Annotated in this window: 54 protein-coding genes (1 of these 54 cut by a window edge); 25 read left to right on the forward strand and 29 right to left on the reverse strand. The window is 51.5% G+C overall.

Annotated elements, in window-relative coordinates:
• Positions 1-63: 63 nt before the first annotated feature.
• Positions 64-1,509: an aldehyde dehydrogenase gene (gene aldA, locus LMG33818_RS10185; RefSeq protein ID WP_442323275.1), complete on the forward strand. Its 1,446-nt coding sequence runs from the start codon at positions 64-66 to the stop codon at positions 1,507-1,509.
• 144 nt (positions 1,510-1,653) lie between these two features.
• Here the strand turns inward: aldA and LMG33818_RS10190 are convergent, their stop codons facing one another.
• The 4 genes from LMG33818_RS10190 to LMG33818_RS10205 all read right to left on the reverse strand — a co-directional run bounded on the left by LMG33818_RS10190 (position 1,654) and on the right by LMG33818_RS10205 (position 7,050).
• Positions 1,654-3,312, reverse strand: coding sequence for an ABC transporter ATP-binding protein (locus LMG33818_RS10190; RefSeq protein ID WP_442323276.1), 1,659 nt, complete (start codon positions 3,310-3,312; stop codon positions 1,654-1,656).
• A gap of 11 nt (positions 3,313-3,323) precedes the next feature.
• On the reverse strand, positions 3,324-4,247 hold the full coding sequence (locus tag LMG33818_RS10195; protein ID WP_442323277.1) for an ABC transporter permease: 924 nt from the start codon (positions 4,245-4,247) through the stop codon (positions 3,324-3,326).
• Between the two features lie 132 nt (positions 4,248-4,379).
• Positions 4,380-5,306 carry an oligopeptide ABC transporter permease OppB gene (gene oppB, locus LMG33818_RS10200; RefSeq protein ID WP_442323278.1) on the reverse strand — a complete coding sequence of 309 codons (927 nt, stop codon included), beginning with the start codon at positions 5,304-5,306 and terminating at the stop codon, positions 4,380-4,382.
• 175 nt (positions 5,307-5,481) lie between these two features.
• The gene (locus LMG33818_RS10205) at positions 5,482-7,050 is read right to left on the reverse strand and encodes a peptide ABC transporter substrate-binding protein (protein ID WP_442323279.1); all 1,569 of its coding nucleotides are present in this window, start codon (positions 7,048-7,050) and stop codon (positions 5,482-5,484) included.
• A 510-nt stretch (positions 7,051-7,560) separates the two neighbouring features.
• Here LMG33818_RS10205 and prfB point away from each other — a divergent pair.
• The 8 genes from prfB to LMG33818_RS10245 all read left to right on the forward strand — a co-directional run bounded on the left by prfB (position 7,561) and on the right by LMG33818_RS10245 (position 15,155).
• Positions 7,561-8,659, forward strand: a protein-coding gene (gene prfB, locus LMG33818_RS10210; protein ID WP_442323280.1) for a peptide chain release factor 2 whose coding sequence is annotated in 2 segments (ribosomal slippage) — positions 7,561-7,635 and positions 7,637-8,659 — 1,098 coding nt in all. Because the reading frame shifts where the segments join, the coding sequence is not laid out codon by codon here.
• Positions 8,660-9,188: 529 nt separating this feature from the next.
• Positions 9,189-10,736: a lysine--tRNA ligase gene (gene lysS, locus LMG33818_RS10215; RefSeq protein WP_442323281.1), complete on the forward strand. Its 1,548-nt coding sequence runs from the start codon at positions 9,189-9,191 to the stop codon at positions 10,734-10,736.
• Between the two features lie 198 nt (positions 10,737-10,934).
• Entirely contained in the window at positions 10,935-11,312 is a 378-nt protein-coding gene (locus LMG33818_RS10220; protein WP_442323282.1) for a hypothetical protein, read from the forward strand.
• A 216-nt stretch (positions 11,313-11,528) separates the two neighbouring features.
• Complete coding sequence (locus tag LMG33818_RS10225; RefSeq protein WP_442323283.1) at positions 11,529-13,022, forward strand: MFS transporter; 1,494 nt, start codon at positions 11,529-11,531, stop codon at positions 13,020-13,022.
• Between the two features lie 37 nt (positions 13,023-13,059).
• Positions 13,060-13,359: a BolA family protein gene (locus tag LMG33818_RS10230; protein ID WP_442323284.1), complete on the forward strand. Its 300-nt coding sequence runs from the start codon at positions 13,060-13,062 to the stop codon at positions 13,357-13,359.
• A gap of 56 nt (positions 13,360-13,415) precedes the next feature.
• A complete protein-coding gene (locus tag LMG33818_RS10235; RefSeq protein ID WP_442323285.1) occupies positions 13,416-14,348 on the forward strand; it encodes a hypothetical protein in 933 nt (310 codons plus the stop codon).
• Positions 14,348-14,962, forward strand: a complete 615-nt coding sequence (locus tag LMG33818_RS10240) for a GNAT family N-acetyltransferase (RefSeq protein WP_442323286.1) — start codon at positions 14,348-14,350, stop codon at positions 14,960-14,962. The genes LMG33818_RS10235 and LMG33818_RS10240 overlap by 1 nt, the downstream gene beginning before the upstream one ends.
• Positions 14,928-15,155 carry a hypothetical protein gene (locus tag LMG33818_RS10245; RefSeq protein WP_442323287.1) on the forward strand — a complete coding sequence of 76 codons (228 nt, stop codon included), beginning with the start codon at positions 14,928-14,930 and terminating at the stop codon, positions 15,153-15,155. Before LMG33818_RS10240 ends, LMG33818_RS10245 begins: the two co-directional genes overlap by 35 nt.
• A gap of 274 nt (positions 15,156-15,429) precedes the next feature.
• Here the strand turns inward: LMG33818_RS10245 and LMG33818_RS10250 are convergent, their stop codons facing one another.
• A complete protein-coding gene (locus tag LMG33818_RS10250; protein ID WP_442323288.1) occupies positions 15,430-15,687 on the reverse strand; it encodes a cell division protein ZapB in 258 nt (85 codons plus the stop codon).
• 360 nt (positions 15,688-16,047) lie between these two features.
• The gene (gene rsmD / locus LMG33818_RS10255; RefSeq protein WP_442323289.1) at positions 16,048-16,707 is read right to left on the reverse strand and encodes a 16S rRNA (guanine(966)-N(2))-methyltransferase RsmD; all 660 of its coding nucleotides are present in this window, start codon (positions 16,705-16,707) and stop codon (positions 16,048-16,050) included.
• 485 nt (positions 16,708-17,192) lie between these two features.
• Here rsmD and ftsY point away from each other — a divergent pair, with 485 nt between their 5' ends.
• From ftsY to rpoH, 4 genes are all read left to right on the forward strand, one after another.
• Complete coding sequence (gene ftsY / locus LMG33818_RS10260) at positions 17,193-18,746, forward strand: signal recognition particle-docking protein FtsY (RefSeq protein WP_442323290.1); 1,554 nt, start codon at positions 17,193-17,195, stop codon at positions 18,744-18,746.
• 9 nt (positions 18,747-18,755) lie between these two features.
• Positions 18,756-19,424, forward strand: coding sequence for a cell division ATP-binding protein FtsE (gene ftsE / locus LMG33818_RS10265; protein ID WP_442323337.1), 669 nt, complete (start codon positions 18,756-18,758; stop codon positions 19,422-19,424).
• On the forward strand, positions 19,424-20,443 hold the full coding sequence (gene ftsX, locus LMG33818_RS10270) for a permease-like cell division protein FtsX (protein ID WP_442323291.1): 1,020 nt from the start codon (positions 19,424-19,426) through the stop codon (positions 20,441-20,443). The genes ftsE and ftsX overlap by 1 nt, the downstream gene beginning before the upstream one ends.
• Before the next feature lie 578 nt (positions 20,444-21,021).
• A complete protein-coding gene (gene rpoH, locus LMG33818_RS10275) occupies positions 21,022-21,921 on the forward strand; it encodes an RNA polymerase sigma factor RpoH (RefSeq protein ID WP_442323292.1) in 900 nt (299 codons plus the stop codon).
• Between the two features lie 320 nt (positions 21,922-22,241).
• Here rpoH and slmA read toward each other — a convergent pair whose 3' ends face one another.
• From slmA to LMG33818_RS10300, 5 genes are all read right to left on the reverse strand, one after another.
• Complete coding sequence (gene slmA, locus LMG33818_RS10280; protein ID WP_442323293.1) at positions 22,242-22,853, reverse strand: nucleoid occlusion factor SlmA; 612 nt, start codon at positions 22,851-22,853, stop codon at positions 22,242-22,244.
• A 99-nt stretch (positions 22,854-22,952) separates the two neighbouring features.
• Positions 22,953-23,846, reverse strand: coding sequence for an acetylglutamate kinase (gene argB, locus LMG33818_RS10285; RefSeq protein WP_442323294.1), 894 nt, complete (start codon positions 23,844-23,846; stop codon positions 22,953-22,955).
• A 63-nt stretch (positions 23,847-23,909) separates the two neighbouring features.
• Entirely contained in the window at positions 23,910-24,362 is a 453-nt protein-coding gene (gene dut, locus LMG33818_RS10290) for a dUTP diphosphatase (protein WP_442323295.1), read from the reverse strand.
• Positions 24,363-24,542: 180 nt separating this feature from the next.
• Positions 24,543-26,027 (reverse strand): bifunctional phosphopantothenoylcysteine decarboxylase/phosphopantothenate--cysteine ligase CoaBC, encoded by a 1,485-nt coding sequence (gene coaBC / locus LMG33818_RS10295; protein ID WP_442323296.1) that lies wholly within the window; start codon positions 26,025-26,027, stop codon positions 24,543-24,545.
• A gap of 261 nt (positions 26,028-26,288) precedes the next feature.
• Positions 26,289-26,984, reverse strand: coding sequence for a 2,3-diphosphoglycerate-dependent phosphoglycerate mutase (locus tag LMG33818_RS10300; RefSeq protein ID WP_442323297.1), 696 nt, complete (start codon positions 26,982-26,984; stop codon positions 26,289-26,291).
• Positions 26,985-27,379: 395 nt separating this feature from the next.
• Between LMG33818_RS10300 and radC the strand changes: the two genes are divergently transcribed.
• From radC to LMG33818_RS10320, 4 genes are all read left to right on the forward strand, one after another.
• The gene (radC, locus tag LMG33818_RS10305) at positions 27,380-28,054 is read left to right on the forward strand and encodes a RadC family protein (RefSeq protein WP_442323298.1); all 675 of its coding nucleotides are present in this window, start codon (positions 27,380-27,382) and stop codon (positions 28,052-28,054) included.
• 301 nt (positions 28,055-28,355) lie between these two features.
• Positions 28,356-29,564, forward strand: a complete 1,209-nt coding sequence (locus LMG33818_RS10310) for an aspartate aminotransferase family protein (protein WP_442323299.1) — start codon at positions 28,356-28,358, stop codon at positions 29,562-29,564.
• A gap of 11 nt (positions 29,565-29,575) precedes the next feature.
• Entirely contained in the window at positions 29,576-30,778 is a 1,203-nt protein-coding gene (locus tag LMG33818_RS10315; RefSeq protein WP_442323300.1) for an arginine N-succinyltransferase, read from the forward strand.
• Complete coding sequence (locus LMG33818_RS10320) at positions 30,775-31,848, forward strand: arginine N-succinyltransferase (RefSeq protein ID WP_442323301.1); 1,074 nt, start codon at positions 30,775-30,777, stop codon at positions 31,846-31,848. Before LMG33818_RS10315 ends, LMG33818_RS10320 begins: the two co-directional genes overlap by 4 nt.
• Positions 31,849-31,991: 143 nt before the next feature.
• Here LMG33818_RS10320 and rsmB read toward each other — a convergent pair whose 3' ends face one another.
• The 3 genes from rsmB to def are packed head-to-tail and all read right to left on the reverse strand — an operon-like array spanning position 31,992 to position 34,850.
• The gene (rsmB, locus tag LMG33818_RS10325; RefSeq protein ID WP_442323302.1) at positions 31,992-33,338 is read right to left on the reverse strand and encodes a 16S rRNA (cytosine(967)-C(5))-methyltransferase RsmB; all 1,347 of its coding nucleotides are present in this window, start codon (positions 33,336-33,338) and stop codon (positions 31,992-31,994) included.
• A complete protein-coding gene (gene fmt, locus LMG33818_RS10330) occupies positions 33,335-34,312 on the reverse strand; it encodes a methionyl-tRNA formyltransferase (RefSeq protein WP_442323303.1) in 978 nt (325 codons plus the stop codon). Before fmt ends, rsmB begins: the two co-directional genes overlap by 4 nt.
• 34 nt (positions 34,313-34,346) lie before the next feature.
• Positions 34,347-34,850, reverse strand: coding sequence for a peptide deformylase (gene def, locus LMG33818_RS10335; RefSeq protein WP_442323304.1), 504 nt, complete (start codon positions 34,848-34,850; stop codon positions 34,347-34,349).
• A 384-nt stretch (positions 34,851-35,234) separates the two neighbouring features.
• Here def and dprA point away from each other — a divergent pair, with 384 nt between their 5' ends.
• The 3 genes from dprA to hemF all read left to right on the forward strand — a co-directional run bounded on the left by dprA (position 35,235) and on the right by hemF (position 38,467).
• On the forward strand, positions 35,235-36,506 hold the full coding sequence (gene dprA / locus LMG33818_RS10340; RefSeq protein ID WP_442323305.1) for a DNA-processing protein DprA: 1,272 nt from the start codon (positions 35,235-35,237) through the stop codon (positions 36,504-36,506).
• 221 nt (positions 36,507-36,727) lie between these two features.
• Positions 36,728-37,306: an L-threonylcarbamoyladenylate synthase type 1 TsaC gene (gene tsaC / locus LMG33818_RS10345; protein ID WP_442323306.1), complete on the forward strand. Its 579-nt coding sequence runs from the start codon at positions 36,728-36,730 to the stop codon at positions 37,304-37,306.
• Between the two features lie 207 nt (positions 37,307-37,513).
• Positions 37,514-38,467 (forward strand): oxygen-dependent coproporphyrinogen oxidase, encoded by a 954-nt coding sequence (gene hemF, locus LMG33818_RS10350; protein ID WP_442323307.1) that lies wholly within the window; start codon positions 37,514-37,516, stop codon positions 38,465-38,467.
• 24 nt (positions 38,468-38,491) lie between these two features.
• Here hemF and LMG33818_RS10355 read toward each other — a convergent pair whose 3' ends face one another.
• Positions 38,492-38,977, reverse strand: coding sequence for a DinB family protein (locus LMG33818_RS10355; RefSeq protein WP_442323308.1), 486 nt, complete (start codon positions 38,975-38,977; stop codon positions 38,492-38,494).
• 358 nt (positions 38,978-39,335) lie between these two features.
• Between LMG33818_RS10355 and aroE the strand changes: the two genes are divergently transcribed.
• On the forward strand, positions 39,336-40,223 hold the full coding sequence (aroE, locus tag LMG33818_RS10360; RefSeq protein WP_442323309.1) for a shikimate dehydrogenase: 888 nt from the start codon (positions 39,336-39,338) through the stop codon (positions 40,221-40,223).
• A 145-nt stretch (positions 40,224-40,368) separates the two neighbouring features.
• Positions 40,369-41,220, forward strand: coding sequence for an ATP-binding protein (locus LMG33818_RS10365; protein ID WP_442323310.1), 852 nt, complete (start codon positions 40,369-40,371; stop codon positions 41,218-41,220).
• 76 nt (positions 41,221-41,296) lie between these two features.
• Here the strand turns inward: LMG33818_RS10365 and der are convergent, their stop codons facing one another.
• From der to hisS, 4 genes are all read right to left on the reverse strand, one after another.
• The gene (der, locus tag LMG33818_RS10370) at positions 41,297-42,703 is read right to left on the reverse strand and encodes a ribosome biogenesis GTPase Der (protein WP_442323311.1); all 1,407 of its coding nucleotides are present in this window, start codon (positions 42,701-42,703) and stop codon (positions 41,297-41,299) included.
• A 581-nt stretch (positions 42,704-43,284) separates the two neighbouring features.
• Complete coding sequence (bamB, locus tag LMG33818_RS10375) at positions 43,285-44,448, reverse strand: outer membrane protein assembly factor BamB (protein WP_442323312.1); 1,164 nt, start codon at positions 44,446-44,448, stop codon at positions 43,285-43,287.
• Complete coding sequence (locus LMG33818_RS10380; protein ID WP_442323313.1) at positions 44,445-45,107, reverse strand: YfgM family protein; 663 nt, start codon at positions 45,105-45,107, stop codon at positions 44,445-44,447. The genes bamB and LMG33818_RS10380 overlap by 4 nt, the downstream gene beginning before the upstream one ends.
• Before the next feature lie 106 nt (positions 45,108-45,213).
• Positions 45,214-46,464: a histidine--tRNA ligase gene (gene hisS / locus LMG33818_RS10385; protein ID WP_442323338.1), complete on the reverse strand. Its 1,251-nt coding sequence runs from the start codon at positions 46,462-46,464 to the stop codon at positions 45,214-45,216.
• Between the two features lie 86 nt (positions 46,465-46,550).
• On the opposite strand from hisS, the gene LMG33818_RS10390 reads away from it, so the two are divergent.
• A complete protein-coding gene (locus tag LMG33818_RS10390) occupies positions 46,551-46,709 on the forward strand; it encodes a hypothetical protein (RefSeq protein WP_442323314.1) in 159 nt (52 codons plus the stop codon).
• Positions 46,710-47,022: 313 nt separating this feature from the next.
• Here the strand turns inward: LMG33818_RS10390 and LMG33818_RS10395 are convergent, their stop codons facing one another.
• The 5 genes from LMG33818_RS10395 to LMG33818_RS10415 form a co-directional block, all read right to left on the reverse strand.
• Positions 47,023-48,126, reverse strand: a complete 1,104-nt coding sequence (locus LMG33818_RS10395) for a RodZ domain-containing protein (protein WP_442323315.1) — start codon at positions 48,124-48,126, stop codon at positions 47,023-47,025.
• Between the two features lie 14 nt (positions 48,127-48,140).
• Positions 48,141-48,953, reverse strand: a complete 813-nt coding sequence (locus LMG33818_RS10400; protein ID WP_442323316.1) for a tetratricopeptide repeat protein — start codon at positions 48,951-48,953, stop codon at positions 48,141-48,143.
• Between the two features lie 88 nt (positions 48,954-49,041).
• Entirely contained in the window at positions 49,042-50,193 is a 1,152-nt protein-coding gene (gene rlmN, locus LMG33818_RS10405; protein ID WP_442323317.1) for a dual-specificity RNA methyltransferase RlmN, read from the reverse strand.
• A gap of 304 nt (positions 50,194-50,497) precedes the next feature.
• Positions 50,498-50,923: a nucleoside-diphosphate kinase gene (gene ndk, locus LMG33818_RS10410; RefSeq protein ID WP_442323318.1), complete on the reverse strand. Its 426-nt coding sequence runs from the start codon at positions 50,921-50,923 to the stop codon at positions 50,498-50,500.
• A gap of 231 nt (positions 50,924-51,154) precedes the next feature.
• A complete protein-coding gene (locus LMG33818_RS10415) occupies positions 51,155-51,490 on the reverse strand; it encodes a HesB/IscA family protein (RefSeq protein WP_442323319.1) in 336 nt (111 codons plus the stop codon).
• A 102-nt stretch (positions 51,491-51,592) separates the two neighbouring features.
• On the opposite strand from LMG33818_RS10415, the gene LMG33818_RS10420 reads away from it, so the two are divergent.
• Positions 51,593-51,742, forward strand: coding sequence for a hypothetical protein (locus tag LMG33818_RS10420; RefSeq protein ID WP_442323320.1), 150 nt, complete (start codon positions 51,593-51,595; stop codon positions 51,740-51,742).
• Positions 51,743-51,767: 25 nt separating this feature from the next.
• Here LMG33818_RS10420 and LMG33818_RS10425 read toward each other — a convergent pair whose 3' ends face one another.
• From LMG33818_RS10425 to LMG33818_RS10435, 3 genes are all read right to left on the reverse strand, one after another.
• A complete protein-coding gene (locus LMG33818_RS10425) occupies positions 51,768-52,967 on the reverse strand; it encodes a cysteine desulfurase family protein (RefSeq protein WP_442323321.1) in 1,200 nt (399 codons plus the stop codon).
• Positions 52,968-53,050: 83 nt separating this feature from the next.
• A complete protein-coding gene (iscR, locus tag LMG33818_RS10430) occupies positions 53,051-53,533 on the reverse strand; it encodes a Fe-S cluster assembly transcriptional regulator IscR (RefSeq protein ID WP_442323322.1) in 483 nt (160 codons plus the stop codon).
• A gap of 631 nt (positions 53,534-54,164) precedes the next feature.
• Positions 54,165-55,097 carry an RNA methyltransferase gene (locus LMG33818_RS10435; protein WP_442323323.1) on the reverse strand — a complete coding sequence of 311 codons (933 nt, stop codon included), beginning with the start codon at positions 55,095-55,097 and terminating at the stop codon, positions 54,165-54,167.
• Between the two features lie 314 nt (positions 55,098-55,411).
• Here LMG33818_RS10435 and LMG33818_RS10440 point away from each other — a divergent pair, with 314 nt between their 5' ends.
• Positions 55,412-56,212, forward strand: coding sequence for an inositol monophosphatase family protein (locus LMG33818_RS10440; protein ID WP_442323324.1), 801 nt, complete (start codon positions 55,412-55,414; stop codon positions 56,210-56,212).
• A gap of 260 nt (positions 56,213-56,472) precedes the next feature.
• Here the strand turns inward: LMG33818_RS10440 and secF are convergent, their stop codons facing one another.
• Both secF and secD read right to left on the reverse strand, forming a co-directional pair.
• Complete coding sequence (gene secF / locus LMG33818_RS10445) at positions 56,473-57,378, reverse strand: protein translocase subunit SecF (RefSeq protein WP_442323325.1); 906 nt, start codon at positions 57,376-57,378, stop codon at positions 56,473-56,475.
• Positions 57,379-57,388: 10 nt separating this feature from the next.
• On the reverse strand, positions 57,389-57,671 hold the final stretch of the coding sequence (gene secD / locus LMG33818_RS10450; protein ID WP_442323326.1) for a protein translocase subunit SecD. It continues 1,562 nt past the right edge of the window; 283 of the gene's 1,845 nt are visible here — the last part of the coding sequence; its start codon lies off the right edge, out of view; it ends in the stop codon at positions 57,389-57,391.

A 57,671-nucleotide genomic window follows, 5' to 3' on the forward strand; every position in this document is an offset into this window, starting at 1 on the left:
TGTCTGGTATGGTTTTCTTTATAGAAGTTTCCATCAATACGTTTAACTTTAAAGGTGCATAATTTGTCTACTGAACGTTATCAGAACTACATCAATGGTACTTGGGTAGCGCCTTCTTCCAATGAATGGATGGACGTGGTTAATCCGGCAACGGGGGAAGTCTTTGCACAGGTAGGTAAAGGAAACCAGCAGGACCTGGAAAACGCGGTAGCGGCAGCAAAAACAGCCTTCGATTCATGGCGCCGTGAAACGGCAGAAGCTCGTGCAGATTACCTATATTCACTGGTTGAGCTGATCAAACGTGATAAGGAAAAACTGGCGAAAGCCGTGACAACCGAAATGGGTAAAACCTTGAAAGAAGCTCGTGTTGAAATGGACTTCGCGGCAGGGTTGTTGCGCTATGCAGCGGAAAATGCGCGCCGTATCGAAGGGGAAATTATTCCCGGTAGCTCTCCGGATGAAAAAATACTGATCGATCGCGTTCCCCGTGGCGTGATTGGCGCTATTGCCGCATGGAACTTTCCCGTAGCGCTGGCAACCCGCAAAATCGGCCCGGCCATAGTGGCAGGTAATACCATTGTGCTTAAACCCTCTGAGCTGTCTCCAGTCAGTAGCATATTATTGGCGCGTTTGATTGAAGAAGCCGGCATTCCCAAAGGCGTTGTCAATATTGTGAATGGCGATGGTCCGGGTGTGGGTGTGCCTATGGTAGATCATCCCGATGTGCCGCTGATCACGATGACAGGTTCAACGCCTGCGGGTAAGAAGATCATGGAAGCCGCAGCGAAGAATCTCAAGGAAGTACGCCTTGAGCTGGGCGGTAAGGCACCCTTCATCGTGATGGATGATGCGGATGTTGACCGTGCAGCCGATGCAGCCGTGGCAGCGCGTTTCATGAATGCGGGGCAGGTATGCACATGTAATGAACGTACCTATGTTCACGAAGCGGTGTATGATGAATTCGTGAAGAAGGTGTCCGAAAAGATCAATGCCCTGAAAGTGGGGTCACCGCTGGATGCTTCCTCTGATATGGGACCTAAAGTAACGCTTCAGGAAGTCGAGAAAGTTCAGCAGATGGTCGACAAGGCTGTAGAGCAGGGAGCCAAAGTCGCCATCGGCGGTAAACGGTTGACGGGGGCTGATTACGACAAGGGCTTCTATTATGCGCCTACACTGCTGACCGGTATTCAGCAGGAAATGGACATCGTTCATAACGAAGTCTTCGGGCCTGTTATGTCTGTTCTCAAAATCAGCAGCTTCGATGAGGCACTGAAATATGCGAACGACAGCAGCTATGGCTTGTCTGCGTATCTATTCACCAGCAGTCTGGATAATATCCTGCGCATGTCACGTGACCTGGCGTTTGGCGAAGTGTACGTCAATCGCGGTGGGGGCGAAGCACCTCAGGGCTTCCACCATGGCTATCGCCAAAGTGGCCTTGGTGGCGAAGATGGTCAGCATGGCCTTGAAGCCTACGTTGAAACCAAAACCATTTATCTTAATAGCTGATGATTGTGGCCGCTATTTGCAAGGATTGATGGTGTAAGAGGGGGATGTTATTGATCGTCCTGTATGGAAAAGGGAGAGCCAAAAGGCTCTCCCTTTTTGTCTTTTTGTGGGGTATAAGTAGGTGTGAAGAACATGAGCGCTTTTTCAAGCAGTCTCGGGTTCATCTTCCACTGTCAGAAACGCAGCGTCGATCAGGTTGCGAGTATAATGTTCCCGAGGGTGAGAGAATATCTGCTCCGTGGTGCCTTGTTCTACCACCTGCCCCTCTTTCATGACTACCACTTCATCAGCCATTGCTCTAATAACCGATAGATCATGACTGATAAAGATATAGGTTAGCCCATATTTCTGTTGTACGTCTTTAAGCAGATTCACTACCCGCACCTGAACAGAACGATCGAGCGCTGAGGTGGGCTCATCCAGCAAGAGAAATTCAGGTTTCAGTACCAGCGCCCGTGCAATGGCGATACGTTGCCTTTGCCCACCAGAGAACTCATGAGGGTAGCGGTTACGCACGGATGGGTCCAACTGGACCTCTTCGAGCACCTCGGTAACACGGTCGCTACGTTCTCGACGTGTCATTTCTGGAAAATGGACTTTCAACCCTTCACTAATGATCTCTCCCACATTCAGGCGGGGGGAAAGTGAGCCATAAGGGTCTTGGAAGACGACTTGCATCTTCTTGCGAAGTGGTCTCATCTGCTTTTTGTTGAGCGCTTCGATATCCACTTGATCGAAGGAGATATCCCCTGTGCTTTCCAGCAACCGAAGCAGGGCACGGCCAAGGGTGGATTTGCCTGAGCCTGACTCGCCGACAATGCCGACGGTTTGCCCTTTTTTGACATTCAGGCTAATTCCTTTAACGGCCTCAAAATAGTCGTTTTTTCTGAACCAATGCTTTTGTGTCAGGAAGCGTACGTGCACATCCCTGGCATTCAGTAGATCAGGGCTGGATGCGGGCACCGGTGATTTACGCCCCCGTGGTACGGCGTTCAGCAGCATGCGCGTATATGCCTGTTGCGGATGCGTAAAGACTGCCTCAACCGTGCCTTCTTCCACTTTTTTGCCGTGCTGCATAACACATACGGTATCAGCAAAGCGACGTACCAGATTCAGGTCGTGGGTAATGAACAGAATGGCCATTCCCACCCTGTTCTGTAGCTCTTTCAATAACGTCAGTATCTGCGCCTGAACGGTCACATCCAGTGCGGTTGTGGGTTCATCGGCAATCAGTAGCTCTGGCTCACAGGCCAACGCCATGGCGATCATCACACGTTGCCGTTGCCCCCCGGATAGCTCATGCGGGTAACCCTTGATGCGCTTTTCAGGCTCAGGAATACCGACCTGGGTAAGTAGCTCCACGACCCGTTCAGTTACTTTCTGGCGGGGCACTTTGTTGTGCCTGATCAGCACTTCGGCAATCTGTTTTCCGATACGCATCATCGGATTCAGAGAGGTCATCGGTTCCTGAAAGATCATGGATATCCGATTGCCACGGAGCTTCTGGATATCCTGTTCTTTCAACGTGAGCAAGTTCTGTCCATCGAAACGCGCTTCACCACTGACGTGTGCATTGCTGGAGAGCAACTGCATCAATGCGTTGGCGGTGACGGATTTACCCGAACCGGACTCCCCCACAAGTGCCATGGTGCTGCCACGTGCAATGGTAAATTGCATGTCATCAACGGTAGTGACTGCGCCATTGGGCGTATCGAAGGTCACATTGACACTGTTGGCTTCAAGCAAGGGAGTCTGAGCGGCCGGAATATTTGAGGAAGAGGGTGTATGGATACTGGAAGTCATGAATCATCTCCTCAACGTGTTTTTGGATCGAGCGCATCACGTAGCCCATCGCCCAAAAAGTTGAGGCAAAAAAGCGTAATGGCGAGGAACAGCGAGGGGAAAATCAGCATCCACGGGGCAGTTTCCATCATCTGTTGCCCTTGGGAAATCAACACACCCCAGCTGGTGAGCGGTTCCTGTACACCCAGACCAAGGAAGGAGAGCACGCTTTCCAACAAAATGACCTTGGGTACCGTCAGGGTAACGTAAATGATCACAGGCCCCAGCGTATTGGGGATCAAGTGGCGAGTGATAATGGTAATATCCTTTTCGCCCAGTGCCTGCGCGGCTTCCACAAACTCTTTGCGCTTGAGTGAAAGTACCTGACCTCTGACGATACGTGACATATCCAGCCACTCGACGGCGCCTATGGCCGCGTAGATCAGAAGGATATTGTGCCCGAATACCACCATCAGCAGGATAACCAGAAACATGAAGGGCAATGAAAACATGATATCGACGAAGCGCATCATCAGGGTGTCTGTCTTACCCCCCACATACCCTGCAATTGCGCCATAAAGTACGCCGATGATCAGACTGACGAACGTGGCAATCACGGCAACAGAGAGCGAAATACGCCCCCCGTACAGCGTACGAACCAGCAGGTCGCGGCCATTGGCATCTGTGCCGAAATAGTGCCCGTCAGCCAGTGAAGGCCCGGTCATGAAGTTGTTCCAGTCAACGTCATCCAGCCCCCAATGCAGGCACCAGGGGCCAATCACGCAGGTCAGAGCCATCAGTACCAGCAGTACAAGACTCACCATGGCTGCTTTGTTTTTGCGCAGGCGGCGCCATGCATCACGGGCAAGGCTGTCTCCCTTGATGGGCTTATCCTTTGATCGCTGACCGGTAGTCGCCCCGGCCTTTGTCGCTTTGGGATCTGTCGGTGTACTCATCAAACGTATCCAAATCCAGAGTGAATCGGCAGGGTATTTTGTGCAGATTCAGAGTGGTTCGTTATTCATGTGCAGACGAAGCTGCGTTATGTGTCATGCTGATGTTCGGCGTGCGCGCCGAGAGCACGTTTTTTATTCATCCAACGCAATCTGCGGGTCAATAAAGCCGTACAGAAGGTCGACCACCAGATTCATCAGAATAATCAACATGGCATAGAAGACGACGACACCCATGACGAGGGTGTAGTCACGGTTGAGCGCTCCCTGCACAAAGTAGCGACCAATACCGGGAAGACCGAAAATCTGCTCGATCACCACCGAGCCCGTAATGATGGCCGCGATGGCTGGCCCCAGATACGAGAGTACCGGCAGGAGCGCAGGGCGCAGGGCATGACGCAGGATAATCTCCATACTACTTAACCCCTTGGCCTTGGCCGTCTTGATGTATTGGCTCTCGATGACCTCGATCATGGAGGCACGCGTCAGACGGGCAATGGCCGCTATCTGCTGGATAGAGAGCGCAATAACGGGAAGAACGATATAGGCAATACCGCCATTCCCCCAGCCACCGGCCGGTAACCAGGCCAGAAAGACGCCAAAGACCAGCGCCATGATGGGCGCGAGTACAAAGTTGGGAATCGCAATGCCGCACAGCGCAATCCCCATGACAATGTAATCGATAACGGAGTTGCGTCGAATGGCTGCAATGATTCCCATGGGAATGCCGATGACCAAAGCCAGCAGCATGGCCCAGCTCCCCAGCTTCAGACTGACCGGAAACCCTTGTGCGATCAGGGCGGAGACAGAGGTATCCTTGTATTCGAAGGAGGGACCGAAATCACCATGCAGCAGATCCTTCATGTAATAAAGGTACTGTTGCCATACCGGTAAATTCAGGTGATACGCTGCCTTCAGGTTGGCTTCTATCTCGGGTGGGAGCTGTTGTGCATTGTCGAACGGCCCTCCCGGTGCCACATGCATCAGGAAGAACGAAGCGGTGATTACAATCAATAGCGTAGGAATGGCCTGGCCAATCCGGCGAAGAATATAGTTCAGCATAATCCTGCAGGTTTCCGCGGAGAGACAATCGGGAGCATTTTCAGGCCCTTCACAACTTCATCCATCCTTACGATGGATACAGGAAAAACCAGGGACACTCTCCCGGTTGAAAAAGCGGGGGAGTCGACTCCCCCTGTCATACGATATCGAAGGGATAAACGCATACCCTGAAGTATCAATTTCCCTTACTGACCCAACGCGAGGGGTGTATATCCAGCGCATTGTTATCCCATCCTTTCAGTTCAGGGCTCACCAGATTTCTTGCCGTATAAGTATAGATGGGCGCAAGCACAAACTGGGACGAAAACCGTTTTTCAGCCTGTTGAAGTAGATCGCGACGTTTCTGCGGATTCTGCTCAACATTGGATTCGGCAAACAGGTGGCGGAACGTGGGGTCCTGATAGTCGCCATAGTTATTGCCTACAGAATAGACCAGTTGCAGGAAGTTCTGCGCATCATCATAGCTGGAAATCCACGCTGCACGCCCTACCTGGAACTTGCCACGACGCAGGTTGCCATAATGCACATTCGGGTCAGTATTGTTCATCGTGACATTGACTCCCAAAGGCCGCCACATGGCACCGATCGCCACTGCAATTTCAGCGTTTTCAGCGCCTGAATTGTAGCTGACGGTCAGGTTCAGCGGTTGGTTTGGGCCATATCCGGCTTCCTGCAGTAGTTTCTTGGCAGTCGCCAAACGCTGCTGATCGTTATCCTGCAATCCAGGCTGCGGCTGTACCGTGTAGTCGCTTGTGCCCGGCGGGACAAGGCTATAAGCGGGTTTGACAGCGCCGTCCAGAAGGTGATCTGCAATCACGTTACGGCGAATGGCGAGGCTCAGCGCTTCACGGACCCGAATATCCGCGGTTGGCTGGCCTTTACGCATGTTGAACGTATAGTAATACGTGCCCAACGACGGTGTGATTTTCACTGCGTTTGGCGTGGCCTGTTTCAGGAAATCGTAGCGGGACGCAGGGAAATCACGCAGTACATCCAGCTCGCCCGCGCGAAAACGTGTGACGCCGCCGTCTCCCGGGGCGGGATAGTAATCCACGCCGTCCAGAGAGACCTCTTTTGCATCATAAAAGTCAGGGTTCTTGACAGTATCCAGTTCGGTGCCCGTGATCCATTTTGTTGGTTTGAAAGCACCATTCACGACGATATGAGACACATTGCTCCACTGGTCCCCGTATTTGTCCACGACATGCGCGGGCATGGGATAAAATGGGGGGAGTACCAGCATCTTGATAAAATAGGGTGCCGGTTCATTCAAATGAATAACCAGAGTATCGTTGTTGGGAGCAGAAACGCCCAGCGTATCAGGCTTGGCCTTGCCGGTAGCGATTTTCTGCGCATTCACGATCGGATAAAGACGCTCAACCCCTGTGGCTGCATTTTTCGGTGTAACGAAGTAGCGCATCCCATAGACGAAATCATGTGCCGTTACCGGTGTGCCATCAGACCATTTGGATGGGCGCAAGTGAAAGGTATAGGTTTTTCCACCATCGGAAATGTCCCAGTGGGAGGCCACACCTGGGATCAACTTGCCATCGGCTGATACACTCACAAGTCCTGTAAACAGATCCTGAAGGATATCCTCTTCCCAAACACCCCCGGTAATTTTGGCAGGACTCAATGACGCCGGGTCACCGATGATCCCGATATTCAGCGTGGCAGCCAGGGTTACACTGGGGAGGGCGAGGGCTGCCGTTATCAAAGAGGCTTTTATAAGAGTCGGCTTCATTTATGGGTCTCTTCTTATGGGTGGCGGTGCCTGGATATCATTATGTGTGTCATTGTTCCAAGCATATCAGTGCGTTGGGATAACTTCCTGCATTATATGAAATCAGAAGGTTATCAGAAACACAGGTTCATCAGGATGCAGCATTTTGTCTAAGGATTTGCCGGCTTACACCCGTCATGGCCCGTTCATTTTAATATCTGTCTATCCAGTTTCAGTATAGACGGTACTTTAACCCAATTCCTGCCCACCTTGGCTAGACAGGATTGTTCTTTCCTTATGAGTTATCTGTAACAGACGCTTTAGAGGGCAAACTGATTCGATAATTTCGGCTCAAGAATAAATAATTGCGTCAATAGTGTTGCCTCAGGATGACGCTAGCCCCTGTGATTGGCTACAATATGTCACCTTCAGGATTTTATGAAACATATCGACCAGAATTTATGAAATATACCCACCGTATGACGCTCATGCTTGTGTCGTTGACGTGTGGGTACGACAACGGACGTTATCATGAGAGAAATCAATCCCATTCAAAACCAGCTCAAGGACCTGGCCGAACGTGCCAACGTCCTGAGGGGGTATCTTTGACTATGCCGAAAAGAAGGATCGGCTGGAAGAAGTAAACCGTGAGCTGGAAAATCCTTCCGTCTGGGAAGATCCGGACTACGCGCAGAAGCTGGGCAAGGAACGTGCCCAACTGGATCAGATCGTCAGTACCATTGACGAGCTGGAATCCGGCGTTGGCGACAACGCGGAACTGCTGGAGCTGGCCGTTGCTGAAGACGACGAAGATGCCGTCGATGAAGTAGTGAATGAGCTGGACCGGATGGAAGCGCATCTGGCCAAGCTGGAATTCCGTCGCATGTTTTCCGGTGAAATGGATGCCAGCAACGCGTATCTGGATATTCAGGCAGGCTCGGGCGGTACCGAGGCGCAGGATTGGGCCAACATGCTACTGCGCATGTATCTACGCTGGGCCGAACATCACGGCTTTAGCGCTGAGCTGGTCGAAGTCAGTGCGGGTGAAGTCGCCGGTATCAAGTCTGCAACTGTACATATCTCCGGTGAATATGCCTTTGGCTGGCTGAGAACAGAGCTGGGTGTGCATCGTCTGGTGCGTAAAAGTCCGTTCGACTCTGGTGGGCGACGGCATACCTCGTTTGCATCCGTGTTCATTTCACCTGAAGTGGATGATGATATCGAAATTGATATCAACCCGGCGGACCTGCGTGTAGATACCTATCGTTCCAGTGGCGCGGGTGGTCAGCACGTCAATACGACGGATTCAGCCGTGCGTATCACACACGAACCCACCGGTGTCGTGGTCTCGTGCCAGACTGAGCGTTCGCAACACAGCAACCGTGACCGTGCAATGAAGATGCTGAAAGCGAAATTGTACGAACGCGAAGTCCAGGAACGTAACGCCGAGAAACAGAAGCTGGAAGACAGCAAGTCAGATATCGGCTGGGGAAGCCAGATCCGCTCTTATGTACTGGATGATGCCCGCATCAAGGATTTGCGTACCGGCGTGCAGTCCAGTAACTGCGAGAAAGTGCTGGATGGTGATCTGGACGACTTCATCGAAGCCAGTTTGAAACAGGGCCTTTAGGGCTTTGGCGCGGGCCCTACACGCATGCGTTTTCAAGGCATAAGCTTCATATGACCGTGCTGTGCATGATCATGCCGGGTATGTCTTGAGCATTGCCTCAACGCCGTATATTTGGTTTGAGACGTACATTTGGCTTGAATAGCCAGCCTGCTCTGACTTGAACACTCGGGGGCAGGCTGCCAATGGCATCAACACGTCGCTTTATGATGCTTCATACGTATCGTTTCAAATATGTCGTTCTTGAATATATTGTTCTTGAATATATTGTTCTACGTGTATAGCCATACATGACATGTACTGGATGCTCTTGCTTTTTCATTACTTCATGTATCGACATGCGTTATGTAGCAAATGTTTTCATGTGCCCAACGCGTCGTGTGCCGAGCGCGCCATATGTTGATCGCCATCGTATTGAGTGCGTGCCTGCGCTGAGTCGTGTCATACCACAACGACGACGGCGTTATCTTTATAATTTTTGTCAAACATCGTATTAGGGTGTTGAAGTAAACACCCCGAACAGGAAAACCCAATGTCATCCAAGGATCATACCTCCCAACATGCCGAGCACCCCGGTCAGGATACCGAGAATCATCTGATTCAGGAGCGTCGCCAAAAGCTTGATAAATTGCGCGAAGTGGCGTCCCGGGATGGCACCGGGGCTTTTCCCAATGATTTTCGCCGCGATAGCCTGGCGGCGGACCTGCAGGCAGAGCTCTCTTCGTTTGACAAGGAAGAACTGGAAGCGAAAGATCGCCACGCCAGGGTAGCCGGGCGTGTCATGCGCAAGCGCGGGCCTTTTATCGTGATTCAGGATTCCAGCGGCCAGATTCAGCTGTACGTTGATAAAAAAGGGCTGGACGAAGAGACGCTGGCTTCGATCAAAAGCTGGGATATCGGTGATATCGTGGGCGCCGAAGGCCCCGTCCACAAGTCCGGGCGTGGTGACCTGTATGTGTATATGAGTGAAGCGCGCCTGCTGACCAAAAGCCTGCGCCCGCTACCTGATAAATTCCATGGCCTGACGGATCAGGAAGCACGTTATCGTCAGCGTTATGTGGATCTCATCATGAACCCGGAAGTGCGCGATACCTTCCGTATCCGTGCTGGTGTGATCGCGGCGATTCGCCAATTCCTTTCACAACGCGGTTTCATGGAAGTTGAAACCCCTATGTTGCATCCGATCCCCGGTGGAGCAACGGCGCGCCCCTTCACCACGCATCATAATGCGCTTGATCTGGACATGTATCTGCGTGTGGCGCCGGAACTGTACCTGAAACGTTTGGTCGTTGGTGGTTTCGAACGCGTATTCGAAATCAACCGTAACTTCCGTAACGAAGGGCTTTCCACGCGTCATAATCCTGAATTCACCATGCTTGAATTCTATTGGGGATATGCGGATTATCATGATCTGATCAATCTTACGGAAGAGATGCTGCGTGAAGTGGCACAGAAGGTTCTGGGTCGTACCACGGTTATTCTTAATGAAGGTGAAGAGCACCAGATCGAACTGGATCTGGGGCAGCCCTTTGATCGCCTGACCATGCGCGATGCCGTGCTCAAGTATGCAGAGGATATTCGTGCAGAAGAGCTGGACACCCTTGAGAGCATCAAGGCGGCGGCTCAACGTAAAGGTGTGGAAGTACAGCCGACCTGGGGGCAGGGCAAGATTCTCTCGGAGCTGTTTGAGGCGGTGGCAGAACATCAGCTGATCCATCCGACCTTTATTACCGAGTACCCGGCCGAGATCAGCCCGTTGGCGCGTCGTAATGACCAACGCCCCGAGATCACTGATCGTTTTGAATTTTTCGTCGGTGGCCGCGAGCTCGCGAATGGTTTCTCCGAGCTGAATGATGCCGAGGATCAATCCGAACGTTTCAAGGCGCAGGTTGCAGAGAAAGATGCCGGTGATCTGGAAGCCATGTACTATGACGCGGACTACATTCGTGCGCTCGAGTACGGTATGCCGCCGACAGCAGGTGAAGGGATTGGTATTGACCGTCTGGTCATGCTGTTGACCAACAGTGCCTCCATCCGTGACGTTCTGTTGTTCCCGGCGATGCGTCCAGCGGCGGACTGAAGTCTCGTCATTAAGTGGTTTGCCGGTTCGTCGGAAAGCTACGTGTTCAATCACCCGCCCGTATCATGTTAAGTGATAGTTGTCGCATGTGAGGGGTATAATGAGTGCTCGGTATAGTGGGTGATTGAACAAACATTTGTTTCGGAACGCATAGCCGTACCATTTCGTCATTTCGCTCCCCTTTGAGGAGGTATCACCATGAAGCTGGTAAATCGTTCGTCCCTGAGTATCAAACCGACTCAGGCGTTTGTGGATTGGGTGAATCTGCTGGAAGCCACGGAAGGGGAGGATGACCTGACGTTGGCTGATATCGAGCACGAAAGCACTGTTTACCTGATCCCCGAAATGGATTCTGAAGAAGCCGTTCAGGCTTATATCGATGAGCGTTACATCGATATCCTCGAGAACGAACTCAGTGCCTGGGAAGAGGATTCCCGCATGTGGCCAGATACACTGGACCGAGCGCTTTTCGACCGTTTTATCGTTGTGGATCACAGTTTTCTGGTGCTGGATATTGAGGACGAAGCTGATCTTGAGTCCAGCGAGCTGGATGAAGAAGAGCCTCTGGAAGAGTGATCCCAGAAAGAATCAGCGTTATGCAATCCGTTCAGGGTGAGCAATAACACCATGGGATTACGCATGAGCGAACAAGGTCATTGCATGATTCTCTGGAGAGAACTTTCCGGAAACCCAATGTGCCTTTCTTATGAAAACCTTCATCCATTTACATATTGGAAAACTTTCTTGTTGTGGGGCGATGCTTCACCGATATACGCGAGGTTTGCGTGACTCATGGCGCTTAAGTGGCTAACGACCGAACAACCTGGGGATGACGGCTTACCGGCCAGCAAGCGTCTCCCCGCGCTTTGTTCGGTATTGCTGGGCACACTTTTGGTTGTGCTGGACAGTTCCATCATCAATATCGCCCTGCCCGAAATGGGCCAGGCGCTGCATGTTCCTGCGTCCTCTTCAATCTGGATCAGTAATATCTATCAACTGGTGGCTGCGTCGTTAATCTTGAGCTTTGCCGCGCTGGCTGATCGAATCGGTAGCAAACGACTTTATGTGGCCGGTTTATCACTGTTTGTCCTTGCCTCTTTGGCTTGCGCGCTTTCAACGTCCTTTATCATGTTGGTGATAGCGCGTGCTATTCAGGGGGTGGGTGGGGCGGCTGTCATGAGCCTTGGCCCTTCATTGAACAGGCGCATTTTCCCCACTCGTATTCTAGGTAGTGCTATTGGTCTGGTTGCGATGACGGTGGCTGCGGCCTTGGCAGCTGGCCCGACACTGGGAGGCATGATCCTTGCCATTGCCCATTGGCCGTGGTTGTTTTTGATTAACGTCCCTGTTGGCGGTGTGGGCGTATGGATGGCCATCAAGGCACTGCCTGACGAGCGAGGTCACCAAAAAGCCTTTGATTACCTGGGAGCTGTGCTCTCGGTTATCACGTTGGCCTGCAGTGTATTTGGACTGGGGCATTTGCAACGCGGTAGTCATCATGCTCTGGCCATGGTATGTCTGATTATCGCCGTTGTGGCTGGAGGTGCCTTCCTTTATCGTCAAAAACATGTGGCGACGCCGTTATTGCCGCTGTCGATGTTTAATGAGATACGGTTTACATTGGCAGCATTAACCTCATTCTTCTCGTTTGTAGCGCAGACAATGGTGCTGTTGGCTTTGCCATTTCTTCTCCAAAGTGAACAGGGCTATTCGCCCATGATGGCGGGACTATTGTTTACCGCATGGCCGGTCGTATTGTTTTTTACCGCGCCACGGGCCGGGCGTTTGGCCGATAAAATGTCACCGACTGTGGTCTCCAGTATTGGGTTGTTCCTCTTTATGCTGGGTCTGTTGTCGGTGGCACTCTTGTCGTCCATGCATACTGTCACGCCTCTCGATGTGATTTGGCGTTCTGCCTTGTGCGGGCTGGGTTTTGGCCTGTATCAGGCACCCAATAATCGGGAGCTGATGGGGAGCCTGCCGCGTAAATTAAGCAGCCGTGCTTCTGGGGTTCAGGCCACAGTACGTACTTTTGCACAAAGTGTGGGTGCCGCGCTGGTGGCATTGGCGTTTTCTGGTATTGTAGGAACGTCTTTTGTCAAAGGAAGTGTGGATATCAAAGCAGGTTCCGGTATGTCAGGTGCTTCAGATATAACAGCAGGGGGCGCGCTACCCGTCAATGTCGCCTTGTGGTGGGCATTTGGCATGGTGTTGGTTGCGCTCTTGTTGGGTGTTGGGCGTATGACCTATTTGCACGTTTGTACGCCGTCTGCAATGAAGCGCTAACCTGGGCGTCCACTTTGTATTCAGCGGAAAAGAGTTTATGAGTATTCAGGAAAGTATTGAACAAAAGCTGAAAGTCTTGTCGCCTCGGTTTTTACAGGTAGAAAACGAGAGCCATCGGCATCATGTGCCGCCCAATTCCGAGACGCATTTCAAGATCACTTTGGTGAGCACAGCATTTGAAGGGCTGATGCCAGTCAAGCGCCATCAACGCGTTTATGCCTTGCTTGCTGAAGAGCTGGAAAGCCCCGTACATGCGTTGGCGTTGCATCTTTACACGCCTTCAGAGTGGGACAAGCGTCAGCAGGTGAGTCCGGCATCACCCAATTGCCGAGGTTAATCGACGTTTTGTCGTTATCTTCAATGTCAGTCTTGTTGCTTCGATTCGAGTGAGCCATGTCGGACCCAGTGTCACAGTATGAGCAGAGCCTGTATATGGATGCCATGGGGCTTACCCTATGGACGGCTCGCTATCGTCTGCCCAATGCGGAGCAGACACCTGCCTGTGAATGGCCCGAAGCATCGCGTCCGGCACAGGTGTCACCTTCGCAACGGCTCAAGGCATTGCGTCAGGATGCAGACTCGTCTTCTGAGACTGTAAGCGGTGAGTCACCTACACGTTCGGCAGCCGTACCGCCAGTGTCTACTGGTGGGGAAACAGTCCCTCCCGTGGAGAGGGTTTCGCCTCAACCGGATGCGTCAGACGCAAACACCATTTCAGATACGATACCTTTCACTGCGCAGGTTCATGATAGGGATGTGGTGCCGGATTCGACGTCCAATCTACAGGCAACCTCTTCTGAAACGGCTTCCCGTACCGCAGCGACTACTCCTTCGACTTTACAGGATTCTCTTGCCTTTTCGTTTCATGCCATCACGCTGGGGAATCGTTGGTGGGTACTTTCCTCACAACAGGCGTTTGATACACAGTCACTGGCATTGTTGAGTAATATCCTGATGGCCATGGAGAGCGATGACCGGAGCCCTACGCACTCTGTTGATTTCAAATGGCCAATGATTGAAGGTTTTAAAGTGGAAGACCCGCAGGCCGAGGCCGAAGATGGCGTATTGGCGTTTGTCGCTGGCCAACAGGAGCAGCAAGGGAAACCGCAAATGATTTTATTGCTTGCCGATGATGCCGACGAAAACGCACAGGTACTGTCACGCGTGCTGGGAATAGATTCGGGCACTAGCACTCTGTTGGAACTTCCTGTTATTCAGGGGGCTGCCTTGCCAACACTATTGTCCAGGCCATCTGCCAAGCGCGCTCTGTGGCACGCACTGGTATCCTATGTCTCTGCAGGGGTGAGCAAACAAAAGGATGCCTAATGTGCGTTAGACTATCGCTCCCTTCAGGAGAAAGCGAAGAATCTTTCGGAGGCAGTGAGGATTCTTCCTTTGAACACACGTCTTCTCCCGCATATCCGTACTTGGCGAAACAACTGGCCTGCTTTACGGGGGACGCGGGCTGGTCTGCCTCTGTCATCAGGGATGCCTTGCTGGATTCTCAAAGAGAAGTTTGGAGTATTCTTGATGGAAGCCAGCCACTCGCCTTCTGTGTATTGCATATTGGCCCATTTGAGCTGGAAATCGAAATGATCGCTGTGGCACCAGATCATCGTCGCCATGGTTTGGCTACGACATTGCTACGCCATGCGCAATCACGAGTGGGGGCATTGGGAAAAGAATCCCTGTTACTTGAAGTGCGGCGCTCCAATCATGCGGCACAGCGCCTGTATATGGCGCAAGGGATGCGGCAGGATGGGGTCAGAAAAGGGTATTATCCTGTTCAAGATGCTATATGCGGTGAATCTGCCCATGACGGTTTTTCACCTATTGCGGGTGAAACATCAACGTCTGATCATATTGCAGTTAAGTCTTCTACAAACACGCCCATCGCAAGAGAGGATGCGCTGTTGTTTTCATGGGCGCCATTCGAGTAGTTTTCCCTCTACCTCTACCTCTACCTCTACCTCTACCTCTACCTCTACCTCTACCTCTACCTCTACCTCTACCTCTACCTCTACCTCTACCTCTACCTCTAATGTTCCTTTACCCTCGATTGCTGGTGGCTCTCCCTACTTTATACATCGATCCGAGATAAACCGACGGGTTGAACGGAATGGCCTGACATAGTGCGTTGTAAACGATTCCAAGGTTGGCACCCATGCCTATTAATGCGTACACAAAGTGAGTCTCTGATATGCCGGACGATCGTTTGGAAGATATGCCGAGCTCTTCTCGGGCGATCAGATGGATATGAAGAAAGATGCACTGACGGCATGGTAAGCACTGACGCCAAGGAGAGAGTTATAAAGGAGAGAATTATAAAGGGGAGATTTATACAGCTTCGGGGCAGGGCCTGCATGGAGGTAAGTAGGCAGGCCCTGTGAGGAGAGGCACCCTTCGCTCAGTAATGAGTATGATGCGAGTGGGCGTGCTCTGAAGAGGTGTGTGCCTGTTCGGAAGGCTCGCTGCTGGAGATATTTGCTTCTGCTTCGCTGAAACGGGAGAGCAGGTTGCTCAAGCGTGTTTCGTTCTCCTGACGGCTGTTTTTCAGTGTCTCGTTTTCAGTACGCAGCTCTTCAACTTCCGAGCGAAGCTTGTCGATAGTCTCGAGTGCATGGGTAACTTTTTTCTCTAACTGATCGAAAAGTTCAGTGCTCATGTTTCTGTGTCTCCTGGTATCGCGACTGCAATCCTTCAAAGTATTCGTATTCAAACTTTCCATCGAATGCTTTTTGAATGATGGGTGCTTGCTTAACGTTTACTTGCCTGGCGTTTATAAATTGGCGTTTATTGGCGACGGGCTACCAATGAAATGACGGCTACCTATGAAATATAGCCTCAGTGCAATTGATGCTTTGCTTGAATTCGCATACGCAAGCATGCAGGACCAATTGTAAAGCCATCATACGTGGCTAGCCGCTTGTTGTCTCACTTGAAAGTGTTTTTTTGCGTAAAGCTTCATGCAAGGTTTGGATGATGGCAAACCGGTGTTCCCCTGTACTCACGGAGCAATCTCTAGTCAGGACCTATGTGTGCCATGAGCGCGTGGTTCTCGTAAATACAATCGGCCCAGGCTTTCGCCCGCTTTGGTTTCACGCAATAGCCGCCATGTGTCCGGAACGCTGGCGGGTTGTTCCGACTCGCTTTCTACGTATATCAGTGCATCGTCTGTGAGCCACTGATGCTCTTCCAGCAATTGAGCAGCCTTGGTGGCGAGCGACTGATGAAATGGGGGATCAAGAAATATTACATCGAAGGGTAGATCAGGCGTACGCATGAGTGCTGTCAGCGCATCCGCCTGCGTAAAACACATCTGTTGAGTGACCTTGAGTCGTTCACTGTTTTCCCGCAGTAACTGAATGGCTTTTGCATTCAGTTCCATGCTTAGGACATGTGCCGCTCCGCGGGAGACTGCTTCGAAACCAAGGGCACCACTCCCGGCAAAAGGGTCAAGGACACGGGCCTTGTATAGATCCGATGCCAGCCAATTGAATAATGTTTCCCTGACACGGTCCGGCGTTGGACGTAACCCTGGGCTATTCAGTACTTGCAACAGGCTGCGTTTCAGGCTCCCCCCAATGATACGGACTTGCCCCATGGGTGCAGAGGTAGAGGTTGAAGGCCGAGTGCTTCCGAATGATTTACGCTTGGATGATTTATGGCTGGGTGATTTATGCATAGTAGAGCTGGATTCGCGCAGTGCCTTGAAAAGTACCTTAAAGAAGTACATTAAATATGCAGGATGGGCCCCCTGAGTATACCCGTCAGGGGGCAACCAATGGTAGGATGCATGTTAAATATACGGATAGGTTAATATACGAGTAGATTAGTATACAAACAGTCTAAACTGTTGAGCGGGGATTACCATTCGCTTGCAGTTCCGTTCGATGGTAGCCTAGCTTCAGACCAGCAGACGGGATAGCGTTTTTACGTGAGCAGGACAGGCCGCTCCCGAAGGTATCTTGCTTACATGATGTTTTCCGATTGTTTGTGTTCCAGAGCCTTTGATTCGGGTTGTCGCTATTCGATAACGCAACTGATGTACCCCAACGCCATCGGCGGTCGCTGCTTATGGACAGACTCGTAAATCACTTTACAGAATCGCAGCTGGATTCAGAAGTGTAACTACATTTAGAATTGCAACTACAGGCGTAAGTTTTCACCATGTTCGGTTTTTTCAAACGAAAAAAAAATCACGATAAGAGCGTAGAAGAGAAAGACAAGTCCGTTCATCAGGAAGAACAGGGCGAGCAACAGGCATCGACTGATGCTGCCTCTACCATCGAGGAAAAGCCGGATTCATCTGCTGCATCCAGCGAGGAACAGCCGCCCCGTGTCGCTCTTGACACTGATGAAACTGCCGCTGATGAAGAAGCGCCTGCCTATGTGCCTTCGCTGAATACGACTGACCCGCATGGGGACTCGTCGGCGGAGTCAACGCATCCAACGCACGTTCCTCAGCTGAAGTCTGAATCCTCAGAAGTGCCAGAAACACCAGCGCCTGCCAAAACGTCTTCAGATACCCCGCACAATGCACATGCAGTAGAGCAGGCTCCTTCTATAACTGCGGCCGATGAGACAGCTGCAGCCGATGAGATGCCTTCAGAAAAGGATAATGCGGCTGAAACCGGTACCTCTGCGCGCCATTCTCATACTGACACGGCTGATACTCTGTCTACTGATCAATCCTCAGTGGACGCGGCGCCCATGGACGAGGCCCCGATCCAGCCTGTAGCGTCAGGGGCTGACGCTGACTCGGCCCCTGAAAAAGAGACAAAGGCTGCCCGCGGTGGCTGGTTCTCCCGCATGCGCAGCGGACTGAGCAAAACACGCAATAATTTCACCGGGGGACTGGCAACGCTTTTCCTCGGCAAGAAAGAGATTGATGATGAACTGATCGAAGATCTCGAAACCCAGTTGTTGGTTGCAGATGTAGGGGTAGAGGCGACAACACAGATCATTGATACGCTGAGCGAACGCGTTTCCCGTAAAGAACTCTCCAGTGCTGATGCGCTCTACAAGGCATTACAGCAAGAGCTGGGCAATATGCTTGCGCCCGTCGAAAAGCCATTGGTGCTTCCGCCCAAGGGGCAAGGTCCGTTCGTGATTCTTGTGATTGGCGTGAATGGTGTCGGTAAAACCACTACTATCGGTAAATTGGCGCGCCGCTACAAGAGCGAAGGGCGTTCGGTCATGTTGGCCGCGGGCGATACCTTCAGAGCCGCCGCTGTTGAGCAGCTCAAGGTTTGGGGGGATCGCAATGATGTACCCGTGGTGGCTCAGCATACCGGGGCGGACAGCGCGTCAGTCATTTATGATGCGCTCTCTTCGGCGCGTTCACGTAATGTGGATGTATTGATTGCCGATACAGCCGGCCGTTTGCATAACAAGAGCCATTTGATGGAAGAGCTGAAGAAGGTTCAACGTGTGATGGCGAAACTTGATCCCGATGCACCTCACGAGGTCATGCTGGTATTGGATGCCGGTACGGGGCAGAACGCAATCAGTCAGGCGGAAACCTTCGGTGATGCCATTCCGATCACCGGGATTGCATTGACCAAGCTGGATGGTACCGCCAAGGGTGGGGTGATTTTCGCTCTTGCCAAACAGCTGGGTATCCCTATTCGTTATATTGGTGTGGGGGAATCCCTTGAAGACCTTAGACCCTTCGAGGCAGCTCCATTCACGGAAGCCCTGTTTGACCAACGGAGCAACTAATTCATGGCCATGATCAGCTTCGAGCATGTCGGAAAGCGTTACGGTGGGCGTTTTGAGGCCATTGCAGACCTGAATTTTTCCATTGATCGCGGCGAGATGGTCTTTTTGACCGGGCATTCGGGCGCAGGTAAAAGCTCAGTGCTCAAGCTGTTGACCTGCCTTGAACGTCCCAGTAGAGGGAAGGTAGTGGTGGGTGGCAAGGATCTTGCCAGGCTTCGCCCCTCGCAGATCCCTTTCTATCGCCGTCAGATTGGTGTGGTATTTCAGGATCATCAACTGCTATTTGACCGCACTGTGTTTGACAACGTGGCCTTGCCCCTGATGATTCAGGGAACACCACCCAAAGATGCAGCGCGGCGTGTGCGTGCGGCGCTTGACAAGGTGGGGTTGTTGTACCGAGAGCGTGCATTGCCCATTGAGTTGTCAACGGGTGAGCAACAACGTATCGGGATCGCCAGAGCCGTTGTGAACAAACCTGCACTGCTGCTGGCAGATGAGCCGACGGGTAACCTTGATCCGCAGCTTTCAGCGGATATCATGCGTCTGTTCGAAGACTTCAACCGTATTGGTACCACAGTGCTGCTAGCGAGCCACGATCTAGCGCTGATTGCACGCTTGCGACATCGTATCCTGCGCTTGCGCCAGGGCCGTCTGATTGCCGACGAGGAGGGGGCGTGATGCGTCAACCACGAAATTCATCATCTCAGCCCAAGGATGTCCAGCCACCGAGCTCTGCTGCTGAGCGCCGTTCGGGTGCCAGAGCTCAACGCATTTCACGTGACCAACAATACCAGTCGTGGATGGATCACCACCGTCAAATTGCACTTGATAGTGGGCAGAGGTTGTTGCGCAGCCCTATTGCATCGCTGTTTACCATGCTGGCCATTGCTATTGCGCTGGTGTTGCCTGCGATGCTCTGGTTAGGCTTGGGAAGCGTACGCACGCTGGATTCGAATCTTGAAAGTACGACACACATTACGGTATACCTTCAGGCGGGGGAGAGCCCTGATAGCGTCAATCAGATTGCCGGTCAGATTCGTGGCAATGCTGCAGTACAAAGTATTCAGTTGATAACAGCAGATCAGGGGCTGGATGAGTTTCAGCATTCGTTGGGAATTGGTAACGTTGCCTCGTTGCTTTCGTACAACCCATTGCCAGCGACCATTCTGGTAACACCCACCTCGCATGATCCACAGGCAGTGAGTGATCTTGCCTCTCAACTACAGGGTATCAATGGGGTGGATGAATCCCGTGTGGATGTTCAGTGGTTGCAACGGTTACATGACATTGGCCGCGTTGGTCAACGCATGACCTGGGGGCTATTCGTGCTCTTTGGTTTTGGCGCGCTGTTGGTTGTCGGCAATACTATCCGCTTATCGGTCGCCAACCGTCACAAGGAAATCGAGGTTGTGACGTTACTCGGCGCAACGCGGCCTTTTGTCAGAAGGCCCTTCCTGTATATGGGGGCCTGGTTTGGTCTGGGCGGCGGCATACTGGCTATTTTGCTACTACTGTTGGGGCGTGGTTGGTTGTCTTCGCCAATCAACGATCTGGCGCAGAGCTACGGCAGTAGTTATCAGCTGCCACTTCCTGGCTTCGGAGGTTCCCTCCTGCTGATCATAGTCAGTATCCTGCTGGGATTATTGGGCGCTTGGATTGCTGTCGCACGGCACCTTTCACAAATTCGCCCCGAGTAATTTGCGACGATACTCTAGTGTTCACATATAGAGGGCTGCAACAGGCAAAAGCGTGTTGTCAGCCCTGAAAATCCCACCCTGTACAGGTGAGGGCGCCATGAAAATGACAAGTTTGCAAAGTATACTGGAGAGATATCCCGGGTAGGATAGTCTTCGAAACGTTCCGTTGAATTGCAATTCACATCCTTCAGTGATTTGACATTATTCCTAATGCGCCTTTATCAATATGCGTACACCCTCCATCACAAGCCCAATAGTATGGATTGCTTTTCAAGGGAACTTTTTTGGAAATGGGGTGTCTTAATAGATAGGAATAGAGTACTGATAGAATTACTCGTACTATATCAATACTCGAAAGCGCAAGGCACACGCGCTATACTTAACGAATTGTACAGTAAAGAGACGCCAACATTTAAAACATTAAGTCAGTCATCTCAAGTCAGAACATATCGCGGCACCTGCTGTTTATAGCCTTTACCCGCTGACAGCTTTACCAGCGCGGTTATTTAGTACATGGTGCCCCTCACGGATGTTTTCAAGCCCAGTTTATCGGGCATCCTTATAGGAGACAGTCACATATGAGTAACAGTCTTCAAGTGAAATCAAATAATGCATTGCAAGCCATGGGCCAACTCTCTCCGGGGAATGACCTCAATGGCTACATTCAGACAGTCAACAGCATTCCGGTTCTCTCGGTTGAAGAAGAACAGGAATTGGCAACACGCCTGCGCAATAATGAAGATCTGTCAGCGGCTCGCCGTCTGGTCATGTCACATCTGCGCTTTGTTGTGCATATTGCACGCAGCTACTCCGGTTATGGCCTTCCACAGTCAGATTTGATTCAGGAAGGTAACGTGGGCCTGATGAAAGCAGTCAAACGCTTCGATCCGACCCAGGGCGTTCGCCTTGTTTCCTTTGCGGTACATTGGATCAAGGCTGAAATTCATGAATATGTCCTGCGTAACTGGCGTATCGTTAAAGTGGCGACGACCAAAGCACAGCGTAAACTGTTCTTTAACCTGCGTAGTGCCAAAAAACGTTTGGCCTGGTTGAACACTGATGAAGTGGATGCCATTGCCAAGGATTTGGATGTCAAACCCCAGGTCGTTCGTGAAATGGAAGGTCGTTTGTCATCCATTGATGCAGGCTTCGATGCGTCTGCCAATGATGATGACGAACAGGCTTATCAGGCACCTGCGAATTATCTGGAAGATGATCGCTATGATCCTGCTGCCCGTATTGAAGAAAATGACTACGAAGAGGACTCCTCTCGTCGTCTCGCCAATGCGTTGGCCCAGTTGGACGACCGTTCACGTAACATCCTCCAGCAGCGGTGGTTGGCCGAACATAAATCCACTCTTCATGAGCTGGCGGATGAATATGGTGTTTCGGCAGAACGTATTCGTCAGCTGGAGAAAAGCGCAATGAAAAAATTGCGTAGTATGATGGGGGATGTTCCTCTGGATCTGGCGTCATAACGCCAGTATTACTAAAATACGTGTCTACACCTGAGGTTCACTTTTTAGGGTTTTATTCTTTGGAATCCTGATTCCTCAGGGAATAAGGATAGTGCGAAGAAAAACCGCCTTTCCAATAAAAACCGCCTCTCCAACGGGAGAAAGGCGGTTTTTTTATGCATATTTTACGTGGGCCGCTTGATGGTAGGTAATCGTTTTACATCAGTCTTTATTAAACGCTCATGTACGCTTTGTTTTATAGATGGAACTTAATCGAGCCCTGCCAAGGCACTCTATATATTCATAAGTTGATACAAACAGGAAGCCGTGGCGGGCATCCATTACTCCGTTGGAAAGGACATGGCGGATGCAAGAACGCTCCATTGATCCTGCCACATTGCTGTTGGTGTACGACGAAAACCACTGCGCGTGAATTGTGTGATCCGGCCTTCCAATACACTCAACAGTAAATTGGCATACACACTGACTGTACAACTAACGCGAAGACCCTGATGTATCTCGGCTTCCCTGAGCTGTTGTTTGAGTTGAGTCTCGATGCGATCATAAAGTTGAGCAATACGGGGTTGTAATCGCGCCAGATCACCGCTCAGAACCTCGCCACTCAAGAGGCGGCAGAGCCCTGGATTGCGTTCTGAAAACGCTAGAATAAAGGTCAGAATTAGTCTCAGTTGCTCTTCTATGGAAGCGTCTTCTTCCCGCGTGACTTCAATCAGACGATAAATCTGTGAAAAAAGCGATTGCTCAATAAAGGCAATCAAGGCTTCAAACATTTTGGCCTTGCTGGGAAAATGCCGATAGAGAGCCGCTTCAGAGACATTTACTTCGCGTGCCAGCGCGGCGGTTGTGATACGGCCACTGCTGTCTTTCTCCAGCATTTCTGCCAGGGTGAGCAGGATTTGTTCCTTCCGAGAGGGAGCTTTTTCTTGTGTCATGAGCAATAACTGAGTGGAGAAAAAATAAGCGGATGCATGCATCGGCACGGTTTATTGTGCGCATTACAAGGCATGGCCTCAGGCACTTGGGTAGAGAGTTTAATCGCCCGATGCACTGATCAATGTACCTGCGCCTGCATTGGTGAAAATTTCCAGCAATGTCGCATGAGGCACACGCCCATCAATGATGACGGCGCTATCCACACCCTCTTCAACAGCCTCCAATGCACACTGGATCTTGGGCAGCATGCCTCCGTAGATGGTACCGTCTTCAATCAAGCGATTCACGTCGCTGACACTTAATCCCGTCATCACATTTCCCTGTTTGTCCTGCAAGCCCGCTACATTGGTCAGCAGCATCAGGCGTTCCGCGTTCAATGCCTGTGCCACACGGCCGGCTACTACATCTGCATTGATGTTGTATGAGTTGCCTTCGTCGTCCACACCAATAGGCGCAATCACAGGGATATAATCGGCCTGGGTCAGCATTTCGATCAGGTCAGTTGAAATGTGTGTGACGTCGCCTACATGACCAATATTGATGGGGTTGCCATTCGTATCATGCAGAGCCAATGGTTTTGCATGAATCTGGGCGTTGTCCTTGCCCGTCAAACCGATGGCTTTACCGCCGGCCAGATTCAGGTGATTAACAATGCTTTTGTTGACCTGACCACCCAACACCATTTCGACCACTTCCATGGTGGGCGTATCGGTGACCCGCATTCCTGCCTCAAAATGAGACTCGATATTCAGTTTTTCCAACACAATCCCGATCTGAGGCCCACCGCCATGCACCACTACGGGATTCAGGCCAACCGTTTTCATCAGCACGATATCCCGTGCGAAGGAGTCCACCAACGCATCATCTGTCATGGCATTACCGCCATATTTGACGACGATGGTCTTGCCTGCATAGCGCTGAATATAAGGAAGCGCTTCGGAAAGAATTTCAACGACGGAAGCGGGGTCGCGTGATGGTTTTGTATCAGTCATGCTGGATGCATCTCAATGGAAATGGTATTTGTGAAAAGGGTGTCACAAAAAGACAAATACTGGTCAGTGTTGTCCCGAGCTGCCAAAGCCTCCGGTGCCTCGCAGCGAAGCATCGAATTCATCAACAATTTCGAGTTCGGCCTGCAGTACCGGTACCAGAACATATTGAGCAATACGCTCGAAGGGTTCGAGGGTGACAGCCTCCTGGCCCCGGTTCCATACGGAGATCATGAGTTCACCCTGGTAGTCTGAGTCGATCAACCCTACCAGATTACCCAAAACGATCCCTTTCTTGTGGCCCAGTCCTGAACGAGGCAACACGACTCCCGCATAAGCAGGATCCTTGATATAAAGGGCCAACCCGGTCTTTACCAACGTGGTTTCCCCGGGGTGTAGGGTAAGGGGCTCGTCCAGCAGGGCACGAATATCCATGCCGGCACTTCCTTCTGTTGCATAGTGCGGAAGAGGGTACTGTTTGACGCGTTCGTCCAGAATCTTGACTTGGATCTTGGGCACTGCGTATGGCTCCTTGCGCGTTATAAAATAAAAAACATTATGGCATCCGATATGCTATCAGATCGCCAGTAGTATGTGATGAAAACCCAAAAGGCTCGAGAGTCAGACATTCAACAAGAGGGCCTGGCTAATGGAGCGCTCAGCGAAGCTTGTTGGCGTTTATCGGGTTTCAGGCGGCTATTAGCCCTTGTCAGAATAGCCACTACTCTCCGCTATGATACGCGTCATCAGTGCATATGCGAGTGTTGACTTTGGCTGGAACGGAAAATCCTCATGATGCAATTCGTCATGTTCCAATTCATCATGTTCCGAGTGCGGTTGAACCGTTTCCTTATGGCTCACGCTCTCCTGGCTCCGTTGCGCCCGCTTCGAGTCTTTGTGATGACTGTACCAGTAGAGCGTCGCAGCATTATTATCCTGCCCAAAGGCAAGGCCATCGCCGACCTGATTGGCTACAATCATATCGAGCTTCTTGCGCTTGAGTTTTTCCTGTGCATGCTTGTGGAGGAATTCTGTCTCCGCTGCGAAGCCCACAGTGAAGGGGGCGGCCTCCATGGCGGCAATGGTCGCCACGATGTCGGGATTTTTAGTCAGGGTCAGCGTCATCTTGTCCTCGCGCCCCTTTTTGATTTTCTGTTCCGCTACAGTTGCAGGGCGAAAATCTGCCACGGCTGCGGTAGCAATGAAAATGTCAGCCTTTTGGCATGCTTCTTTAGCGGCTGCCAGCATCTCGTTGGCGCTCGTCACATCAATGCGGGTTACGCCTTCGGGGGTAGCCAATGTTACCGGTCCGCTGACCAGTGTTACCTTGGCACCCATCTGTTGTGCCGCCTGTGCAAGCGCATAGCCCATTTTGCCCGAACTGTAGTTGCTCAGATAGCGAACAGGATCGATGGCTTCACGAGTCGGGCCTGCGGTGATGACAATATTGAGCTGATGTGTAGGCCATGTTGCCGTTGCATTCGCAGTATCATTCGCCCTGGCGGAAGAAATGTAACCGTTTCCAGTATACGTTTGTGCAGTTTCTACAAGGGCCCGGTCTGCAAGGTATCGATGGGCGTGTCGATCATGAGATGGAGGAATGTCGGCCACCCGAGCGTCAGCACGATATTCCAGCAAGGTGTTGATGATCTCTTCCGGCTCCAGCATGCGGCCCTGACCTACATCTCCGCAGGCCTGCTCGCCCGCGGCCGGCCCTAGTAAAGTCGCCCCATCCTGCTGTAACTGTTGGACATTGCGTTGAACGGCAGGGCTTGCCCACATCTGCTGGTTCATTGCCGGCGCCAGATAACGGGGGGCGCTGCTGGCCAGATACAGCGTGCCGAGAAGATCATCGGCAAAGCCATGGGCAAGCCGAGCAATCAGATTGGCTGTCGCAGGGGCAATCAGCAGTATCTCGGCCCAGCGGGCCAGTTCAATGTGGCCCATACCGGCTTCGGCATCCTGATCCAATAGTGAGTCGTGTACCGGATTGCCTGTCAATGCCTGAAAAGTCAGTGGAGTAATAAAGGCCCTGGCACCGTCAGTAAGCACCACACGGACGTCCGCACCGGCTTTTTTAAGCAGCCGTGCGAGTGCTGCGCTTTTATACGCAGCAATACCGCCACTGACCCCCAGTAGAATACGTTTTCCCGAAAGAGAATGGGTAGATTGAGCGCGGCTCATGTGTGTTCTCCCTGACAAAAAGCGGCATTGAGTCGTGGATTGGCAGTAAAAAAGACGAGGGCACCATAATATACCTCACCCTTCCTGCATGACAGAGTCGCTGTCCAACGTTAGCAAAAGGTCATTATATGGCAATGGGAAACGTGCGTAATGGCAGTGGCAAATGTAAAAGCGGACTTTTGATACCACGTCATCGATGTGCGCCTGTATCGGCGCTCCGGGTATCAAAAAGTCCGCTTGTTAACCGATTGAAACTGCCTGTCAGTCGTTTTCGAGGTAGTACTTGTCCTTCACCTCAAGATCGTCAGAGAGGTCATAGACCAGGGGAACACCCGTGGGAATATTCAGATCCATGATTTTTTCGTCACTGATGGACTCAAGATACTTCACCAGTGCACGCAGGCTATTGCCGTGAGCTGCCACAATGACCGTTTTGCCGTCACGCAGATCCGGCGCAATACGATCCTGCCAGTAGGGGATGACGCGTTCGAGTGTCACCTTGAGATTTTCACCGCCCGGCAGGCTGCGCGGATCAAGATGCTTGTAGCGTGGATCATTGGCAGGATGATAGGGACTATCCTTGTCCAGCAGTGGGGGAAGTACATCGTAGCTACGGCGCCAGATATGGACCTGTTCGTCGCCATATTTTTCTGCCGTTTCTTTCTTGTTCAATCCTGACAATGCACCATAGTGGCGTTCATTCAAGCGCCAGGATTTATATTCGGGAAGCCATAACTGCCCAAGTTCCTCAAGCGCGTAATGGAGTGTCTTGATGGCGCGTTTAAGCACGGAAGTATGGGCAATATCAAACTGAATACCCGCATTCTTGAGACGACGACCGGCGCGTTTGGCCTCTTCAACACCCTGTTCGGAAAGATCGACATCAACCCATCCCGTAAACAGGTTGGCCTTGTTCCATTCGCTTTCACCATGGCGAACCAATACCAGTTTTGCCATCTAACCACTCCTTTCCGTTATTGACACATGAACGGTATGTAAACGTATCTGTGCGTAATGTATGAATTGCGCCTGCGCATGACTCTATCAGTATCGCCGGATGCATGAACCATCATAATGCGCTGTTTTTCATGCGTTTCAATGATTATACACCGCTTGGCTTAAGCAGATACTGACAAGACCGATATCACGCAGGGAAACGTGAGGTTGTGTCATGCATCCTTATCGTCAGCTTGCCAAGGATACCGTTCTGTAACATAACATCATCATGAACAGCGCTGGTTCTATACCAAAGTATTAATCTTCTGCCGGGTTACAATGAGTCTCTTTCCTGAAAGGCAGATGAATAAACAGAGGTTTGGGGTAAGTGCACCTGAAAGTGAGCACTGGATAACGTGAGTATTAAACATTGGCCCAAGGACGAACGTCCTCGAGAGAAAGCCCTCAAAAGAGGAGTGGCCTCTCTTTCCGATGCGGAACTACTGGCCATTTTCTATCGAGCGGGTGTGGCTGGGTCATCGGCGGTCGATATCGCACGTGAACATTTGACGCAATTCGGTAGTCTTCGTGCCATCTTGCTGGCTGATCGCGCAGAACTATGCAGTGCACGCGGCATGGGGGAGGCCACCTATATCTTTCTCAAGGCCGCCCTGGAACTGTCTCGGCGCCATTGCACATCCAACCTGGCCAAAATGAACACGCTCGAATCCCCCTTGGCGGTCAGGCAGTTTCTGAATGCGCAGTTACGTGATTTTGACCATGAAGTCTTTGCCGGTATTTTTCTGGACACGCAGCACCGTATGCTGGCCTTCGAGCAGCTGTCGCGGGGAACGCTGGATGTCGCACCGGTTTATCCGCGAGAAGTGGTGAAGAAGGCACTTTCGTTGGGGGCCGCCGCGGTGATTTTTGCCCACAATCACCCTTCAGGAGTGGCTATTCCAAGTGACGCTGACCGTCGTATTACGCAACGTTTGTGTGATGCACTGGCACTCGTCGATATCCGAGTGCTGGATCACTTTGTGATTGGTGACGATGAAATCACCTCGTTCGCTGAGCAAGGGTGGTTATAGGACGAAAGATATCAGGTACATCCATCCATTATTCATTCGCGGCTAATACTCGCCAACTGCTTCGTGGCGTTGCATACTACACGGTGCATGCGTTAATTCGTGTATCTATGTTTCTGCCGAGTATGGGTGTGCCTGGGGTGCCAGTCGTTCGGAGGCTTGCGCCCGAGTGCATGTATCCCAGAGGAGCATGGGGTCTCCGTGCATCCTTGGTTTGGTAGGAACGAGCACACGAATTATCCTGTGGTTTACCGTCGCAATACCGCGACCTCAACAAAAAGATCCCGATAATAGGAATTCAATCATGAGCTGGACGCCGAGCCGCGCCGATTTCGATACTTACATGCTTCCTGTCTATTCACCTGTCAATATGATTCCTGACAGAGGTGAAGGTAGCCGAGTATGGGACCGAGAAGGCCGAGAGTTCATTGATTTCGCCGGAGGGATCGCTGTCAGCGCATTGGGGCATGGTCATCCCAGCTTGCAGGATGCATTGAAAACACAGGCGGATAAAATCTGGCACCTGTCAAATGTATATACCAACGAGCCTGCACTCAAACTTGCCAAGTGGTTGGTGGAGCATACCTTTGCCGACAAGGTGTTCTTTTGTTCCAGTGGTGGAGAAGCCAACGAGGCTGCCTTCAAATTGGCACGCCGTTATGGTCACGACATGTTTGGTGAGCACAAGAGCAAGATCATTTCGTTCAGGAACTCTTTCCACGGGCGTACTTACTTCACGGTCAGCGTGGGAGGGCAGCCCAAGTATTCCCAAGGGTTTGGTCCGGCCATTGAGGGAATCGTGCATGCGGACTTCAATGATCTTGATAGTGTTCGTGCGCTGATCGACGACGACACCTGTGCGATTGTTGTAGAGCCGGTGCAGGGCGAGGGGGGGATTACCTCGGCCACACCTGAATTCCTTCATGGCTTGCGTGAACTGTGTGATGAATACGAAGCCTTGCTGGTTTTTGACGAAGTGCAATGTGGTGCCGGGCGCACGGGAAGCCTTTATACCTACATGCAATATGATGTGGTGCCCGATATTCTGACCACAGCCAAAGCCATTGGGGGTGGTTTTCCTCTGGCCGCCATGATTACTACAGACGACGTTGGCAAGGTATTTTCCATGGGCGCCCATGGGTCTACCTACGGCGGTAACCCTCTGGCGACTGCTGTTGGGCTGGCTGCCATGCAAACCATCGCTGAACCTGAAGTACTGGATGGCATTGCTGAGCGCCGTGCCCTGTTCGAACAGCACTTGGCTAAGCTCAATGAGCGTTTCAATCTTTTCAAGGAAGTTCGTGGAAAAGGATTGTTGGTGGGTGTTGAGTTAACGGAACCCTATCACGGCCGTGCGCGCGATATTATGGCGGCTGCCATTGATGAAGGGTTGATGATGCTGGTTGCGGGGCCGGATGTTCTCCGTTTCACACCTTCCCTTGTGATTTCACCTGAAGAAATCAATGAAGGCATGATTCGCCTGGAGCGTGCATTGAATCGTATCGCTGGCTAAAAGGGGCTCTTATGCTGGTTGTACGATTGGTGGAAGCGCGTGATATCGACGCGCTTTATACGCTCGCCAGTACGGCGAATCCTCCCCTGACAAACCTGCCTGCCTGGCGTGAGACCCTGGTGTCTCGCGTACAGGCAACACAAAAGGCCATTCAGTCTCCGGTTGAAAAACCGGGGGCAGAGGCTTATATGTTCGCGTTGGAAGATACTGATCGGCAGCGTGTGGTGGGTACGGCTACCTTGCGTGCCTGGGCCGGAATGGATCAGGCATATTACACCTACCGTCGGGAAACGCTTATCCATGCTTCACCCGGGTTGGGAATTCGTCGTGAAGTGAATACGCTTGCACTGTCACACGAAATTTCAGAGGCCTCCCAACTGTGTGCCATGGCGCTGGCACCTGAGTACCAACAGAATATGACTGCCCATATACTGTTACGCAAGGCTCGATTGGCTTTTATGCGGCTTAATCCTGAGCGTTTTTCCGATCAATGTGTGGTGGCATTTACCGGTGAAGTCAATGATTCAGGGGAGTCACCCTTCTGGAACAGCGTCGGACAGCATTTTTTTGGTCGTGACTATCACGATATTCACGCACTTGCAGGTCGTGAAAGCAAAAGTTTTATAGCCGAAATGATGCCACAGCTACCGCTTTACGAAGAGCTGCTAACCACGGGTGCCCGCGCTGTGATAGGCCACACTCACCAGCGTCATTTTGCCCATTACAATGCAATGTTGGCAGAAGGCTTCCAACCGGGGCGACACGTCGATATTTTCGATGCAGGTCCGGTGCTTCAGGCTGATACCTATCAGCTGAAAACGCTGAAGCAAGCGCGCTTTTGCCAGCTGCAACCTTCTTCTCCTGAATCATCCATTGATTCAGCTGCTTTCGAACACCATGATGCCCGTTGTGAGAAGGTTTCAGGCATCTCGTCCGAATCCATCGAACCGCCTTCAAGTGCTCTGATAGCGTCGGGAACATTGAATGATTTCCGTGCGGTGGTGAGTCCTTTTTCCGACGGGGATGCGCATGGGGTATGCCATGTTGATCAACTGACCTTCGATGTATTAGGGCAGCCCATAGGCAGTGAAGTATTGGTCAGTGGGTGTGATGCTTCTTGTTTGGCGAAAGAGTCGCGAAGCGGAGGAACCCCTTGCCCCAAAACGGGTTACCGCTCCCTGGCCCATCGCCTTTCAGAAGGGGCCTCCTCATGATTATTCGTCCGATTGAAATGCGTGATCTGGATGCGCTGATGGAGATGGCTGAGGAGACGGGTTCAGGCTTTACGTCGTTGCCGGATAATATTGATTTCCTGCGTGAAAAAATTACTCATAGCCAGCAAACCTTTGCTGATCCTGAGGGTAATGGCCCCGGACTGTACTTCTTCGTTCTTGAAGATGCTAATTCTCAAGAGGTAACGGGAACAAACTCCTCCCCTGTCATAGCCGGGTGCTGCGCTATCGAGGCGCGCGTTGGGCTTGGCTCACCGTTCTACCATTATCGTTTGGGGCGCTTGGCGCATAGTTCACCCACTCTCGGGCTGCATCGGATGCTGGAGACGCTGTTTCTCTCGTCGGATCATACAGGGGACGCCGAAGTCTGTTCTCTTTATCTACGGCCGGCCTGGCGCGGTGGCGCCGGGTTGAAGGGTCGGTTAGGGACATTGCTTTCTCGCGTGCGTTGGGTATTCATGGCGACACATCGGCGGCGTTTCCCTGCACGCGTATTGGCCGAAATGAGGGGGCAAACTGACGAAGAAGGCAATAGCGCCTTCTGGTATGGCCTTGGTCACCGTTTCCTGAAGATGGATTTCGCCGATGCTGACCGCCTGATCGGGTTGGGAGATAAAGGCTTTATTGGCGAATTGATGCCTAAATTCCCGATTTACCTTAACTTTCTGACACCCGAAGCACGCTCAGCCATTGGTCAAGTGCATCAGAATACGCGCCCGGCGATCGCTATGCTGAAACAGGAAGGGCTGCGTTGGGAAGGTTATATCGACATTTTTGATGGCGGCCCAACGATGGAAGCCTATATCGATGATGTACGCGCCATTCGTAATACGCGCTCGGTGGCGGTAGCTATCGATTCATCCGAACAACAGAATGATGACGATGAGCGTATTCGCCCCCGCTGGCTGGTTGCGAGTGGTGAAACACCGGCAGCATTTCGTGCCTGTTGGAGTCGTGTTGGCCCGCTGGAAGGGGAAATTATGCTTCACTGTGAAGAAGCAGCGAAGCTGGGTGTGAAAGCGGGGGATAGTGTCCGTATCCTTGAATGTTAAAGGGCCTGATATAGGTCCTTTGCCAATAGGAGGGGGCGTTCATCCTGAAATGCTAACAAAGCTGGAAGCACTAATAAGAGGAAACACATGGTGTTTCCTCCTCTCTCTTCTTCATAGGTAAGTGATGGTATTTGGGACGTCGTTTAACGTTTGCGTAACAGCGAGTAAAAGAACCCGTCACTCCCATTGATCTCGGGCAGGCGTTGACGCCCGTTCGGCACCTCAATTCCCCAGGGGACAGAAGGTGTAATGTTGCTGGCATCTGGCGTATTCGTAAGAAAACGTTCAATCTGCGTGCTGTTTTCAACTGGCATAATGGAACAGGTGGCATACAGTAATGTGCCGTCTTCTTTCAGCATGTCCCATACATTTCGGAGTAGCGCGCTCTGAAGGTGTGCCAGTGCGGTGATATCTTCTTTTGTACGGAGCTGCTTGATATCAGGATGTCGTCGAATAACACCGGTACCTGAACACGGGGCATCCAGTAAAATGGCATCGAATGGCGTGCCATCCCACCAGTCCTTTTGGGATGCATCTGCACACTGGAGTTCAATCTCGATCGACTCATCCGGGCGCAGGCGTTCAATTCCTTCTTCAACCCGTTCAAGGCGGTGAGCATCACTGTCCAGTGCAGTGATATGTAGCGGCTGCTTCGCCGCGAGGGCACACTCGATTAAATGCAGCGTTTTACCACCTGGCGCGCTGCATGCATCCAGAATCCTGAGTGGTGTGTGTTCATTTTTCTCAACTGAATCCATCAGCATGGGGGCGGTCAACTGTGCTGATTCATCCTGAACACTGACATCGCCTTCGGCGAAATCGGGCAGTGTGGTGACATCTGCGGGATGTTCCAACGTGATGCCATCCATTGAGTCCTTGCATTCTATAGCGGCCAACTGTGCTTCCGTCAGGCGGTGAAGGTAATCATCCCTATTCGTATAGGCACGGTTTACCCTGAGCGTCATGGGCGCGGGTGTATTGTTGGCAGCCAGTATCGCTTCCGCCTGCTCGGGCCAATCTGCCTTGATGGCCTGAACAAGCCATTTGGGGTGCAGATAACGATATTCTGCGCGTTTTCCCAGCGGCTGTGTGAGGGTTTCATGCTCACGTTGATAACGACGCAGGCAGGCATTCAACACACGTGTGGCCCAGGGTTTTCCCAATAGCTTAGCCGCACCGGCTGTTTCGCCCACGGCGGCATGACCGGGAACACGCATGTACATCAACTGATACAGGCCAATCAGCAATAATGCCTGAATATCCAGATCCTTGCGTTTGAAGCCCCTGGATACCAGCTCTGCGGCCAGTAATTCCAACTGTGGCAGGGCACGACAAACGCCAAAGCACAGCGCCCGATAAAAACTGCGGTCTCTGGGAGCAATGGCAGCATCATCCAGAGCTGAGAGCGAGCCCTTACGGTCCAGTACGGCAACAAGAGTAGCCGCTGCGGCAGCGCGGGGATCAGTGATGGCACGTGTTTTTCTGCTCATTGTGCGCTCTCCGACGAGTCAAAAAGCGCGCCTTCCTTAAGTTTTTCAGCGCGTTTAGGGCTCGAAAGCAGTTCTCGTATACTGAGCGCTTTAGTGCCGGGCATCTGAGCGCGGAACACTGCCAGTATGCCTTCGCCACAGGCGATGTGCAGGTGCTCTGCCGATACCGCCAGCAACGTACCCGGAGGTGCATCATGGCGTGCATCAAGTGCTTTTGCTTCCCATAAGCGGAGGGTGTCACCATTGAGGGAGGTCCATGCGACAGGCCATGGATTAAAGGCACGGATTTTTGCCGCCAGATGAAGAGCATCCTGCCGAAAATCCAATTGAGCTTCGGCCTTGGATAGTTTCTCTGCGTAGGTCACCCCATGTTCGGGTTGAGGAACGGGGTCGAGCGCAGACGGCGTATCAGCCAGTTGATCCAACACCGTGACGATTGCTTCTGCACCCAGTACGGATAGTGCGTCATGTAAGCTACCACCCGTGGTCGTGTCATCGATTCCCACAGAGCGTTTCAGTAACATCGCGCCGGTATCCAGCCCTTCATCCATCGCCATGATGGTTACGCCACTTTCACTGTCCATGGCTTCAATCGCACGCTGGATCGGCGCAGCCCCCCGCCAGCGAGGCAGCAGAGAAGCATGTACATTCAACGCACCAAAAGGAGGAATGGCCAGCACTTCACCGGGAAGAATCAACCCATAAGCTGCGACAACCAGCACATCGAGCTGCGCCTTTTTCATACCACTACGGCTTTCATCGCTACGCAATCGTTCCGGTTGGTAAAGCGGAAGATCATGAGTCAGTGCCAATTCTTTTACAGCACTGGGTTGTGGCTTACGACCGCGGCCAGCAGGGCGGTCGGGCTGAGTGTATACGCAGACTACCTCGTGGCGACTGTCCAGTATGGATTGAAGAATGGTGGCGGCAAATTCAGGCGTACCTGCAAAACCAACCCGTAACGATGATGCCATAACTGAGTGCTGTCCAGATAAAAGGAAAGAGGGATTAAGCGCCCTTGTGACGCTTGAGCATTTTTTTCTTCACACGATCACGTTTCAACGGTGAAAGATAATCAATGAAAAGCACACCGTTGAGGTGGTCATTTTCGTGCTGTATGCAATGTGCCAGCAGGCCATCGACCTCTTGCTCGAAAGGCTTGCCGTGGCGGTCCAGCGCTTTCACACGGATACGCAATGCACGCGATACTTCCGCATAGTATTCGGGAATGGACAAACACCCCTCCTGCAAGGGTTTGCGCTCATCATCCAATGCTTCCCATTCGGGATTGATAAACACCATGGGCTCGCTCTGATTGTCACTGACATCAAGCACAAAGAGACGTATGTGACGATCTACCTGTGTTGCTGCCAGGCCAATTCCAGGGGCGGCATACATGGTTTCGAACATGTTGTCGATCAGCGTCTGAAGCTCATCATCAAACGTTGTAATGGGTTCGGCGACCTTGCGAAGGTGGTCCGCCGGATATTCAAGAATCTCTAGAGTTGCCATAAACAGATCCGCGTTAATAAGAAAGCGACGAAGGTGTGATTAATCTTGATGATTATTCAACAGCAGGGCACCGGAGCAGAAAACATCCTCAGCAAGAGTGTTTACCCCTAAAGTTTGGGCGCGAGCTGCCGAAATAATCATGACAGGAGAAAGAGAACACTTAATACAGCAGGTGGTGATTATACCAAGCGCGTGCGTCAGGAATAACAACGTAGGGTCATCACTTTCAAGCCATAAAGAGTAATGACCCTATTATACGCTTGATTGGCGTTCTCTTCCTTCGAATATTGTGGCGTTCAAGTCCGTAAGTGATGTCTATTGTAGTGCCCAGAACGCTTCAATTAAACCGTTGACTCTCATCCTGTTCATTCAAGGAAAGCAAATGTGGCTAAACAGGTTTCCATGGGGCCCCGCGAATGGCTGGCTCTATCACTGGTTCCTCGTCTGGGAAGCAGTCGTATTCATACCCTTTATCAGCAGGGGGTTCAGTGGCCAGGCGCATGGCTTGCGCAACTGGGGTTGGCACAGCGGCAGTATCTTGTCTATCTGCTTGAGCATACGGCCGGGCAGGCGCAGGTCGATGAAATTCTTGCATGGTGTGATGAAAGCCGGCAACGCTACCTGCTTTATCCGGGGCATCCGGCATGGCCCGCGCTTCTGGAGGAAATTCCTGATCCACCGGTATTACTCTGGGCCTGGGGTAATCTTTCCCTGCTGAATCAGCGAGGCTTAGCCATGGTGGGCAGTCGGCAAGCCAGCGCACGAGGCATGCAACATGCCCACCACTTTGCGCATGTATTGGCTGAACATGGGCTGTGTATCGTCAGTGGTATGGCTTTGGGGATAGACGCAGCTGCGCATACAGGAGCACTCGAGGGTAAAGGGGCTACGTTAGCTGTGCTTGGCTGCGGAATCGATATTCTTTACCCCCGGCGTCATGCAGCGTTACGCCAGCAAATACTGGACGGTGCTGGGCTAGTGGTCTCTGAATTCCCGCCGGGGACGAAGGCCTATCCGCAGTTCTTTCCCCGTCGTAATCGCATTATCACGGGACTAAGTGAAGGCGTGCTGGTAGTAGAGGCAACGAAAAAGAGTGGGTCCTTGATCAGTGCGCGTTTGGCACTGGAACAGAATCGGGACGTCTACGCCTTGCCCGGCGCCGCTGACGACGAAGGTATGTCCGGATGCCATTGGCTTATTCAGCAGGGGGCGATGTTGGTGGCCCATCCGAGGGATATGATAGAGGCAATGGCTCTGGAGGGTAGTATCACTGACTGCAACTCACCGCCGGCTGCGCTACACTGTGCTGCTCATCGGGTATCAAGGAACGCTGTTGCGCCATTCGTTTCTCGTCGATCGGGAGAGGAATCTTCACTGGTTCCATGTATCAGTGCCATAACGGGATGTCCTGTTGGCACAGCCTCCCCAACCCCTGATATCAAGCATATTAATGGGGGCAAACATGAAAGCGGGATTGGTTTTAGTGAAATGGCTGTAGGCCTTTATCATTACTTGTCCCACACACCTGTAGGGCTGGATGCCTTGGTCACTGTGGCGAACACCTCCTGCCATGAGGGTCTTATTGCTCTGCTGGAACTCGAAATAGGGGGTGTTATTTCCCGTGTGCCGGGTGGTTGGGTGCATTCGCCTGATTAAGCTGAATCTACAGTTACGCCAATTTCCATTGAGAAGAGTCAACGTATGGCGCCATTGTTTTTAAAGTCTGTGGCCTTGATCGACACATGGCAGCCAAACGGCAGTGGGCAAGCGACGAGTTCACACCACGTAAAAATGACAACAGTGTAAAAGTGATATAGTGAAAAATCCGAGCCTTGTTGTGTATAATAACCTTGCATTTAATAGGGGTATTGTGATTCATGAGTCGCACACCTTCCATTGAGCTTGATCAGGCCGCCACCCTGTTACATCAAGGGCGTGTGCTGGCCTATCCCACAGAGGGCGTCTGGGGGTTGGGATGCGACCCTGACAATACTGAGGCACTCCAGCGTCTATTGGCATTGAAACTGCGAGCCCCAGAGAAAGGGCTCATCCTTATCGCTGCCAGCATTGAGCAATTCGAGCCGTGGCTGCGTGGCCTGGATACGGCATCACTTGAACGCCTGCGTGCTTCATGGCCCGCTGCACTGACATGGTTGGTGCCTGATAATGGTCGTACTCATCCTCTTGTTAGGGGGGAACATGATCGAGTGGCCTTGCGTGTTACGCCACATCCCTTGGTAATTGCACTTTGCGAGACCTTCGGTGGTCCGATTGTGTCCACGTCCGCTAATCGTGCCGGAGAGCCTTCTGCTACCACTGCTGAGGAAGTGTTCAGGGCTTTTCAGGGAGAATCACTTTCCCTCCTGGATGGAACGACGGGAGGAAGAACCCAACCCAGTGATATCCGTGATCTAGCGACCGGGAAATGGTTACGTCGCAGTGATATGTCGCAGTGAATAGATACAAGTGGAAGCCCGGACACTCCATGACAGGGGGGATACCATATGAAACTTGGGCATTCACGTGAACAGTTGTTAATTTCAGCCCCTGTCATTCAGTCACATGGCAAGTTGAGCCATCACACGGCAAAATAGATAGCGCTCGAAGCTTTAGTCTCTGCCAGAGTGGCGAGATACTCGATTTTCACATCATCAGGACTCATCATGGCAAGTCAGAACGAACTCTCTTCGGATCATATGCTGGAAAGTTTCAAAGCGTTCCTTATGTCGTTTCAGGACAGGCTTTGCGATGCCCTTGCAGCTGAAGAGCCTTGCGCCGAATTCTTCGAAGAAGCATGGAAACGTGAATTGGGTGGCGGTGGCCGTACCCGAGTGATTGCCGATGGCGATGTGCTGGAAAAAGGGGGAGTGAATTTCTCCCATGTGCATGGCGGGGAGTTGCCTCCGTCAGCCAGTGCTGTCAGGCCTGAGCTGGCAGGTAGAAGTTTTACAGCCATGGGGGTTTCCTGGGTCATTCATCCGCGTAATCCCTATGTGCCTACCAGCCACGGAAATGTACGGTTTTTCATCGCCAATAAAGAAGGCGAACCCCCGGTATGGTGGTTCGGCGGCGGGATTGATCTGACCCCTTATTATCCCTTCCATGAAGATGTCATTCACTGGCATGAGACGGCGCGTGATGCGTGTGATGCGTTCAATAAAGATTTCTATCCACGTTTTAAATCCTGGTGTGACGATTACTTCATGATTAAACACCGCAACGAGACCAGAGGCGTTGGTGGACTCTTTTTTGATGATCTGAACGAGCCTGATTTTGATACTTGCTTCGCCTTTATGCAGTCAGTTGCCAATGCCTACCCCGATGCTTTTCTCCCTATTCTTCGGAAACGCAAGGACACGCCTTTTGGAGAACGTGAACGTACGTTCCAGGCTCATCGTCGGGGCCGCTATGTGGAGTTCAATCTGGTTTATGACCGCGGTACGCTTTTCGGGTTGCAAAGTGGGGGCAGAACCGAATCTATCCTGATGTCCATGCCCCCCATGGCGCAATGGTCTTATCAATATCAGGTGGAAGATGGCTCCGCTGAGGCTGAGCTTTATGAGTATCTTAAGCCGCATGATTGGTTAGGCGGCAAACAACCTTTACATAACACTTGATGGGTTGATACAGGGTGATTGTGCTTATGCTGTTTGCTGATAAGCGATAAAATCGATTACCGGCTTGGGCTGGCCGAGCCAATCAATTGAATAGGCGATAGTGGCCCGTTCCTGTATACCGTAATTGATGACCTGTGTAATCAAATCACTTTTGGTGAGGGTATAACGCAGTTTGTCACAGCTCACTACGGTAACCGTCTCTTCAAGTGATTCATCGGTGATGTCAGCCACTAGTGCTTGCCATTGCCGTGATTCCTCCCGTAATGATCGAGCCAATTGATCCCGACCCCTGATAGGTGGCTCTTCATGAAGGCTGCTATCGCCAAGAAAATTCAGCCGCCACTGGCGCTCTTGTTGAAGCCCCGCGTTTAGTGCGCCGTGTATGCTGCCGCCTGTGAGTCCCAAGTCCCGATGATAATCATTTTCGTTGATATCCATACACGCTCCCAATACGGATTGTGTAGCCCAGTCATGATAATCCATGAGCGTTCGAAGATAGTCAGCGAGCATAAGTGGAATCGTTTCCTTGCGTGTCGGTGTTATGAATAGTTATGGATTTTTCGTGAGTACGAGTACACATTGTTATTCTTGAGTGAAGTATTTACTTTACTGCATACCAGCGCGCGCGGCTATATTTACCTATGAAATCCGGTGATTATCAATGTCTAAAACTATTACCGCCAGCGTCATCCCTGTTTTAGCCGACTTTATTTGATCAATAGTCCTTGCCAGGGATTATCCGGGGAGTACTGTCACATGTTGACTGATTGATATGCCTTGAGTTCTTCATGAAACAAGGTTCATGAGGCAATAGTGTGCGCCGTATCAATTATCTGTCGAAAATCCATTCGTCGGGATGACGAGTCGAATGAAAAATGGGTATGCTGCTCGTTATCCATGGGTAATATTCCCTCTACAGAAAACAGGAATAGAAGTGACTTCCCTTTATTGTGTTTTTGGTCATCCGATTGGGCATTCACGCTCACCTTTTATCCATCAGGCATTCGCAAAATCGCTGGGAATTGATCTGCGCTATGAAAAATGCGAAGTGCCCCTCGACCAGTTTGCAGATTACATTGCATCCTTCCGGGCTGAAGGGGGGAAAGGCGCCAATATTACCGTGCCTTTCAAGCAGGAAGCCCTCACCTTGGCTCAACATGTGACGCCACGTGCCCAAATGGCAGGCGCTGTGAATACACTGCTTTTCAAGGATTCAGGTGAGGTTGTAGGTGACAACACGGATGGTGCCGGCCTGCTGAATGATTTACGCCGTTTGGGTGTCAACCTTAAAGAGGCTCGGATTGCCATTTTGGGGGCCGGTGGTGCTGTGCGTGGTGTGATTGGCCCTTTGCTGGATGCCGAGCCAAACAGCATCACGATTGCGAACCGTACCCTTTCACGTGCGCAATCCCTGATCGGCGACTGGGCCGGTGAGGCAAGGCTTTCAGCGGCGTCGCCGGATCAGCTTACAGGTGAGTTTGACCTGATCATTAATGGCACCAGTGCCAGCCTGAATCATGAGCTTCCGGCGACAGGGGGTGCGAAACTGAAGGGTAATGGTTGGGCTTATGACATGGTGTATGCGGCTGAGCCCACGCCTTTCATGCAATGGGCATTATCACAAGGCGCTCATGCGGCTGATGGTCTGGGTATGCTGGTTGAGCAGGCTGCCGAGTCCTTCACGTTGTGGGAGGGGAGCAGGCCCGCAGTAGAGCCCGTACTTGAAGCACTAAGAGCGGATATTCGTGCGTCATGAGTGGCTCGTTCATGAATGGCAGTTCATGAGTACGAAAGGCGGTTCTTGTTTTCGTGTATATTGCCTGTTGTAAAAGTGAGCTCCCATTGTGAATGTCACACTCAAGGAAAATAAGTCAATTAATAGCAGATGATGGATGTCAGGAATGGATGAAGTATTAAGTGCGCGTTTACTCGGTTTACTGGAGCGTATAGAGCCGCTACTCCCTCCCAAGCCCGTTGAGATCGACTGGACCACTACAGTGGCAGCCCTTTGGGAGCGTCATCCCCTCACGGGGGGACAACTGATCCCGGTCGCGATGCGTGATGATGTACGCCTGGCTGATTTGGTGGGGATCGAGCGTCAGAAAAAGGAAATTGTAGAAAATACGCGTGCTTTCCTGAATCGTCGTCCTGCCAACCATACGTTATTGTGGGGGGCTCGTGGCACAGGCAAGTCCTCCATCATTCGCGCACTGTTGAATGAAATGAAAGATGACGGCTTGCGTCTGATCCAGGTGGACCGCTATGACCTGATTGGTTTGCCCGGTTTGGTTGCTCGTTTACGCGATTTGCCGCAACGCTTTATTGTGTATTGTGATGATCTCTCTTTTGAAGGCAGCGATGATGCATACAAGGCGTTGAAAAGCGTGTTGGATGGCACGCTCACGGGGCCACCCGAAAACGTACTGATTTACGCGACATCCAACCGACGCCACCTCTTGCCGGAGGCCTCTTCAGATAACAATGATACCCATATCGTGGATGGCGAGCTTCACCATGGTGATGCTGTAGAGGAAAAAATTTCCTTGTCAGATCGTTTCGGCTTGTGGCTTGCCTTCCATGCCTTCAATCAGGAAACCTTCATTGCAGCGTGCGAGCATTGGGTGAAGGATCTAGGCGGTGAGTGGAATGAGGAGGCGCGTGCTCAGGCGCTCCAGTATGGGCTGCTGCGCGGTGTGCGAAGTGGACGTGCGGCGTGGCAATTCGCCTGCAAGTGGGTGGGCACTGAAGCGTAGTCGACCATTATCCCGTAAGTACCCTTGAAGCATCACATCCTGACGCTGATGATATGATGCTTCAAGCTAGGCGTGCTTAACGCTTGTTACGGCGCGCTTCACGCGTTCGAGAGAGCTGGCGCGCCTTGGCTTTCTCTTTGTCCGTGGCATCGCCATGCTTGTCGTAAGGGTTATCACCGCTGCGGAATTCGAAACGAATCGGCGTGCCGCGTACTTTTAGCACCTTGCGAAACGTATTGGTCAGATAGCGTTTGTAAGCTTCAGGCAACTGATTGATCTGATTGCCATGAACAACGATGATCGGTGGATTGTTTCCGCCCTGATGCGCCATTTTCAAGCGAATACGGCGACCATTGACCATTGGGGGCTGGTGTTCGGCAGCGGCGTCCTTCAACAGATTGGTCAGGCGGTTGGTGCTCCAGCGGGCAGTTGCGCTCTCGTACGCCCGTTCGATGGATGGGTATAGATCACCCACCGCTGTACCATGGAGAGCTGAAATAAAGTGCATGTCTGCATAATCAGCAAAGCCAAGACGACGCTTGATTTCGGAACGCATCTTTTCCTTTGCTTCCGATTCCAGACCATCCCACTTATTGACCGCAATCACCAGAGCCCGCCCCGTATTCAGGACGTAGTCCAACAGATGGAGGTCCTGTTCCACTAGCCCGGTACGTGCATCCAGCACCATAATCGCGACATTACAGGATTTAATGGCATCCAGTGTCTTGATGATCGAAAACTTCTCGGCTACTTCGTGGACATTCTTTCTACGGCGAACACCCGCGGTATCTACAAGAACGTAGGGATGCCCATTACGTTCGTAAGGAATCTCGATGGCATCTCGCGTTGTACCTGCCTGATCGAATACCACGACGCGCTCTTCGCCAAGCAATCGGTTGACCAGCGTGGATTTCCCAACATTTGGACGACCCACAACACCAATACGAATACCGCGGTCATCCAGCTCCGGATGAATATCGCTTTCCTCGGGTTCAGGGAAGGGTTCCAACACCAGACTGATCAACTGCGTGACGTTTCGACCATGTGCCGCCGCAATAGGTAAGGGTTCTCCCATCCCGAGGGAGTAGAAATCAACGGTGGCTGTTTCTTCCGGCAACCCATCGGTCTTGTTGACGACCAGCCAGGTTTTTTTCTGGTTAACACGCAGATGGCGCGCAATTGCCTCATCGGTAGGTGTTAACCCTGCGCGGGCATCAACGACGAAAAAGACGATATCTGCCTCATCAATGGCAAGCAGGGACTGTTCAGCCATGGCGGCATCAATACCCAGCTCATCACCGCTGATACCGCCGGTATCGATGACGGTAAAAGGCTTTTCACCCAATGTGCCATTACCGTACTGACGGTCACGTGTCAGCCCCGGAAAGTCGGCAACAATGGCATCGCGAGAACGGGTCAGGCGATTAAAGAGGGTCGACTTGCCGACATTGGGTCGGCCAACTAGGGCTATAACGGGATTCATGTCGATGAGACTCGGGAGATGAGCATTCAGCGCAAGCTGAATGGATAAAGCTGAATGCCCAGCAGATACTATTCTGTTGAGCGGATATTATTTGGATGTGAAAGGCGCACTGGGTGACGTCGAGCATCAGGCGCGTGACCTTGAACATCACGTACAGTATAGCGAAATTTTATCGCCTCATCTACTCGAAGGGGTGCCGGACCAAATAGCATGTCTACTCGCAGGGCGGGTGTCATTAAAACAAGCTTGTCTTTCTACAAACCTTCCTACAAACCTTTTTATAAATAATTGGATATGCAGGATAGAAGAACAAGAGAAGGATCGACACGATGCCATAAGTTGAGACGGAAGCGGATACGGGAAGCTACCTGGCTATCATCGATACTGCGAGCAATGAACGTATTGCTCTTCACTCCTGTAGTCCTGCAAAAAAGGGAGGGCTGAAGACCACTGGATAGCCAAAACGCTCTGATTATCCAACTTCCCATACGAAACGCCCTGACCACCAAAGGCAATCAGGGCGTTTTTGAGTTTACCGTCCCGTTCGAGGATGAGGGCAACGTAACTCCTGTGAGATGATGTTATTCACCACTCAGGCTGTAACCGACCAGTTTGCCTGCATTGGTCAATACAAACATCTGATTGCCAGAGGCAACAATGGGGGCCTGAATGCCGGCATTCAGATCATCACGGCCATCAAGTTTGCCGGTGGTCGCATCCAATAGATGCACATAGCCCTGATAATCACCGAAGGCGAGTTGTCCATCCACGAAAGTAGGTGCAGTCAGAGCACGGCCTTCGAGCGCTGTTTGTACCCACAGTTGATTGCCTGTACTGGCATCAAAAGCATGTACGTGATTCAGAGCATCAACTGTGTACAACGTGCTTCCCTGCAACAGAGGTGTGTGATAACCCGATTCGGATTTACTCCACATTTGTTGCCCGGAGTGAACATTGACGGCCACCAGTTCGCCCTGGAATCCATTTACGAAAAGGCTGCCATCGGGCGTAATGATAGGTTGCCCAACGATGTCTCCCATTTGCTGAGTGTCGTTGGTACCCCGTGGAACTGAAACGCGCATGCTCCACAGCATATTACCCGAGCTATTGTCGAACAGCGCAATCTGACCGTCGGCAAAGCCCGCAAAGGTCACAGGATCGATGGTTCGCGGTGTCCCTGGATAGCGTAGCGTCAATGGCGGCTGATTACCTGCATAGAGCCAGTCGCGGATACCACTGACTTTATCCAGTGCCACCAGTGTGCCATCAACCGTTTGTACAATAACCTGCTGGCTGTTGGCTTGCGGTGTCGTCAAGAGTTCACTACCCACACTCGTACGCCACTCAATGCTGCCATCCGTGATACTCAGGGCCAGCACTTCACCCTTGGCAGTCCCGAGATACAGATTACCGCCGCTTTCCGTAATACCGGTTGAAGCGGGTACATGCAGGTGTTTCTGCCACTGTATCTTACCGGTTGAGGGGTCAATGGCGCGTACATGACCATGCGCATTTACGGTATAAAGTACACCGTTGGAAAGCGCGGGTGTCAGCTTGTAGTGTGCATCGTCACGCCCCATGTAGCCAATATTGTCAGCCCACATGGTATGCAATTTAACGGTTTGCTTGATGCTCGTTAGCGCTTTTGGCGCTGGATTCGGCTTTACTACATCACCACATCCTGCCAACAGGAGTGAGACGGAGAATGCACAGGCCACTGCCCGCATGGGATGACGCAATTTCATGAAGCCTCCTGTGGGGCGAGATCATCGAGCTTGAGCTGAATGCCGTAGTTGGGCAGTTTGTATTTCTGCGCATCCTGAAGCGCCTGTTCATAGGCTTTTCTGGCATCAGGGAATCGTTTCAGGCCGACCAAAGCATCCCCACGCACGCTGTTTAGCAGTACACTCAACGTGTGCGGCACCTCTTTTGGCAGGCTGGACAGTGCCTGATCATACTGTTTGTTGTTGATCTGAACACGTGCCAGGTCAATATGTGCCAACGTTGTCATGAAGCTATCATGGCTTCTGCTGATCAAATCCTGAAGACTCGCGGTCGCGGTACCGTTGTCATTCGCCTGAATGGCAACACGTGCCTCGATTAGACGGGCAAGATCGGCATAGCGGGTATTGCCATAATTATTGACCAGCTGATCCGCCAGCTGGTTGACCTGAGCACGTTGCTGGCTATTCAGAACGGTAAAGTTATTGGTCATTTCATCCAGCTGATCATACAACTGCGATGCCTGGTTGTATTCATAGGCTTTGTGGCGTTGCCATGTATTCCAGCCAAAAAAGGCAGCCATGGCCAGTAGTATGACGACACAGAGGGTCGTGCCGTAACGCTTCCACCAGTTTTTCAGCGCATCCAGCTGTTCGTCTTCGTCATTGATGTCATGCACCACGCATGTTCTCCTGTTTTAACGCTTCCGGAAAGGGGCAAGTGTCCGATATTCCGGTATCTTCGTAAACTCGTGACGTCTGCAGGCAAAATCTCGCCCATGGCACCTGTCAGCTTACCAGTGACGACAGACGTTCGGAAAGTTTGGATTGCTCAACGCTTTCCTGTTCCCTGTCTTCGCGTAGGTACTTGATGCCCACCGTTCCCTGAGCACATTCGTCTTCACCCAAGAGCAAGGCGATACTGGCACCGCTACGATCGGCTTTCTTGATCTGACTCTTGAAGCTGCCACCGCCACAATGCAACTGAATACGTAATTTGGGCAGTTCATCACGCAAGTGCTCTACTAGTTTCAGCGCCGTTTGTTCGGCGGCATCACCCAATGCAGTTACATAGACGTCGATGGTTTTATGCACCGATTCCGGAATCAGATTCAGCTCTTCCAGTAACAGTACCAGACGCTCGATGCCCAACCCGAAACCACAGGCGGGGGTCGGTTTGCCGCCCAATTGGCTAATCATTCCGTCATAGCGGCCGCCGCCACACACTGTGCCCTGACTGCCCAATGCAGTGGTTGTCCACTCGAAAACCGTACGTGAGTAATAATCCAAACCACGTACCAGACGGGTATTGATCACATACTTGATACCGAGTGTATCCAGCGTATTGGTCAGTTTATCGAAATGTTCGCGAGATTCATTATCCAAATGATCCAGCATTCGAGGGGCGCCTGCCAGCATATCGGCCATGTCCGGATTTTTCGAGTCCAGTACACGTAATGGGTTCGTGCTCAGGCGCCGAACGGAATCTTCATCCAGTATATCCTTGTGTTCAGTCAGGTACTGAACAAGGCATTCGCGATACGCTTTGCGAGATTCAGCCGTTCCCAGGGAGTTCAGTTCCAGTGTCACCTGATCATGCAGCCCCAACTCCCTTAATAGACGCGCAGAGAGTAGAATAAGTTCGATATCAATATCAGGCCCTTCCATATTGAACGTTTCGACGCTCAATTGATGAAACTGGCGATAACGTCCTTTCTGAGGGCGTTCATACCGAAACAAAGGCCCTGTTGACCACAGCCTGAGTGATTGGTTATGCGCAAGGTTATGTTCGATGACCGAACGTGCGATACCGGCGGTGAACTCGGGCCGCATGCTGATGCTTTCACCATTTCGGTCATCAAAGGTGTACATCTCTTTTTCAATAACGTCCGTTGCTTCACCGATGGAACGTTGAAAAAGGGAGGTATCTTCCAGAATAGGGGTACGAATTTCACGATACCCGTAACGGGATAGAAGTGTTCGTAATGTTGACTCAACGTACTGCCAGGCAGGGGATTGCTCCGGCAGCAAATCATTCATGCCTCGTAGGCCCTGTAACTTGCTCAATGCTGACTCCAAACCCAGGCCAGAAGGCCTGTTTTACTAATATTCTGACGGTTTATCCGATGATTTCATCATCACTGGTTTCAACGCTGTTTGCTTCTCTATCCGCTGTTCGCCTGTTACCCGATTCTCTATTGCCACGCGGGCTGTCTGATGTTGACGAAACAGGCTCCCAACATTTCGAACCTGGCAACCGCTGCGTAAATCAAGGGTGGCTATAATAGAAGCCAATTGAACGATGCGCTTTCAGGTGCTGCATTGAAACAAGAAACAGCGAAACCACTCACTACGCATGTTGCTTTCAACAATATCCACTACAAACAATATTTACCACCAACAATATTCACCACAAACAATATTCATCACAAACAATATTCATCACAAACCATATCTGCCACCCACAATATTCGGCTTGGAAAGGGATTGCCTTATTGTTGCCTGAAATGAGTATTCCTGGATACAGATGTTATAGCATGCACGAGGCCATTTCAGTTGAATACAGGCTGAACGGTCTCGTGCACGGGTAACAGGATATTATTTGCCCAGTGTCAGGCGTGCTACGTTACGTGCGCCAAGGTGTACCGGTTGTCCGTTGTAGGTAACGGACACGCCGGTTGCATTGCCAATGACCAGATGGAAGGGGGCCTGACCGGTAATGGTTCGTTGTGAGCCTGCTTGCTGAAGCCCTGACAGCAGGGTACGACCATGTGCATCGGTAATACGTGTCCAGGACTGACGATTGAACTGCAACGCAATACCATTGGAAGAGGTCGCTACCGCTCCATTGTCCGCATTCTGGCTCTGCCCTTGAGTATTGTTCTGAGGATTGCCATTCTGGTTATTGGTGTTCAGGTTATTGCCATTCTGACTTGTACCATTTTGTGCGCTATTTGACTGGTTTTGCTGAGTTTCGCTCTCGGCTTCACTTGTCGTCATGTTGGCACCGTCAACACCATTGCCTACCTGCATCTGGAGGTCGTTGGAACCATCGTTGCTGCCTGTATTACCCTGCGCACCGTTATTGGTGGTTGGCGTACTGTTTGTGGTGGTTGCAGGCGCATTGGCAGATGTGCTGTTGGAGCTCGTATTGCTGCCTTGTGCATTGGGTGCATTGCCGTCAGAGGCTGTGGTTGATGACTGAGGTGAATTGGACGTGGGCGATGGCTGATCAGGGATCTGCGCACTGGGTGTATTATTTTCCTGTGCGTTGAAATCAGTACCGTTCCGGTTTTTCCACCATTGTGTTGTCAACCCGATAATAAGCAACAGAATGATGATGGTAATGATCCAGAATGCAATCTTGCCGATGCGACTAGGGCGTTTTAGCGGCTTGATCGGGGTGGAAACCTTGATAGGTTCATCCACTTTGCCATGTTTCTCATCATGCGCCCTAAGTACCTGTTCGGGATCAATTTCCAACAGGCGCGCGTAGGCACGCAGATAGCCACGACGATAGGTCGGAATACGCAGCTGTTCGTAATGCTCGTTCTCGAGGTCTGTAACCAGCGAGGGGCGCAGATTCAGATGAGCTGCAGCCTGTTCAATGCTAAGGCCCTTGCGCTCCCTGGCGCTGCGAAGCATATCTCCGGCCGACTGTGTCGTAGATTGGTTTGCCGCAGAAGATGGCTGTTCGCTCATGCCGAAAGTCCTTTTTATTGCGCCCGGTTGGTGGATTGATTCGATGATGCCGGGGTCTCTGACATCTGTCTTGCACGACTCAGCGCCTGGCCAAGCGCGTCTGATTCATGTGTATTGCCTTTCAGATGCACATATTGCGATAGTTTTGCAGAAGATGCATCCAAATTGCCCTTGTAAAAATCCAGGTACGCTTGAGCCAGCAGGACCAGAGGTTGCTCCGGCGCAATCCGTTCTGCTTCATCCAGCGTGTTACCTGCGCCTGTCATATTGCCGGTTTTTAACTGACATTGCGACAGGTTGACCAATATTCCCGGCCTGCCGGGGTAATGTGTATCACTGGCGGCCCTGGATAATTGCTGGCAAGCCTGCTCAAACTTTCCCTCTTCAAAAAGCAGAGCTGCGTAATTATTACGCACCTGTGGCTCCTGTAGCGAGCCATTATCCGTAATTTCACGCGATTTGGACAATGTACGCAAGGTGCGATCATAGTACTCGCCTGCGCGGGCCATGTCTCCATTGTGTTGTTCTATTAATGCGAGCCCGTGCAGGGCACTGGCTTCCTGATCATTTAGCGCTAATGAACGCTGGAAAGCCTGATACGCACGGGAGGTATCCCCCCGTGAGAGGTAGGCCATGCCGAGTTCAGAATAGGCAGATGCTTTCGCCTGAGGGGAGGCGCTTTGTGCTGATGAAGCGCTGGCGTGGGTGCTTGCGCAGCCGCTCAGTCCGCCAGTCATGGACAGACACGCCATTAATGTCACTAGTGAGCCCGCCACAGATGACTTGATGCGTGAAGATGAAAACAGGGGGCGAAAATATGAATGCATGGTGAACATCACTTATCTCTCAAGGAAGTAACGGCTGTTATTATGCCTCGAAAAATAATGAATGAAGTCAACGTTGATAACCTCTGCTTCAGCTAGCGTCAATGGAGAGTGTTTGAATATAGCGTTCCTGACGGCGCGTACGGTCTTTTACGCGGCCCACCAATTGCCCACAGGCTGCATCGATATCGTCACCACGTGTCATTCTGACAGGAGCCTTGTGTCCACGTTCAAATAGCCAGTGCTGAAAACGCATGACCTGATTACGAGAAGGTTTGCTATAGCCTGAACCCGGGAAGGGGTTGAATGGAATCAGGTTGATCTTGCAAGGAATATCCTTCAGTACTTTGGCCAGTTCATCGGCATGCTCCTGTTGATCATTCACACCGGCCATCAGTGTGTATTCAACGGTGATCATGCGGGCGTCCTTGCATTTGTCCAGATATCGACGGCATGCGTCCAATAATGTCGCAATATTGTACTTGCGATTCAGAGGCACCAGCGTATTACGCAGCTCATCGTTGGGAGCATGCAGGGAAATCGCCAGACTGACATCCAGTTGGTCGCCCAATTCATCAATCTTTGGAACAAGCCCTGACGTAGACAGTGTTACACGACGCTTGGAGAGTCCATAAGCGTTGTCGTCCAGCATCAGTTTCATGGAAGCCACCACCGGCTCGAAGTTCATCAGTGGTTCACCCATCCCCATCATGACCACATTCGTGACAGGCTTGCGGCCATCATTGTAGGGCGTACCGCAATGGGTAGCGATCCACACCTGACCAATGATTTCGGCGCTATCCAGATTCCGCGCAAAGCCCTGTTTACCCGTGGAGCAAAAACTGCAATCCAGCGAGCAGCCCACCTGTGATGAAACACACAAGGTACGGCGGCCATTGTCCGCCGGAATCAACACTGTTTCGATCAGACTGCCGCCCTTGGCTTCGACTACCCATTTACGTGTGCCATCACGGGACTCACCCTGATAGGCCACACGGGGTGGAGTGACTTCCGCCACCGCCGAAAGCTTTTCTCTCAACGACTTGGAGAGGTTGGTCATCTCGGCGAAATCGGTAACTCCTTCCTGGTGAATCCACTTCATCACCTGTGCGGCACGGAAGGGTTTTTCACCCAATTCAGTAAAGAACCGACTCATTTCTTCACGAGTAAGCCCGAGCAAATTCACCCGCTCAGACGAGGTCTGCGGTTCGGAAATGTCTTTTGTCGGTATATGGTTACTCATGTTCAACGGTCGTCTTCCAGTGAGCATCGCCGTAGCAGGTGACTGCCATGGGGCGCTGCTCTGTAATAAGTTGTAGACTCGCTTATGTCATGTTATGGCTCACAGTGAACCTGACAGTAAGTATAGTCTGTAATTTCAAATATGGCGTTGCCTTTCATGCAGAACGAAAACATGAGGGGGTCGCCGTAAACGCCAGCTATAATATAGCTCAAAAGCCATGCCCAGAGATTAACCTGTTGCATGGCCATTGATACGCTTCAAATATGATCAGCCCATGAGGCAGATGCCCCACAGGGGATACTTCTTAGCGAGGATAGATTTCGTCTTCAGCAAAGAAGTAGCTGACTTCACGCTTGGCTGATTCAACAGCGTCGGAACCGTGAACCGCATTCGCATCGATAGAGCTGGCAAAATCTGCACGGATAGTGCCTTTTTCGGCTTCTTTCGGGTTGGTAGCGCCCATCAGATCACGGTTGGTCAGAACGGCATTTTCGCCTTCCAGTACCTGAATCATGACAGGGCCAGAGGTCATGAACTCAACCAGATCGTTGAAGAAAGGACGCTCTTTGTGCTCTGCATAAAACCCTTCAGCCTTTTCGCGTGAAAGGTGTTCCATTTTGGCAGCGATGATTTTCAGACCCGCCTTTTCAAAACGTGTGTAGATTTCACCAATAACGTTTTTAGCAACGGCATCAGGCTTGATGATCGATAGAGTACGTTCGACGGCCATGATGGCTCCTGTTCAGTAATAAAAGTATACCGGCACTGGCGAATCTGTCATGAAATCGCAAGTGCCTTGATGGAATGTGGGGCCTTGATCGATTGGAACAAGTATCAGAGACGTGACCACGAGGCGCCATAGTATACCCTCTCTATAGCGGTTTTGCCCAGTGGTTAGGCACGTTACTGCCCATAGTAGGCTACTGTGGGCGTTTTACCATGGTTGCTGCAGTGAAAATTGTCAGGATGCCTGTACGCTAAAACTTTCACCACAGCCGCATTCATCGGCTACATTCGGGTTGTTGAATTTGAACAAACGATTCAAACCTTCACTGATGTAGTCGACTTCTGTCCCATCGAGGACGGTAAGAGCTTCACGATCCACGATAACCTTGGCCCCCTTGGATTCGAAGACTTCATCATTCGGGCCGACTTCATCGGCAAAGTCCAGCACGTAAGCGTATCCCGAACAACCACTGGTCGTGATGCCGACACGCAATCCCAACCCGTACCCGCGCTCGTCCAGTACATGCTGGATCTGTTGGGCTGCTGCTTCGCTGATGGTAATAGTCGCCATGATGAGTACCTCCGACAGCATGCTTTGCTGTCCAAAATGAAATCGTTATGTATGCCTGCAGCATGATGAATGATCAGGCAATATCAATCAAAGAGAGTTGATATGAATTATATGCATGCATGGTTCGTCTATAAACCGCATACGGTCAATCAGGTTAGTGGAAGCCCTGCCATATGGTTGCCAGTAAATGGTGCCGAGGAATTCAAACACAGCGATTGCGTCCTTCATACAGCACTTGCCAACGGTAGGTGATAGGCAGTTAACGTGGCCCAAACCTTCACTTCGATGAGGAATTTGCTGCCAATTCTTCAGGCCTTAAACGTGTAACAACACCCTCGATTGAACGGAGAGCAAATTCCACTTCCTCTTCTGTAGTAAATCGTCCCATGCTAATGCGTAATGTAGCCAATGCGCGCTTTTCGGGCACGCCGACGCCAACCAGCACGTAGGATGGCGCCACGGTGGCTGAATTGCAGGCGGACCCATTGGATACGGCGACTTCACGCAAATTCATGAGCAAGGTCTGCCCTTCGAGATCATCAAAGCCGATGCTGACAATGTTGGGCACTTGATCCTCCGGCGGAATACTTAAATACGCCCCTTTCATTGTGCCAGCCCACTGTACAACGCGGTCATGTAACTGCTGAAGATGACGGCGATCTTCGTGCATTTGTTGCGCGGCCAGCTCATAGGCTTTGCCCATTCCGGCAATCTGATGTGTCGCCAGTGTGCCTGAGCGCATACCTCTTTCATGCCCACCTCCATGAATGATCGCTTCGATGGTGACTCCCTGCCTGACATACAATGCCCCGATTCCCTTGGGACCATAGAGTTTATGGGCAGAGAGCGACATCAGGTCTATGGGCATCTCTTCGACATTCAGCGGAATCTTGCCTGCCGCCTGAGCTGCATCGACATGAAAGAGGGCGCCTCCGTCGTGGGCAATACGCCCCAATGCATCAAGATCATTGACGCTTCCTACCTCGTTGTTGACCGCCATTAGGGAAACCAGTGCTGTTTCAGGGCGCATGGCCGCGGCCAGACTCTCCGGCGTAATCCGGCCCTCATTGTCTGGTGTGAGCCAGGTGACCTCAAATCCTTCCCGTTCCAGTGAAAGCGCTGTGTCAATGATAGCCTTGTGCTCAATTGTCGACGTGATCAAATGGCGTTTACTGCTATGAAGGCCATTTTTTCTTTGGGCACGCATCAGGCCCGTGAGTGCCAGATTGTCTGCTTCGGTGGCGCCGGACGTCCACACGATTTCTCGCGGGTCGGCATGGATCAAGTCTGCTACCTGACGCCGTGCACCCTCCACCGCCTGCTCAGCCAGCCAACCCAACATATGACTCCGGGACGCAGGGTTGGCGTAGGTGCCTTCAGTGCCCAGGTAGCGCGTCATGACGTCAATCACATGAGGGTCTATAGGTGTGGTGGCTGCGTAATCAAGATAAACAGGGGTATTGATGGAAGTAGACATGAGTGTATCCCGAGTGATCAAAGAGCATGAATCAGTCACATTCACCGGCTATATTCAGCAGATTGCAGCTGAATGGAGAAGGACTATTGTGAAGCAAACAATAAATCCTGATTGAGGACATCACTTGTGAGTTTGTCCTGCTGCCGCTGTGCCACCAATTGTACATCTCTGCGGGCGATAAGGTCGGATAACGTAATGCCATTAAGGAATGAATAAATGGCATCTGAAAGGTCGCACCACAGGTGATGGGTCAGACACTGCTGGCCATGATCACAATTCCCTTCGCCCTGACAGCGGGTGACATCAACGGATTCGCTGACAGAATCGATGATACGCGCAATGGAGATATCCGCAGGTGTATTTGCCAACAAGTAGCCGCCACCTGGCCCCCTGACGCTTTCCACCAGTTTGCCGCGGCGTAGTTTTGCAAAGAGCTGTTCAAGATAGGAAAGGGAGATTTCCTGACGTTGGGAGATTTCAGCCAGTTTGATCGGACCATGCGTAGTATGGATGGCCAGATCCAACATGGCTGTCACCGCATATCGACCCTTGGTTGTAAGACGCATGGCAAGAATTCCATATCAAATAATGGCAAAGATGTATTTGGGTTGTGCTTGGCAACCGCGGGACCTGTACCGGACTGCTATTTGTACTCCATGGCGACCGGTAGGGCGGTATGCCCCTTTTATAGACGGTTTATCTTCTACAGTATGCGTATAACCCACTAATTTAGTCAACTTTATATTTGGGGGTAAAGCAGGGTAACACGTTGGGCACTGCATGGTTGTTTTTTAACCAGAACGGCAGCGGGGCGAACATGCCGTTCAAAAAGCCACAATGAAGAGTGGCACAGATACGTTGGCTGTAAGGGCTCCCATATAGAACCTGAGCTGATATGGGAACAACAAATCCATTACATCAAAACATTTCGTTGGGATTCTTCAATACAAGTGGTGTTGGCACAAGCGGTGTTAGCGATGTAGTCGATTGCTGGCTACACCAGTGATATCAGGACCCCTCCATCGACAACGTATTGATTTCAAAATAATGGGCTTAGAGAGGATAGACAAATACCACCGAGACATCATCTGATGCTTGATGTTCAGCTACGATTAATTTTCCGCTCTATTCTTGCTGATTTTATTGCTTCTACGCCTTGCATTGTGAAATCAGGGTAAGGAGATACTCATAATCCTCCTATTTTCCCTCACCACTTTCCTCGGATGTTTTATCAGATGAACTCGCCTGAGCCCTATTTGATTGGGGTGAATGTGCAGGGTTGGACGTTGATGTTGAAGTGCTTTGGGTCAACCGATCAACGCTGGAAAGTATCCCGCGTAAAATGTTGGTTTCCATCGTATCCAACCGGGCACGTAAAAACAGGCGTCTTAAGCGAGGGATCAGCAAGCGGGGCTGCGCAGGATCATGAAAGCCTGTCGCCGTAAGTGTTCGCTCCATATGTTCAATCAAGCGCTCTACGGCGGCATGATCCGCATAAGGGTTATCCCATTCGACGTTATCCATGGATGCTTTCACTACATCCTCGTGACTGTCAGAAAGTGCGATGGGAGTGGCTTCATCATCGTTCACATCGACTAGCCATGCCTGCCGACATTCATATGCCATTACTTGTACGGCGGCACCCAGATTCAGCGAGCCAAAGTCTGCTGACGTTGGGATATGTACGTGAGCATTACAGTGTGCCAGCTCTTCATTGGTAAGCCCTGTATCCTCCCGTCCAAAAACAATAGCGACTGAGGTGCCTTCAGGGGCCTTGCTGAATTCTTCAGCCAATAAGGATGAAAAGCGGCGAGGGGAGACCATCGGCCATGGCATCGTCCGATTACGCGCACTGCAACCGACCACCCACGTGGTCCCTGCCAAGGCCTCTTTGAGTGAATCATACTGCTTTGCCTGACGAATGATGCCATCTGCGCCTGATGCACGTGACACTGCTTCCGAGGTATAGGGCTCATAGCGTGGCTGTACGAATGCCAGTTGCGCCAATCCCATGGTTTTCATGGCGCGTGCAGCAGCCCCAATATTCCCGGGGTGACTGGTGCCAACCAGAACAATACGGATTCGTTCAAGCCAGGTGTTCACAGGCGAAGGGACGGTTTCATTCGGCATAGTGTTTTTCATTCTGCATAGTGTTTTTTGTTTCACACAGGGTTTTTCATTTTACGTAGTGTGTGACTCTGCAATACATCATGGGATGTCAAAGGCCATAGGTGCCTAGTGTAACATTCCTTGAATCAAAACTCCGGGCTAATGTGGTGAATCCGTCCGGTTTTTGCTATCATTACCCCCTTGTTCCTTTTTAACGTTAGCACCCCGAGTCGTGGGGGGCTTCCTTTCATTTCGCTCTTTAACAGCCCGGCTGGTGGCGACGGTTAATCGTAGGTATACGATGCCGTTTATCCCTTTAGATTGGATGAATTTCTATGCAACCCATGGTGGAATTTGCGCTGCGCGCCTTGCGTACCGCTCAGGAAAATTTTTTCCGTATTCATGACAGAATTGATATCGCTCGTGAAGATCACCTGATCGACACACTGCTTGAAGATACCGCACGTTACTGCGAACAGGATATTGTTCGTCAGTTTGCCCGTGGTTATCCGGAACATGGTATCTCTGGTCGCTATGTGCCTTCTGTACCGGGTAAAGGTGAAGGCAAGGATTATCAGTGGCATATCGAACTTCTGCATGGGTATTCCAATCTAGCCGCCGGCTCAAATGCCTGGGCTATGTCGCTGGTATGTCTGTATCAGGGGCGTCCGGAGCATGCTGTCATGATTTCCCCTTTTGCAGAAGATGAATACGTTGCGAGTCGTGGCCGTGGGCTGCAATTCAATCAGCGTCGCGTACGTGTGCCTACTGTCACGGCAGTGAGTGGTTCACGTGTTGCGTTGGGGCTTCCCGATCGTTGGATGCGTGCCCGTCATCAGGACACTTATCTGAAGCTGGTCGAGGCACTGGCAGCAGATGTTGATGTCTTGCGTGCAAGTGGTTGTTCTTTGCTGGATTTGACCGAGCTTGCCATTGGTCAGGTGGATGTGGCTTTTGCGCTTGGCCTGGATGAGCATGATTTGAACGTGGCTTCCCTTTTCCTGAAAGAGAGTGGTGCGCTTGTAGGGCAGCCGGATGGTTCCCCCCAGGTAGGTATTGAGCAACCACTCATGGCCTGTGGTCAACGCTTGTTCAAGCCTTTATTACAACGTGTCGCGCCTGCGCTTCGTGGCTGATAAAAGTGATATCACTTTTCATATTGGCCTGATGGTTTATTTCGAGCAGTAGAACACGCTGTTGGATAACCAATAAAAAACCTGACGCTCAACTAAGCGTCAGGTTTTTTTATGCTTGCTTTTCGAAATATTCTGCTGACAAGGTCAATCGAAAGTCCTGTATTCACCTCTTCAACAAATATTTCCTGCTTCATCAGATCCCACCCCATTCATTCATGCCGCCTCGTCAAGGCATCGTTGAATGGGGTGGTGTCTGCTTGCTAGGGCATGTCATCTTCCAGTGCTTTACGGCGTGCCGGAATCAGGTCTTCACGTTTCAGGTGAAGCAGCAATAGGAGGGCCGCTGCCACATAAATGGAAGAGAAGGTTCCCAGCACAACTCCCAGCAATAGTGCCAATGCGAAGTTGTGGATCATGCTGCCGCCCATGATGTACAACGCGACCAATACCATAAGGGTGGTACCCGAGGTAGCAACGGTACGTGCCAGGGTTTGGTTGATTGCATCGTTGCACAGTCGGGCAATATCCGAGCTGCGGGATTTTCGAATGTTTTCACGAATCCTGTCATAGACCACGATCGTGTCATTCAGTGAATACCCCAGTACCGCCAACACGGCTGCCATGGTCGTCAGATCAAACTCAATACTAAAGAGTGAGAAGATACCTACCACGATCAATACGTCGTGGAGGAGGGCAACGATTGCCCCGACCGCGAACTTGATCTGGAAACGTATCGCCAGATAGATCGTGATACCGATAATGGCGATCAGCAGGCCAAGGCCACCCTGATTACTGAGCTGCTGGCCGACCTGAGCCCCTACATATTCGGAACGTACCAGCTCGGCATGCTCCCCATCCGCCGTCAGCGTAGAAAGCACTTCCTGCCCCAGGGTATTGGAGAAGTTGTGCTGAATGCGGATCAGAAGGTCGCGCTGGTCACCGAATGTCTGTACGACCACATTCCGGTAGTGCGCATCGGCAAGGGCCTGACGAATATGATCCAGGCTAGGTGCCTTGTCATAGCGAATTTCGATTTGCGTACCGCCGGTAAAGTCCAACCCCAGGTTCAGATGTTTTACGGCTAATGAGCCAATGGAAATCAACGCCAACACAATCGAGACGATATATGCGATGTGGCGTTTGCCCATGAAGTCTATAAGTTTCATCGCGTCGTCCTTAAATCCAGAGTTTCTTCAGCGAACGACCGCCGAAGAGGAGATTGGTCATGGCACGGCTCACACTGGTCGCCGTGAATACCGAGGTGACAATCCCGATGGAAAGTGTGACAGCAAAGCCCTGAATGGTCCCTGTACCGATGCAGAACAGGATAATCCCGACCAGCAGGGTAGTGAGCTGCGAATCAATAATTGACGTAAAGGCACGCTCATAACCGGCATGAATAGCCTGCTGAATGCTTAGCCCTGTGCGCATCTCTTCCCGAATACGTTCGAAAATCAAT

Origin of the sequence: Cernens ardua, from assembly GCF_051251085.1 — a bacterium.
GTDB classification, from domain to species: domain Bacteria; phylum Pseudomonadota; class Gammaproteobacteria; order Pseudomonadales; family Halomonadaceae; genus Cernens; species Cernens ardua.

Bases quoted from the DNA above. Each gene is read 5' to 3' on its own strand.
- LMG33818_RS10195 (WP_442323277.1), bottom strand. From the start codon at position 4,247: ATGAGTACACCGACAGATCCCAAAGCGACAAAGGCCGGGGCGACTACC.
- ftsE (WP_442323337.1), top strand. From the start codon at position 18,756: ATGATCAGCTTCGAGCATGTCGGAAAGCGTTACGGTGGGCGTTTTGAG.
- der (WP_442323311.1), bottom strand. From the start codon at position 42,703: ATGAATCCCGTTATAGCCCTAGTTGGCCGACCCAATGTCGGCAAGTCG.
- LMG33818_RS10190 (WP_442323276.1), bottom strand. From the start codon at position 3,312: ATGACTTCCAGTATCCATACACCCTCTTCCTCAAATATTCCGGCCGCT.
- LMG33818_RS10310 (WP_442323299.1), top strand. From the start codon at position 28,356: ATGAGCTGGACGCCGAGCCGCGCCGATTTCGATACTTACATGCTTCCT.
- LMG33818_RS10425 (WP_442323321.1), bottom strand. From the start codon at position 52,967: ATGTCTACTTCCATCAATACCCCTGTTTATCTTGATTACGCAGCCACC.
- ftsX (WP_442323291.1), top strand. From the start codon at position 19,424: ATGCGTCAACCACGAAATTCATCATCTCAGCCCAAGGATGTCCAGCCA.
- LMG33818_RS10300 (WP_442323297.1), bottom strand. From the start codon at position 26,984: ATGGCAAAACTGGTATTGGTTCGCCATGGTGAAAGCGAATGGAACAAG.
- LMG33818_RS10415 (WP_442323319.1), bottom strand. From the start codon at position 51,490: ATGGCGACTATTACCATCAGCGAAGCAGCAGCCCAACAGATCCAGCAT.
- LMG33818_RS10420 (WP_442323320.1), top strand. From the start codon at position 51,593: ATGAATTATATGCATGCATGGTTCGTCTATAAACCGCATACGGTCAAT.
- coaBC (WP_442323296.1), bottom strand. From the start codon at position 26,027: ATGAGCCGCGCTCAATCTACCCATTCTCTTTCGGGAAAACGTATTCTA.
- aroE (WP_442323309.1), top strand. From the start codon at position 39,336: ATGAAAAATGGGTATGCTGCTCGTTATCCATGGGTAATATTCCCTCTA.
- LMG33818_RS10205 (WP_442323279.1), bottom strand. From the start codon at position 7,050: ATGAAGCCGACTCTTATAAAAGCCTCTTTGATAACGGCAGCCCTCGCC.
- iscR (WP_442323322.1), bottom strand. From the start codon at position 53,533: ATGCGTCTTACAACCAAGGGTCGATATGCGGTGACAGCCATGTTGGAT.
- secF (WP_442323325.1), bottom strand. From the start codon at position 57,378: ATGAAACTTATAGACTTCATGGGCAAACGCCACATCGCATATATCGTC.
- rpoH (WP_442323292.1), top strand. From the start codon at position 21,022: ATGAGTAACAGTCTTCAAGTGAAATCAAATAATGCATTGCAAGCCATG.
- LMG33818_RS10315 (WP_442323300.1), top strand. From the start codon at position 29,576: ATGCTGGTTGTACGATTGGTGGAAGCGCGTGATATCGACGCGCTTTAT.
- LMG33818_RS10355 (WP_442323308.1), bottom strand. From the start codon at position 38,977: ATGCTCGCTGACTATCTTCGAACGCTCATGGATTATCATGACTGGGCT.
- bamB (WP_442323312.1), bottom strand. From the start codon at position 44,448: ATGAAATTGCGTCATCCCATGCGGGCAGTGGCCTGTGCATTCTCCGTC.
- LMG33818_RS10230 (WP_442323284.1), top strand. From the start codon at position 13,060: ATGAGTATTCAGGAAAGTATTGAACAAAAGCTGAAAGTCTTGTCGCCT.
- rlmN (WP_442323317.1), bottom strand. From the start codon at position 50,193: ATGAGTAACCATATACCGACAAAAGACATTTCCGAACCGCAGACCTCG.
- LMG33818_RS10245 (WP_442323287.1), top strand. From the start codon at position 14,928: ATGCGCTGTTGTTTTCATGGGCGCCATTCGAGTAGTTTTCCCTCTACC.
- oppB (WP_442323278.1), bottom strand. From the start codon at position 5,306: ATGCTGAACTATATTCTTCGCCGGATTGGCCAGGCCATTCCTACGCTA.
- rsmB (WP_442323302.1), bottom strand. From the start codon at position 33,338: ATGAGCAGAAAAACACGTGCCATCACTGATCCCCGCGCTGCCGCAGCG.
- LMG33818_RS10400 (WP_442323316.1), bottom strand. From the start codon at position 48,953: ATGCATTCATATTTTCGCCCCCTGTTTTCATCTTCACGCATCAAGTCA.
- ftsY (WP_442323290.1), top strand. From the start codon at position 17,193: ATGTTCGGTTTTTTCAAACGAAAAAAAAATCACGATAAGAGCGTAGAA.
- argB (WP_442323294.1), bottom strand. From the start codon at position 23,846: ATGACTGATACAAAACCATCACGCGACCCCGCTTCCGTCGTTGAAATT.
- hemF (WP_442323307.1), top strand. From the start codon at position 37,514: ATGGCAAGTCAGAACGAACTCTCTTCGGATCATATGCTGGAAAGTTTC.
- def (WP_442323304.1), bottom strand. From the start codon at position 34,850: ATGGCAACTCTAGAGATTCTTGAATATCCGGCGGACCACCTTCGCAAG.
- lysS (WP_442323281.1), top strand. From the start codon at position 9,189: ATGTCATCCAAGGATCATACCTCCCAACATGCCGAGCACCCCGGTCAG.
- tsaC (WP_442323306.1), top strand. From the start codon at position 36,728: ATGAGTCGCACACCTTCCATTGAGCTTGATCAGGCCGCCACCCTGTTA.
- hisS (WP_442323338.1), bottom strand. From the start codon at position 46,464: ATGAATGATTTGCTGCCGGAGCAATCCCCTGCCTGGCAGTACGTTGAG.
- LMG33818_RS10390 (WP_442323314.1), top strand. From the start codon at position 46,551: ATGATTTCATCATCACTGGTTTCAACGCTGTTTGCTTCTCTATCCGCT.
- LMG33818_RS10435 (WP_442323323.1), bottom strand. From the start codon at position 55,097: ATGCCGAATGAAACCGTCCCTTCGCCTGTGAACACCTGGCTTGAACGA.
- rsmD (WP_442323289.1), bottom strand. From the start codon at position 16,707: ATGCATAAATCACCCAGCCATAAATCATCCAAGCGTAAATCATTCGGA.
- LMG33818_RS10220 (WP_442323282.1), top strand. From the start codon at position 10,935: ATGAAGCTGGTAAATCGTTCGTCCCTGAGTATCAAACCGACTCAGGCG.
- LMG33818_RS10320 (WP_442323301.1), top strand. From the start codon at position 30,775: ATGATTATTCGTCCGATTGAAATGCGTGATCTGGATGCGCTGATGGAG.
- ndk (WP_442323318.1), bottom strand. From the start codon at position 50,923: ATGGCCGTCGAACGTACTCTATCGATCATCAAGCCTGATGCCGTTGCT.
- LMG33818_RS10365 (WP_442323310.1), top strand. From the start codon at position 40,369: ATGGATGAAGTATTAAGTGCGCGTTTACTCGGTTTACTGGAGCGTATA.
- LMG33818_RS10235 (WP_442323285.1), top strand. From the start codon at position 13,416: ATGTCGGACCCAGTGTCACAGTATGAGCAGAGCCTGTATATGGATGCC.
- LMG33818_RS10250 (WP_442323288.1), bottom strand. From the start codon at position 15,687: ATGAGCACTGAACTTTTCGATCAGTTAGAGAAAAAAGTTACCCATGCA.
- slmA (WP_442323293.1), bottom strand. From the start codon at position 22,853: ATGACACAAGAAAAAGCTCCCTCTCGGAAGGAACAAATCCTGCTCACC.
- LMG33818_RS10240 (WP_442323286.1), top strand. From the start codon at position 14,348: ATGTGCGTTAGACTATCGCTCCCTTCAGGAGAAAGCGAAGAATCTTTC.
- LMG33818_RS10440 (WP_442323324.1), top strand. From the start codon at position 55,412: ATGCAACCCATGGTGGAATTTGCGCTGCGCGCCTTGCGTACCGCTCAG.
- LMG33818_RS10225 (WP_442323283.1), top strand. From the start codon at position 11,529: ATGGCGCTTAAGTGGCTAACGACCGAACAACCTGGGGATGACGGCTTA.
- LMG33818_RS10395 (WP_442323315.1), bottom strand. From the start codon at position 48,126: ATGAGCGAACAGCCATCTTCTGCGGCAAACCAATCTACGACACAGTCG.
- fmt (WP_442323303.1), bottom strand. From the start codon at position 34,312: ATGGCATCATCGTTACGGGTTGGTTTTGCAGGTACGCCTGAATTTGCC.